The sequence below is a fragment of the Priestia sp. ST2 genome, from assembly GCF_055810735.1.
This window is the reverse complement of sequence record NZ_JBVVNT010000006.1, coordinates 1-57,671: the sequence shown is the minus strand read 5'-3', so window position 1 is coordinate 57,671 and position 57,671 is coordinate 1. Positions and strand designations below refer to the sequence as shown.

Sequence of the window (57,671 nt, the reverse complement as noted above, 5' to 3'; positions counted from 1 at the left end):
CAACCTGTTTTAACAGAAGAGCAAATGGAACAAATCAATTTCACCTTAATCGAAGCCTTACATACCAATAAACAAGTTTACCTTACCTATTATAAGCAAGGCCACTGTATAACAGAGACAGGATTGATTCAGTTTGTTGATTCCCTGGGAGATCTCTTTATTTTCATCGATGAAGTATTTGAATTAAAAAATAAAATGAGGTTAAGTGAGCTGATTGATGTTCGATTCGTGTAAAATTAAAGTAGATTGGTGAACTATTTATAAATTTGTTGAGTAAGGAGGAAGAATGATGAACATTCCTAAACAATTTATTAAACCATTTCCTTCATACGAAGGTGTGTTTTACGATAACTTGGAACAGCATAAAAAACATTTTTTACCTATTTGTTCCATCAACCTACAATGTATTGAACCTGAATGGGACGAGTGGCTACATATTGTATCAGCGAAGGAAATTCATGAAGGGTGTGTAGGTGAGTTTACTCAACCGTTTCATACGAATTTTACGAAAGAAGATACGTTGGGTTTTGATGTTATTGACGGAAAATATAAATTTGAAGCAGACTGGCAGTACTTCGAAATTGAGCAGGAATCTTCCAACATACTAGAAAAATCCTATGCACTAAATGGAAAAGACTACCGAATACGCAAAGAATTTTTTCAACGTAAGCAGAAAATTTACCCCTATTCTAGCTTTGGAGAGGCTTTTACATCTACAGAAGCATTAGAGCAAGATTTTGCTAAAAAACAGACGAGTGGATGGGGATTAGATTATCCTAAGGTGAATGGAATCTTAGACGATATACGTTTTATGACAGAAGAGGGACAAGAATTACTGGAAGACTGTGTTAGCGAAGACGAGGCTTTTGACTATACAAATCTACTGTATGTGCCAAAAGATGAGGATGGTCATCCATTTACATATATCGGATTTGCTACAGGCTACTATTTTCAAGCTTATGGTGCAGACCGTATCTACTTATTTTTCAATAAAGAATTAAGAAAAGCAGTAATTTGTTTTGAGTATACATAAGGTATAAGAAGTAAGGAATGGCTGTTGTGGTAATCTAAGAAGAGACAATGAGAAAAGAGTAATCAACATGGAAGAGAAAGAGCAGCAAGAAATAGATCTTACTAAAGTATATGAATATGCGGAACTTCCGGATAAGGTTAGTGGCAGATGCGACAATTGCAACTCTGCTTACTTCAAAAGTTCTGTAAAAGGTGGCGTTTTCTTACGTGAATGTAGAGAGTGTGGAATGAAGAAGAGTATCTAAGTATAAACGATTATATAGTAAAAAGAGAAGGGTTTTATCCCTTCTCTTTTTTATTTAATCGTACCATCGAAAGGTGTATCTTATATATTACAAATTCACCAATTGGTCTTCAGTTTTTTAATTCTAGCCTTTAAAGCATCAATTAGTGCTGTAGCTGTTGGATAGCCAGTGATTGAACCTTCGTAAACATACCGCCACTTAACAAACGCTCCACTCATTTCTTGTAAAGCATTGATTAGATCAACATTTGTACCTGGAACACGTTTCAACAATATTTGTATAGAGTTAGAGTTTTTTACATTATTGTCATAAATGGATTCAATTTCATTTTTGCTTTCGTCGCTCAATAGTTCGAACAACTTGTCCCAGGCGTGAACATTAGGAGCATTGTTGTCATTCTCAATAGCATATAGACATTTTAAATATAATTCAATCGAAAATGCGTTGAGGGTAACATATGGAGCGAGATGGGTTTCGATATAATTTGCCCCTTTTCGCATTTTTTCATTTAAAGTAAGACTTGCTGCTTCAAAATTCGCTGCTGTTTCAAAAATTGGTTTCGCATCAAAGCTCATTGTTCAAATCCTCACAGTACAGTTTATTATTATGAAGGTATTATACCACTTTCAACCTTAAAAGGGTTATTTTTCTTACACCAATACCGCGACTGTGGCATGAAGAAGAGTATTTAAGTATAGTTGATTATATAGTAAAAAGAGAAGGGTTTTACCCCTTCTCTTTTTATCTGCCTTTATTTACTTCTCTTTAGGATCATGCTCCCACTGCTCTTTATTATGTTCTACTTTAGTCCTTGGAACTTCTTTAGATCTCTCGTCCATTTCATGAAAAATATAAGCGACTAGGCCAAGCCCTAACATATAAAAAAAGAGCACATATTCTATCACCATCTAATCATCTCCTACTGCGGTAGATTTTCTTTTGGTCTATCAAGGTAAACATGCAACCTTGCTGCTGTAGCTACATAGTATCTAAGGAATCACTACTTCACTCATTAATCAGTATCTATTCATTTAAAGTTACCGCATTAATTGTACTTTAATGTTTCAGGTGATAGGAACGATTACCGTTTTATTTAAAACATTAAGCTCTTTTCCTAATGGAATTGGGACTTCAATACATAAAAAATTTAGTATAATTAGAATATATTATAATTAAAACTAAATGAGGAGAATATAGTGAGTAATTTTCTTGAACTCTTAAAAACATTAAAAAATCAGAAATATGTAACATTAACATTAATTATTGCACTTATAGGAAACGTTATTACCTTTATTATTAATCTAGAAAAGGCAATATCTTTGCATAAAATTAAGGTAACATCCTTTTATAAAATTATGGATATAATAGCTTCAAATTGGTTTTATTTACTTTACATTATAATTTTAGCGATAGTTTTTATTAAGATATTACGGTACTCACATAAAAAATCTCAGCCGAGGGAAGAAGAGTTCTATGATGAAAATGTACATTATAAAGTTGAGGTCGTTAATTTTGTAGGTGGTAATATTAAGATAAGTCGGTCATCCACTGGATATAAACTGCAAATTTATATCCAAAATATTTCAAATGAAGATATTTTAAATGTTGATGGGTTTCTCTCTATAACGGCTAACAAGGTAAGGGTTAAGAAAATTCCATTTGAAGTGAGTATACTTAAACCTGGATATTCTGAATCAATTTATCAATCTGTTAATGAATTTGAGTTGTTCAAATTTGACATGTGCGATATGTATATAAATGAGATTAAAACAAAAAACATAACTAAAAAAGAAATATATAATATTGGTCCTAAAAGATTTAATATATTTTATAAGATTTTAAATATGGAACGTTTCATCGACTATAAATTATTTGGTATAAGAACTAGGTATAACCTAGTTTGGTTAAAAGATAAGTCGCGAGTAGCATTCGGATACATTCGATGGTTTTCTAAAAGAAAAGTACATGTTTTTGGAAAGGGGATTAGGAAGCATAGTTTATTTCATGAAGTATGTTCTTTTATTAAAAGAAGTATTATTTTCATGTGTATTTACACTATTATATTAATTATTTTTTGTGTAACTCTATTTGCTGTAATAAAAACGTTACTTATGTTTTGGGAACTACTGCCTTTCTTGTGGAAATTTATAAAAGAGGTTACTGCCATTATTTCGAAAATCTGACCACTTTGATAAGATAAGTTTAAAAAAAACCGTCGGCAAAGACGATTTTTTATTGTAAATCTCTGATATATAAGAATATTCTATTGACAGTAATAAGAAACGCTGGTATTGATTACAGTCACATTTCGGATGTGTACATCCCTAGCTCTCGTTCGTTTGGAAAGAGTCAGATTCTCTCTCGCCATTACACGAATCGAAAAGAAGTGGAGTTGTTGCTGTTGGAGCTACTAGACGATGTGTGTTTTCGCTTACGCATGCATCAAGTAGTGGCTCAAACGGTTCATTTATCCATTGGCTACAGCAAACAAACAGGTGGAGGCTTTTCTAGGCAAAAGAAAATGGGGAGAGCTTCAAATTTAAGCCAAGATATCTTTCCGTATTGTTTAACCATACTACATACATTTGATAGTGGAATGCCGATTCGCTCTATTCGCATTTCCTTATCCAACACAAGTATTCAAGAAGAGGAGAAAATGAGCTTATTTGAGGATATCGATCAGCGTGAAAGAGCCTATGCTCTTGCCAAAACGATTGATGACATTCGGCTGCGTTATGGCAAGAATAGTGTACTACGTGCGTCTAGTCACCTTCCTTATTCAACAGCTCGTTATCGAAATGGCCTTATGGGTGGTCATAAAGCTTAAGGAGGAAAAAGAGATGGAATCTAGAGGAATAAAAAATGACCTCCAGTAATGAAGGTCATTTCCTTTATTATATTGCCTGTTTATGCTCATTTTATTGAGTTATTACTGATCACAGCCAACTCCATCACCATCACGGTCTAGATGTTTAGCGTAACCCGGTTGTCCTTGGTAAACAGGTGCTGCTCCTGCTGCCCTAGCCTCCGTACAGTTTTTAAAGTACACTGTCTGAGATTGTTGCTGTTGTTGAGCTTGTGCTTCAGCTTCAGCTTGAGCCTTTTCTTCAGCTTCTTTACGTGCTTGTTCTGCTTCAGCTTGTTGTTTTGCTTGTAACGCTTCTTGTTCTTTTTGCTTCTGTTCTGCTACACGCTTTTCTTCAGCAACACGAGCTGCTTCTTCCTGCTTACGTTTCTCTTCTGCTGCTTTAGCTTGAGCTTCTTCTTTAGCTTTTTGCTCTTCTTGTTTCTTTTGTTCATCAGCTTTCTTTTGAGCTTCTTCTTTCTTAGCTGTCTCTGTTGCTTTTTCTTTATCTACAGAAGCAACTACTTTCTTTTCTAGGTTAGGGCTCATCTCCACTTTCTTAACTACATTGTCTTTATCATCAAATGTTGCTTGAATCCATTCTCCCGATTTATCTACATCAGCATACATGTAAACATGGTCTTTCATCTTAGTAGTAAGATAACCTTTCATGACGCTTGTTTTAATAAATTTGGCCTTAGTCATATCAACATCTGCACTTCTTGTGTCCCCTACCATTTTATAAATGATTCCTGCTGCTTCTACAAACTTAAGGGTAGGCTTTGCAGTTGCACTAGCTGTAGTGGCTGTTTTCTTCTCAATTCTTGCTTCTCTTTCAGCTTGCATTTTAGCCTCTTTAGCACGTTGCGCTTCCTCTTCTTTTTGCATTTGCTCTCCACCAATAACTGCAAAGACTAAAAAAAGAATTAAACTACCAACAGAAATTAAAAAATATTTTTTAGCTTTCTTCTTTCGTATAGCCCTAACAATCCCCCAAATTAAAAACACTATAAACCCTAATAAACCAATAATACCTAAAAAATCCACCATTTCTTTTCTCTCCCTCGATATCATTTTATATTGCAACCCTAGGGGATGAATCCCCTAGGCGCTTAGGGATTAATGCACTAATTTACACTCATCCTAATGAGTTATTACTGAACTGTCACAAATTTATTAAACATTTCATTTCTTTTTGCTTCATTATAAATATATTCATCTGAAAACTTAGTTCTCCATGCCTCGCTATCTTCACCTAGACTCTCAATCTTAAAACCTAAGTAGCTGTTTAATTCTTCTCGTGTGATTTCTGTAGAGTATCTTTTTCCTTCAAACGGTAAAGTTAGTGATACTGATTCTAAACCCTTAAACTGTTTCAACAATCTCGCTGGCTCCCCTACCATGATCTTTTGAATTGCGTCGCCACCTTCAAAATACATCTTGTAATCATCTTCTGTTACAGAGCTATTTGGATTTTCTGCTTTGTATGTTGCGAATGAATCAGCATATTTAACAAAAGCTTTGTTTCCGTCTTGTAACTCAGTAGTAGTAATGAACGTACCACCTGTCAAGCTTCCAGCGTACATATTGAATTGACTTTCATCTACAGTAGGAGCCTCTTTTTCTTCTTTAGGTTCCTCAGTTTTTGCTGTTGTTTCTTTTAATTCTGTATTAGTTGTATCTTCTTTAGGCTTAGTTTCTTTTTGTGGCTTTGTTTCTTCTTTCTTTACTTCTTCACTAGTTGAAGTATCCTCTGTCGTACTTGAGCAGGCAACCAACATTCCACACATAGCCATAGCAAATAATACTTTTTTCATTTTTTTCTCCCCCTATATATTGAAACTAATTAGCATCTTTTGAGTTTTTTCCCGAAGGATATAACTATTATTCACTGCATTCCTATAATTATATTAAAAGAGTCATATTTACCATTATAGCAAATGATTTCTATTAACAATTTAGCTATTTACTTTTTATTGAAATTAAATGGATCTATAAACTCATTAAGCCTGATGAAATTACTTTATATCATGGTGAGAAATAATAAAATTTTTGGAGCAAATTATGGAGGACTTTACAAAAAGTAAAATCATTGAGGAAATTGATTAGATAATAATAAAATCATTAAGAATAGAGAGAAAAAAAATACCATTGCTTGTTCTAAGCAACGGTATTTTCGATAACAAAAATTAGCTTTTCAGAAATAACCTTTATATTTTAAGAAAAAACTGAGTTAGTAAAAAGAATAGCTTTCCGTAAGAGACATTATCTATTTGAAAATTACCAGCCTCGTTCTTGCATGCGATTCTCTGGTAATAATGATGAAATTTCAATGCCTTTCATTGCATTCCCTAATCCCTTTGAGAGCTTTGCAATTAACTCGTAATCTTCATAATGAGTCGTTGCTTCTACGATTGAACGAGCAAATTTTTCTGGATTATCCGATTTAAAAATACCTGATCCAACGAACACACCATCTGCTCCTAATTGCATCATTAATGCTGCATCTGCAGGTGTAGCTACACCCCCTGCAGCAAAGTTTACAACCGGTAAACGGCCTTCACGTTTAATTTGCAGTAATAGCTCATAAGGCGCACCTAATAGTTTTGCTTCTGTCATTAACTCGTCTTCATCCATGCCTACAACTTTACGTACTTGCGCGTTTACTTGGCGCATATGGCGTACTGCTTCTACAATGTTTCCTGTTCCTGGTTCACCTTTTGTTCGAAGCATGGCAGCACCTTCACCAATTCGTCTTGCTGCTTCTCCTAAATCACGGCATCCACAAACAAATGGTACCGTGAATGTGCTTTTGTTAAGGTGAAATTCCTCATCAGCTGGAGTGAGTACTTCACTTTCATCAATATAGTCTACACCCATTGCTTCCAGCACGCGCGCTTCAACAATATGGCCGATACGAGCTTTTGCCATGACCGGAATAGATACAGCATTCATTACTTCCTCTACAATTGTCGGGTCTGCCATACGAGACACACCACCTGCTGCTCGAATATCAGCTGGAACGCGTTCTAATGCCATAACAGCAACAGCACCTGCTGCTTCTGCAATTTTTGCTTGCTCTGCATTGATAACGTCCATGATAACGCCACCTTTTTGCATTTCTGCCATTCCTCGTTTTACACGATCAGTACCTAATGATTTCTCCATTTCATACACTCCATTTCACTAACTCTTGTATTTTACGAATATATGAAATAGTATAAAAAGTAATTGACTTTATTGGAAGTGCCAGTTTTTAAAAAAACAATAGGTCCAGTTACAGGGAGGTTGTTAGAAGTGGAAATGTTATCATGTCAATTAAATAGACTAAATGGTATACCATTATACGAACAATTATATTCGCATATAAAAAAAGAAATCATAGAAGGACGTCTTTCTTACGGAACAAAATTACCATCCAAACGGAAGCTATCTAGTTTTCTAAAAATAGGTCGGAATACTGTTGAGACAGCTTATGAGCAACTGGCTGCAGAAGGATATGTAGAGGCATCTCCCCGTAAAGGATACTTTGTTATGGCCTATGATGACTTAGAATATATACAAGTAAACAATCATTTGCGGGAGAATATTGAAATAACTAAGAAAGACATAAAATACAATTTTCATCCAAGCTCGATTGATACTGAGAATTTTCCTTTTTCCATTTGGCGTAAGCATGCCAAAGACACAATTAAAAAGGATAATCACTCCTTATTATTACTTGGAGACTCACAAGGGGAAATAGAATTACGGGAGGAAATTGCTCATTATTTGTACCACGCTCGAGGAGTACAATGTTCACCCAATCAAATTATCGTTGGGGCTGGGATTGAAAACTTATTACACCAACTCTTGCTCCTCTTTAACAAAGAAACGATTTATGGTGTAGAGGATCCAGGTTATCATTTAATTTTAAAAATGCTCAAGAGTTTTCAAAATGAAGTTTATCCTCTTGGAGTAGATGAAGAGGGTGTAAAAGTAGAAGATGTTCATCGGAAAAATATTAATGTCGTTTACTTAGCTCCTTCCCACCACTTTCCGTATGGTACTGTATTATCAATAAATCGACGGACTAGGCTATTAAAGTGGGCTGCAGAGGATAAGAACCGTTATATAATAGAAGATGATTATGATAGTGAATTTCGTTATAGTGGAAAGTCCATTCCTGCCTTGCAGAGCATGGATCTCGGCGGAAAAGTAATTTATTTAGGCACTTTTTCAAAATCTCTAATGCCATCTATTAGGATTAGCTATATGGTGCTACCAAGACCTCTTCTACAACAATATAAAGAAAAACTATCTTTCTATAACTCCTCTTCTGTCTCAAGAATTGACCAACATATTTTAGCTCAATTTTTAAAAAAAGGTGATTTTGAGAGACATTTAAACAGAATGCGAAAGATTTACCGTCGTAAGCTTGAAAGAGTATTAGAATTATTAAAACCGTATCAAGATAAACTCTCTATTATTGGGGGGCATTCTGGCCTTCATATCGTTCTTATAGTTAATAATGGGATGGATGAAAAAGAATTGGTTCGAAGAGCAGGTGATGAAGCTATAAAGGTATATCCATTATCCACTTACTCATTTGAAAAAGAACAAGAAAACCCTCCTAATATTGTTTTTGGTTTTGCTGGAATTCCTGAAGGTGAGTTAGAAGATGCTGTTCAATTATTGTTAAAATGCTGGGGATTTAATGTTAATTTATAAAACAAATATAAGTTATTCGTATCTAGTGTTATTTTAAATATTAGTTCGTGTGGGAAGAAAGAAAATAAATACACGCTAGACGCTAGCTATTTAAAGCGATCAAAGGGAACTTCCTAGTCAGTAGGTGTTCCCTTGTTTCGCATAAGCAGTTAATCAAATAAAACAAGAAATAGTACTAAAAAGGTAAATAAGTCATAAAAAATAGGAAGAGAGTTCTCTTTTTTATGACTTATCATTAGTATTTCCTGTAATATGCATATTAAATAATGTAACTACACGATGATAGACTTAATGAATTTCAGTAATGCCCGATAGACGAATAGAGAATATATTGTGTTGTTCATCCTCTAGAGAAAGAGTTTGATCATGAAGATTAAGATCATTTACACGTCCCTTACATGTTTGTAATAAACCGTTTTGATAATAGTTAATGGTAATGACACCTTTCTTTCTCAATGCTTTCAATATCATGCTCCGTTCCCCTTTCTTCCTAATACTAATGTAGGAATGTGTTATTCAAATAAGTAATTACCATGCAGAATTTGTGAGAAAATCATACAAGTTAAAAGTTATATCATTTTATATTATTTAGTATACAACAAACCCTTAGGAAACGCTTACATTTCATTGTGTAAACTTTGTGAACTTTCACAAGGAAGAAAGCTCAAAGAATAAAAGAGGAAAAGAAATATATGTCTAGAATCTATATCTATGTTTCAATCCATCTATTATACCTTCTTGTAAATGAGCTTCTATTTAATGCTAAAATATCATTCCGATTTTTAGCGCAAATTCTTTTTAATTGTTTAACAAGTGAAAATTCCCTGTACTTAATTCGTTTTAATTTCCATACTTTATGTATGTCGCATACCCTTATCAATTTACCTCATTGCTTTAACTCGTAAGAACATTAGTTTTAGAACCCTTCTAATGGATACGCAAATCAATAATTGTACTTGGAAATGGAGCGATACGATGAATAAGACGTATGATGTCATCATTACCGGTGCTAGAGTTGCCGGCTCTACCCTTGCTATTTATCTTGGGAAGGCAGGTTTTCATGTGTTGTTAGTAGACCAAGCGACCTTTCCAAAGGATACATTATCAACCCATACTTTTTTCAATAATACTGTCGCTCTTCTTCGAGAAATCGGTGTCATGGACAAATTATTGGAAACAAACGCCCCACCGGTACAGGATATTAAATTTCAATTTGAGGATACCGCGATAGAAGGACTCATCCCTAAGGTTGACGGAGAAGAAAGTTGTTACTGCATTAGAAGAACTTATCTCGATCAAATCCTACTTGAACAAGCCAAATCACAAATGAATGTAACCGTTCTAGAAAGGTTTCGTGTGACGGATGTTATTCATGCTGGCGATGCAGTAGTGGGGGTAGAAGGTCTAGATGGCAATAACAAGAAACAAGAATTTTTAGCTCGCCTGGTAGTCGGGGCAGACGGTCGATCCTCAATTATTCGCAAGCTGGTAAAAAGTGAACTCAAAATAAGCATTTCGGCAAAAGTCGGCATCTATTTCGGGTACTTCTCTGAATTTCGCCATGACAATGTCCCTAAATTTGAAGTATACAAGATAAAAGATAACACAGCCATTCTCTTTCCAACGAATGATAATTTATATGTTATCGCCGGCATTTTCCCATTAGAAAATAAGGAATTGATAGGACGATTGAAATTAAATCCAGAAAGCTGTCTACGCAATTTCTTAACAGATAACTTTCCAAATACAACAATAGGGGCGCGTTTAAAAAATGCAGAATTAGTAGAACCGATTAAAGGCATTCTCAGATATGACAATTACTGGTATAAAGGAATGGGAAAAGGGTGGGCGTTGGTTGGAGACTCAGTTTGTTTTAAAGATCCTGGCATGGCACAAGGTATCCATGATGCTATATGTGGAGCACGTATATTATCCAATATTCTCTCAAAACATAAGGGACAATCCAATCAATCAAATCAAATATCTGAAGAATATCAAAAGGCAATAGAAGACGAGTTTATGGTTCGGTTTCACATGGGATGTCAAATTTCGCAGAATGAACGCATCTCTGAACAACAGAATGCTGTCAATAAGCTAATCAGTTCCCACCCAGAGGCTATAGAGAAGTTTTTAGGAATTTATAATTACTCAAACGAGCCCGATGCTTTAGAAAAAGAACTCACACGAATTATGCACTCAATCTAGCAATAATTTTGAAATTGACCTAAGAGTTTTCAAGAATTAGCAGTGAGGGGAAGATAAACCGAGGGCAGGAAGGGATATATCGAAAACAAAGATTTTATTCTGTTACGATTAGTACATTTTGTCTAAAACATACTCAATATAAAGAGCCACTTGTTTCATACAAGTGGCTCTTTGTTACGTTGAATACATTAAATTATTCCCATAACTAGTAGAGAGGTTTATGAATCTGCAAATAATGGTGTTAACTAATAATATTCAGATAGAAATGGAAGGGAACTAACGGCAAGAAATAGCACGAGCAAATGTGTATATGTGTGATTTATAGGATGGCATATACACACATAACAATGAAGATAGCCAATACATAAAGTTCCACCATGTAAATATAGTACTTTCTCATTATTTCATATAATAAGTAACTAGCTCGTAGCAACGTTCTCTAGTCATTTCGTGTAAAATACGAGCCTCTTCAGCATAAGCTAAAGTTCCCCCTCCAGCTTCTTTCAACTCTTTTTGAGAAGCAGCATCTCTATCTTTAATCCATTGACGTTGTTTGATTTTTAGATCATTCATCTCTGATGCAGGTAATTGGTTTTTTAATTCAGCATAGATATCGTTCAATACCTGGTCCCACATTTGATAATTTGCTCCAGAAGTTTGTCTTCTGTCACCATCGATCTGATCATTAACTGGTTGTACTTCACTAACTCTAGTCTGTTCTAGTAAATCTAAATAATAAGCTTTTTTGCTATTAGTTATAGTTGTACCTGAACTATTTGTTGATGGAGTGCTTGTAGTTGGCCCAGTCTTTGAAACAGTAGTAATCGGCCCATTTTTAGCTATATCAGTTAAGTATAATTGATTATTGATAAGCACTGCTGTGTACATCCAATTGTATTTATTTGTTTTTTGAGATCCATCTGGTTGTATAACAGATACAGTCTCTACAGTTTGTATTTTATAAAGAGGCCCATCCGAAGAGTTACCTGCTTTCGTAAAATTCACTACAGAATAATCTACCCAGTTCTCTTTAATACCCTTCTTATATAAGTTGCTTACCAATGATTGTTGGTCATTATATAATGAACCTCTTAAAACATGTGAAACGTTACTGAACTGTCCAGTATTAATTGCAGTGGTTAGTCCATTTATGTAGTCAGCCATTACTAGAGCTGCCGTATCTTTAGTAACAAAATCGTCATTTGAGACTGTATTTGAATTAGTTGCGTTTTGCTGATTACTATTTTTGTGAACAGCACTCGCGTGATCGCTACCTTTTATAGTTGAAGATTCCCCAGTATTGTTTTCTTTAGCATTATTACTATCTTGATTTGTTTTAGTAGCACTATTATCACTGGTCTCCTGGCTACTAACCTCCCCAGTTTCTCCTGATTTTGAACCAACCTTTTCTTCTTGTTGACAGCCAGAAACCAGTAAAGAAGTTACCGTAATTAATAAAAAAACACCTTTTTTATACATAGCTGTTCCCCCCTCTAAAAGTTGTTAATTTTATGTGTATTTTACCAATATTAAAAGATAGTATAACAACGTTTTATTCCTTAATAATGATATTATTTAATAGTGAAATATTATAAACTTTTCGAAACAATTTATTAATAATTAATTCGTAAAAAAACAGTCTCAAAGTAAGAGACTGTCATCTTAATCTGCTTAATATAATGAAATTTCTCTAGAGTTTCTCCATAGAAACTCTTTTCATTAACCGTTTTAACTTATTTTCCGTATCCGTTTCCTCTACTGGTGTGTAAATGCTACAACGCAAATCCATATCCCCTTGAACTTGGAGGGAAGTTAAATTAAATAACATTTTTCCTGCCTTTGCATGTCTAAATTCAATAACCATTTCGGGAGCTTTACTCACTTGGCTTTCATTCCATAAGGCCTGGAATTCCGGATGTAAATGACTCATCTGACTAATAAACTGGTTGTACCATTCATCACCTAGATAGTGTCCATAATAGGTACGGAAAATAGCAAGAAAACCTTTAGCAAAATGCTCCCAATTGACAGCTAGTGCTTTCAATTCTTTTCGGGCGAACACTAATTGAATTAGATTTCTTTGCTCATTTGGGATTTGTTCAAAATCTAGAAAAACATGAGAAGCTGCGGAATTCCAGCCCACAATATGGCAGTGTCGATCTGTAACGATAGTGGGACAATAGGTTAATTCAGCTAGTATTCGTTTTAAAGAAGGGCTAAGCTCTGATTGATCTTTTTTAGGATGAACAATTTCTGACTTTGCTTCTAATGCCAGATCATATAAGTAGTCTCTTTCATCGCTATTTAGTTGTAGAGCTGTAGAAATACAGTCAAGCACAATAGAAGAAACTTTTATATCTCTTCCTTGCTCTAACCATGTGTACCAAGTGGTACTTACCCCTGCTAATTGTGCAACCTCTTCTCGTCGTAATCCCGGTGTCCTTCTTCGGGTTCCTGCTGGTAGCCCAATAGATTCTGGTTTAATTTGAGCTCGCTTGGTTTTTAAGAATGTGGACAAAGCTTCAAGCCTAGTTTTATCATTCATTTTTAAAACTCCTCATCATACCAATTTACCCTAGTAGTAGTTATACCAGGATAAACAATCCCTTGTAATAGGATAAAAGGACTGTAAAATACAAGTATATTATTGATTTGGAGTGATGAAAAGTGGAAAGAGTTGTGATTACAGGTATGGGAGTAGTCTCTCCTATAGGAAATAACATCAGAACATTTTGGAACAACCTAATTAAAGGAGAGTCCGGCATCTCCTCTATAGATACATTTGATATTACTGACCATAAGGCAAAAATTGCAGGAATCGTTCGGGATTTTGATGCAGATGAGATTTTAGGAAAGAAGGAAGCAAGGCGTTTAGATCGTTTTTCCCAATTTGCTTTAGCTGCAGCTGAACAAGCCTGGGCAGATGCTAAGTTAGATCTCAATCATATAGATCCAGAAAGGTTAGGCGTATACGTAGGTTCAGGTATAGGGGGCATTGAAACCTTAGTTGAGAATATTGATGCACTTAGACAGAAAGGGCCAAGGAGAGTCAGCCCAACTCTGGTGCCGGGTATGATTTCTAATGCTGCTGCAGCACAAATTAGCATCAAGTGGAATGCAATGGGTCCTTCTATGTCGCCTGTTTCTGCTTGTGCCATTGGGAATACAGCTATTGGGGAAGCTTTTAGACTGATTCGTTCTGGAGAAGTAGATGCTGTGTTTGCAGGTGGAACAGAGGCTGCTATAACTGACTTATCAGTAGCAAGTTTTGGAAATGCTACCGCATTATCAACAAGAAATGATGACCCTACTCAAGCTAGTCGTCCATTCGATGAAGACCGTGATGGATTTGTCATGTCAGAAGGAGCTGGAATTCTAATCTTAGAATCTCTATCTCATGCTTTGCGTAGAGGAGCAAAAATTCACGCGGAAGTCATCGGATATGGTGCAAGTTCAGACGCACACCATATGGTTGCTACACACCCAGAGGGTAAAGGTGCTTATCTTGCAATGAAAGCAGCTTTAAGAAATGCAAATATATCCCCTGAGGAAATTGATGTTATTAGTGCTCATGCAACAAGTACAAAGGTGGGTGACATCTCTGAAACAAAAGCTATTAAGGAACTGTTTGAGAAACAAGCTTATCAGATTCCAATAACAGCTAATAAATCTATGGTTGGTCACATGTTAGGAGCAGCTGGTGGAGTTGAAGCAATTGCTCTAGCAATGAGCCTTAAAGAAGGCGTTGTTCCTCCAACAATTAACTTAGAAAATCCCGATCCATTATGCGATTTAGATTATGTACCAACTATTGCTCGCCAAGTGAAAATAAATACTGGTTTATCCAATTCATTTGGGTTTGGTGGCCATAATGCAGCTATTGTTTTAAAGAAATACGAGTGAGTATATTTTTACTCGTATTTCTTCATGAAAATTAAAGCCAAAATAAAATATAATTACGAATTGCTATTCAAGTTGGGGTAAAGATACCCAAAATCGAATACACCTGGCAAACCATACCCTAGTTAATGATAGAAGTTCCTTGGGTACTCGCTGAAGAAACAGATTAATGTCCTTTTATATCCTAACTGCCACCTTAAACTATATTTTTAAAATAATAAAAAAGGTTGAGAAATGACATGCAAGCATTAAATCAAAACTCACCATATAAACTATTACTCACGAAATAACAGTAGCAATAATAACCTTTATGTAAGAAAGCTCTAAGGCCCACGGGCCATACTTATCTAGATTCAAACGATACATAGACCACCACTGTCCATTTTTACATTTAAAGAACGATCCGACAATCCATAAAAGAACTAAGAACAAAAACCATGAAGAAAAGATAATATAGTTAGGCATTTTCTTATCCAATGTTCCTATCTCTTATTATAGTAACAATAATCGGGAAATGGTATGATATTCCACTGTATAAAGAACATTTGTTCGTATATAATATATGGAACAAATGTTCTTTTATTTAAGGAGTATTTTCAATGGATGATGAGCAGTTACCAAACCGAATCATTATATGTATTGAAATGAAGGCGTTCTATGCGTCCGTTTCTTCTGTCATAAGAGGATTAAATCCGTTGAAAACAAAGCTTGCGGTGGTCGGAGATATCAAACGGTCGGGATCCGTTGTATTAGCTGCCACACCCTTATTAAAGAAAGAAGGGGTCAGAACAGGAAGTCGTCTTTTCGACATTCCTAAAAGGAAAGATATCCATGTGGTGAATCCATCCATGGAGAGATACATCAAGGCGTCGACCTATATTTCGAGCTTGGTGTTACAGTATGTGGCGCCTGAGGATTTTCATGCCTATAGTATTGATGAGCTGTTTATTGATGCGACAGCTTCGTTACATCTGTTCGCTCGTACACCAGAAGAGTTAGCCCATAAGATTATTAACGAGATTTATCGTAAGACACGCCTGACAGCTACGACAGGCATAGGCCCTAATCTCTTATTGGCGAAGGTAAGCTTAGACCATGAGGCAAAGAATAGCCCAACAGGAGTGGCGTATTGGCGATATGAAGATATTCCCTTTAAGTTGTGGTCCATTCATCCAATGAAGGATTTCTGGGGAATCTCCTCTGCTACGGAAAGACGCTTGAATCGTTTAGGTATTCACTCCATCAAAGAACTAGCTCTTTCTTCTGTCGAGATGTTACGGAAAGAATTTGGTGTCCTAGGTGAAGAGTTGCACCAACATGCTAATGGCATTGATTACAGTCGCATTTCGGATGTGTATATCCCTAGCTCTCGTTCGTTTGGCAAGAGTCAGATTCTCTCTCGCCATTACACGAATCGAAAAGAAGTGGAGTTGTTGCTGTTGGAGTTATTAGACGATGTGTGCTTTCGCTTACGCATGCATCAAGTGGTGGCTGCAACCATCCAGTTATCGATTGGCTACAGTAATCAAGCAGGTGGAGGCTTCTCCAGACAAAAGAAAATGGGAAGAGCTTCGAACTTAAGCCAAGATATCTTTCCGTATTGTTTAAGCATTTTACATACGTATGATAGTGGGATGCCGATTCGTTCTATTGGCATCTCACTATCCAACACCAGTATTCAAGAAGAGGAGCAAATGAGCTTATTTGAGGACATCGATCAGCGTGAAAGAGCCTATGCTCTTGCGAAAACGATTGATGAAATTCGAATGCGTTATGGCAAGAATAGTTTGCTAAGGGCTTCAAGTCACCTCGAGCATTCAACAGCTCGTTATCGAAATGGCTTATTGGGAGGCCACAAAGCGTAAGGAGGACAGAAACATGGAACATAGAGGAATGAAGAAATGGCGCCCTTTTGCTACGTTGCCAGAGCAATACATAGGACTACAGGAGATTATAAATAAGGAAGTAGAAGTAACTCAACCTGTTTTAACAGAAGAGCAAATGGAACAAATCAATTTCACGTTAATTGAAGCCTTATAAATAAACAAGTGTATCTTACATATTACAAACAAGGCCAATGCATAACAGAGACAGGATTCATTCAGTTTGTTGATTCTCTTGGGGATTTATTTATTTTTATTGATGACGTATTTGAATTAAAGAATAAAATGAGGTTAAGCGAGCTCATCGATGTTCGCTTGTCTTAGTTCCTGAAGAAATCGTGTACAGGAGAGCATTTATTTGGGTGGAGGTACATTTATGTACAATTTTAGAGTATACACGTTACGTGACGGTTCGAAGAGAATCATTAAACTAAAAGAAGGAGAATCCTTTAAACAGGAACTCCAAAGAGCCGGTATTCAAGAAACGCAAATTTTCCAGATGCAACTAGTGGAAAAAACAGAGTAATTTTAACATGCCCCCTTTTATCTGTATATGTTTGAATTTTATTTTTTTGGTTAAAATCTATAATCAACTAACTTTTTTTTTAGCAGTATGTGATCCATGTGACCTTCTACTCTCTATGAGTAGAAGGGTTTTTTATTTGTTTAAGTTCTTTCCTTTTGGGTATACAAATAAATGTAAAGTTATCTAAGTCATCTACCTTTGTTTATAGTATGTTTCTATCTTGCCTTCTATCTATAGGATAGAGGCTTTTCCAATGTAATCTGTTTAAGCGATGAGCTTATTGGCAATGAATAAATGTGTTACCTTTCTCGCAAGGTATACAATGACATTTCCATCACACAAATGACCTTCTACCTGACACGAGTAGAAGGTTTTTTGAGATCAATTATTTATCAACATCAACACTAATTGTTGAATTAACCACATTATTTAAAGTAATTTTATTTTTATCATCTACTTTATTACGTAAAGAGGAATCCCGTGTAGCTTCGCAACCCCATCACTTCACATCATTATTTCAGCTTTCTTAATCAGGGTTACATGTTATTTTCCCATATCTCAATGCATCATAAATAGCACGTCCATCACTTAAATTTGTTTCTGTATATTTGATAGGCAGTAGCGAGAAGACAATATAATAAACAGAAAAGTAGACAAACTGGTAAGAAAAAAGACTTGCTGGAAGGAAGTCAGCTATAACTAAACCATTTATAAGGAAAATAGAAGCTAAGTTAGCGATGGCGCCTCCAGCATAGACACAAGCATGGGTGAATCGGTTATCGTATTTTAGTTTTTCATATGCACAAAAAGAATCTAGAAAGTAAACTGATTTTATTTTAATTTTCCTCCATTTAAAAATCGTTTTTCCTTTTCCAATGGTAAAATCCACTCTTCCTCCGAAAAAGATTGCCATGATAGAATGACCTAATTGGTGAACAAGAGATACAAGTGGTAGTACAAGTAAGAAAGAAAACAAGAATTTAGGCATATCACTGAATCCAAACACACTTCCATCTCCTTTATTATGAAATGATTTACTAAATGGCTAGCTTATTAAGGTAGATAAATTCTTTTTGATAGTGGAAAGAATTTTCCAAGCAGTGGATGTATCTTCTTTAATCGTATGTACAATCCTCCGTTTGGCACTCTGAAAAGGCTTCAATCAAAGAGTAGGACCAATCGGTTTTTAACAACGCAGTAGTGAAAGTGATCAATAATCTTTGAGCATGGCCAATAAAGAAGAACATCTTCACCTCATTTTTAAACGTTCTCCATAACAATAAACGACCCTATGTATCGTAAACCAAGTTACTAAGGTCGCTTATGTTATATTCTGATTTATTATTTTTTTCTCTTTTTCTTTATAATAAAATATTTGGCTTCTCCTTAAGCTTCTGAAGGAATTTCGCTCTCATGATTAAGTTGATCGAACAAATAAGTAAGGTAAGAATCTAATTCGAATTGATTATCTTCAACAAAACCATCTAACACAGACTTACTTTCTTCTCTCATCTTTAGTCCCTCCAATTTATGTTTTTCAATTTATTTTGCGTGATGACCATGATTCTTGTTTCGACCCATTTTTCGTAAAATAAAACTTACAATTAGTACTAAAATGATAGATCCAATTATGGCTGGGATGATAGCAAAACCACCAACGACTGGTCCCCAACTTCCCAAGATCAGACCACCTAACCAAGAACCGATAAATCCAGCGATAATATTACCAATAATACCTCCAGGAACGTCACGCCCTGTAAGTAAACCAGCGAGCCAACCGATAATTCCACCTACAATTAGCATCCATATAATTCCCATAAATCATTCTCTCCTTATAATAAAATAGTTAGTTGACTTTACCCCCGACTAAAATCCATTAATCCTGTTATTTTATTCCTTAATAAAATTTTTCTCCTTATGCAATAAGATCATATAGCCATGCTTGCGCTTTATTTTTATTCTTTTGGGATTATTAAACTAAAAGAAGAAGGATCCTTTAAACAGGAACTTTAAAGAGAAGGTATTTAAGAAAAATCAACTTTTTTAGATGCAAATGACCAAACGTAAATAATAAAATACTCAACAAAAAGAACCATCGTAAATTCGATGGTTCTTTTTGTTGAATAAGACATTTATGAGTAGTAAGCATATATGTTGTCAGAGATGCATAGAGTGTACGTATACAAATAATACTAGCTAAGTTGCACATGACATCACTGATTTAGCGATACAAAGCAACCTTTCTAGGAAAGGGGAATGTAGTATGGAATTTCTCAAGAACTTTACTGTTCAAAGTATTTTCGTTGTTTTAATTTTATCAATGTTGGGAAGTTGCTTATGGGGAATTTGGAAACATGCACTGGAACATCCAAATTCCACTATAAGCGAAGTGCTTTCTCTACCTGAAATGAAAATCTTAAAATCATGTTTGTTTTTAGCATTTGTAGTAATTGGTTTTTACCTTCTATACCACATTTACGCAAAATAATGATTTTTTATTTAAAACTACATGGTTGGGGCCATGTAGTTTTCTTTTAGAAATCAAATAATTTATGAGCATATAATGGATTGATCTAAAATATACTTAATGGTTTATTTATAGTTATCTATCAGTCTATCCAAAAAAAACTATACTCAATCATATGAGATGACGACTATTTATATGAGGAGAATTTTTATTTTATTTGAGAAATATGTAATCTGACATAGTCAGCTTTTAGAGTGGTTAGGGGCTTTTTCACATGAATGATAAATACATAGACAAAAAAATCTCCAAAAAAAGTTGAATTTAAAAATTTATAGCTATTTTTATACAAGGCATTTTACCTTGATTATCGTAAAAAGCTACTATCTGTTCCTCACAGTTTCGAGTGAACCACAAAAAGAAAACCACTAGAATGGGTTCTAGTGGTTTTCCAGTTTAAAAGTCGCTATATTCTTCTAAGTCATCATCGTCTAATGAACCAGATATATTCTCTAGATCTGCGACTTTTCCTTCTTTCAGTTGAGGAACCTTTGAAGGCTCTTCTTCTTTGAAAGAATCGCTTCCTACAAAACCTGTTGTTTGGGCTAATACCTTTAAATCAGCTAGTTCATTCTTGATATGTTCAAACATCTCGTAGGTTTTCTTGTCTTCCATTGCTTTTCTTCCAGTAGATGCATCATCTAGATCACGTAGAATTAAAGATGAGATATAATCTCCTAACTTACGCGATTTAGCATATGTAGCCAGTTGATTATACACTTCATCACTCAATCGATTTGTCTTAATGGTAAACGCATTTTGGCGTTCTGACATCCTTATCACCTACGTTGTTAGGATTTAACGGCTTTCTTCTCTGCTGCTTGCTTCTTCTGAACGTAACCAATACTACGAATTTCCAAGCCAAATAAATTTAAGTGACGGCTATCTTGGGGAACCTTATGATACTTGTCCGTACGTTCTTCGCCAATTTTTTCACGCATACTATTCATGATAGCGACTTCTAAAGTAGGAGCTACCCCGCCACAGTACACATATTTACGCACTTTATTCGCTGGTGGTGGTGCGACATCATTTAATTTAGCCAGTAAAATCTCCACATATTCTCGAAGAGAAGACTTGATTGTACTTGTTAAATCAATGGATTCACCTGTATTTTCGTTTTTTAATACAAACTTTTGCTTGCTGTAGTTATCAAGAATAAATTGATCAAAGGCACGTAAGTCCGTAAACAGTTCTAGGAATTTCTCTTTACGCAATTTATCAATATGCGCTAAATAAGGAATGCCTTCAATGCTTTGGAATGAATCACGACTATTGGCAGCTTTCAACCCTTCGGGTAGAATAACCACATCAATGGAACCACCACCAATGTCCACCATAACCGTTTCACATTCTACATACTCATTCGCATCTTCACGATCTTCAAGGGTTAAGTCTTTTTTTAACGCAAAACGTGCACTTTCTCCCTCTTTTAAGCATGCACTTTCTTCTACTACTACCTTTAACGTATTTTCAAAACCAGGCGTATGTACAGTAAACGTATGGTCGCCTAAGAAGCGATTAGCCATCGCTTTTTGAGCTGCCCCAAATGTACTCTCTTTCTTAAGGAGCCAGATTGGTAACATCGTAGAAAAATAGTCAATTTCAATTGTGTTGTCTTTTTTACCTTTCGCATGTAACGCATGGTAATACGCAATGGCAGCTAAAAAGGTGATGTATGGAATATGACTTGTAATCTTATTATGTAATTTATTAATGTGATTGTTGGCAAGTAATTGACTTGCGGCAATGTCACCGACTAAGAAATAGCGCTCTTTCTCTTCTCCCTGAATAGTTGTGGAAAGTAAAATACGCTTCTTAAATTCTTCTGGAGCTGTCACCGCATCTGTAAAAAAAGAATCTGCAGCTTCTTTTTGCAGTTCAACTACATTCGTTGGAAAATCAAATAGATATCCATCCATGATGTTCATATCAACAGAGTTTCCGCAATCTTTATTAAAACGTGAAATTTTCATTTCTATACACCTCATCTTTTAAGTTGAACTTATATTCAACTCATTGTACTTGATGTAGGATAAATATTCAATATATGAGAACAATTTAATTATCTACAAAAACTTACATCTATCAACAATTATCCGAATTAAATAGAATTTATATTCACATACGATGTTCCACCAATATCTTACTAAAAATTAGCAACACAACAACTACAAAACCTACTGACTGGGCCTTTTTTGTGCTTACAAACACAAGTAACTTTATTAATGGAGTAATATATAGTGAAAAATTATTTTTTTATTTTATGAATAACTCATTCTCCTTTTACACATGTTAACGTTACAACCAATAAAGGAGATGGATAAAATGGCAAACAATAAAAATAGCAACACAAATGAATTATTAGTATATGGTGCTCAACAAGCAATTGACCAAATGAAATATGAAATTGCTAGTGAGTTTGGTGTTAACCTAGGTCCTGATGCAACTGCTCGTGCAAACGGATCTGTAGGTGGAGAGATTACAAAACGTCTGGTACAAATGGCTGAGCAACAACTTGGCGGCGGACGTTTCTAAGACAATTGTAGAATCGTGGCTAAAGGAAGAATGGTGTCCATTCTTCTTTTTTTCTATGATTTAAATAAAAAGAAACACGCGCATAGCATAAAGAAGCCCCCATCAACATTGATGGAGGCTTATATCATTTAAACATAACTGTTTTTCCCTTGTGAAGCCTTATCGCTATGTATATCGGTTCATAACGAGAGTGCCCGGCATTCTTCGAGTAGATAAGTAAAAGCCACTTGTAGACTACAAGTGGCTTTTTGCTACGTTGAACACATTAAATGATTCACGTATTATTTCCAACTATAGTATAACACGAATAATCATCTATTTGCTTTATCAAGTTTTGTTTGGACATGTTCTAAGACATAAAGCATACGCTGGGGACCTCCTCTACTCTCTTGTCCATTTCATGAAAAATGAAGGCGATTAGTCCAACCCCTAGCATATAAAAACCGAGCACATCTTACATAACTACCTACTAATCCCCTACTGCAGTAAGGGTTCTTTTGTATTTTTTGACTGGACAGGCAAGCTTACTGCAGTAGCTACATAGTATCTAAAGAATCATGACTTCATTACCTAATCAGTATCTAGTTCAGTATCCCTACCCCGTTAATACAAGCTGTATACGCCTCGTGAAGCCGTTTATAGAATCTGTAAGGGAGCTGAGCCGAAGAGGCGAAGGGGGCGACCGGATGCGGTGAGCTAAAAAAACAGGTACGCCAAAAGCAAAAAAATTAAAAGAGTGAAAGAAGGTATCAACATGAGAATAACTCATTATAGTACTTTTCAAAAGTTCTTCCATAAACCATCCTTTAAATCCTCAACAAAACCTCGTCCCTTCAGGGCTTATTCCTTTGTCCCTTTTAGTCCATTTGCTATGCTTGACCCCACCATTCTTACTATAGGAGGCATTGTCTTAGGAATTGCTATCATCGAACGAATATTAGAACGATGGGGTGTAATTGATCTCGTTGATCAGTTCTCAAAGGTAATGCGCTTTATCTTGCCTGTCACCTTTTATGGGGCCTTATTTTACTTCTTTGCGACATTTATGTTTTGAGGAGGGATTTAGATGTTTGAAAAACTAAAATTGCGTGGAAAACTTATTAAAGCGTTTCGTACAGCAGAGATTTATCGGGTCATAAAGCGTGGGGATCGTACCTCCTATCAATTTCCGAAGATCCATCAGATCGATCATCAGCACACCTACACCCGGTATGCGTTTTCCTTATTGAATGGCATTGATCCTGAACTTTTAAATAAAAAAAGATGGGCCTTACGACAAGTATTAGGCAGCAATATCGAAATAAACGGCAGCTTAAAAAACTTTAGTATCACGGTTCACCACAAAAGCCTACCTAAGATGCTCAATTATACGTATGAAGTCATTCATCCTCATATTAAGAAAATGGAGCTTCCCGTATGTATTGGTCAAGATATCTATGGAAGCCCCGTTTCATGGGATTTTGCTGATTTAGAAACCTTATTGATATCTGGCGAAATTGGGGCCGGAAAAAGCAGTCTCATGCGTGTGATCCTCACAACGTGGGTGAAATATGCCTCTCCTAAAGACTTACGCTTAGTGTTAGTGGATCTTAAACGAGCTGATTTGGGGTTATTTCATGGGATTGAGCATGTGGATGCGCTTTGCTTTGAGGCCAAGGATATGCGAAAACCTTTTGCTTTATTACGAGCTGAAATGTATCGAAGAGGCGATTTATTGTTAGAGCATGGGGTCACTCATATCAGCAGGCTACCTTTTAAGCTGCCTCGTATCGTTGTGGTAATTGATGAAATGTCCATCGTGAAGAGAGAAACGGATCTTGTAGAGATGATTCAACAGTTTGCGAGTCAAGGTCGTGCGTTAGGTGTTCATACGATTATTGCCATGCAGCGTCCAGATGCCGATTTGTTGAATTCAGCACTAAAAGCAAACTTACGAGTTCGGATCTCTGGAAGGCAAGCCGATGCCACGAATGCAAAGGTGGCAGGTGTACTTGGGGCAGAAGAAATCGATGCCGCAGCCAGGGGACGCATGAAAATTAAAATTGATGAGGTCAAAGAGTTTCAAGCCTATTTCTTAGATGAAGGAGCTTGTAAGGAAATACTTTCACCTTATAAAACGCTCGTGAAAGACCCTGAACCAGAACTAGAAGTAGTATCACAGTCTATTTTTGGTTTATTAGAGAAGGAGGAGCAGCGATGAGTTTCCGTTTATCTCAACGTGATAAAGACATCATTGGGTTTATCAACCAGTTTCGAGCCGTAGATCGAGACTCGTTGGTTGAGCTGTTCTTTAAACAGCTGAAATCGCCTGTAAATGCGTGTAATAGTGTGATGGTACGTTTATATCGATTAGGGGTAATTGAACGCACTCAGCAGTATTCTCCAACCGTCTATTTGCCTGTGGATGCAAAAATCAAAAAGAACTCTCAAAAAATATTACATTTCCTTTCTATCTTGGATGTCTATAAACAAATGTGTACGTATAGTGTGCCTAAGAATGTCATTGTCGAAGATAAGCCCACCGGACGAAAAGGAGGGATTGAACCGGATCTCTTTTGTATTTTTAAAGGATCTCCTTTTTGGATTGAAATTCAACGAAATCAGTATTCAGAACAGAAAATGCAAGTGAAGATTAACCTTTATGAAGAGTTTTTCTTTTCGGATGAATGGAAGGCATTGCATTGGCAGCCAGAGGACCGATCAGCTATCTTCCCTTCCGTTATTTTGATTACGCCTGTTCGTTACGCGGTGTCTTCAGAACACATCCGAATCATACAAGTAGCAAGTATTCATGAACTTATGGAGAAATATAAAAGTTCTCATAAAAAACAAAGGGAAGAAAGACCAAAAGTAGTATCATCGTCAAATGGAATCAAAATTAACTTAACATAGGAGACTAAGAAACTATGTTTTCTAATAAAAAAGAAAGCTACCCCATCGTTGCAGGACAGGTAGCTTTTGAGGGAATTCATAAACTAATTTATAAAAAGTCTGAATAACTTTATAACAAATTAAGAAATAAATCAATACAAGTTGACCTTGAACATATATATAACGTGCATTTTTTATACATCTTCCTCTCACTTGGGTATCGAGTAAACGTAGTCATATCAGGGATGTATAAAAATCTGCATATATGTAAACTAGCTACTTGGTGTCTTGAAATAAAAAAGTCCCATTGATATTACTCAATTTAAAGAAGGAGCTCTTTCTATCATATATAGCCCAAAAACAGAAAAAACAACTGGGTCCGTTCAGTTGTTTTTCTGCTACATTTATTTGATTAAAGGATGGAAACTTTACAGCTTCTTGAGTAGTTTGTTCATAACATGTGAAATTATTCAATCTACTAGACACAACAAAAAATAGACATAATATTTTAATTAATCAGTTTATTTTGCAATCGCTTTCATTTATAATAAGAGTAGGTTGGATGGCATGAGTGGCTGTCATAGTATTTAGCGTAGGCGGGGCTGGTACGAGGGAACAGGGCATAAAAGAAATGTCCTTTTTTATTTTCATGAAAAAGGTAAAAATAACATTTGATAATTTAAGTCAGGAAATATAACAGAATGATGGTTTTTTTATTCTAATTATGTAAAATGAAGTTGTGTAGAATCTACATAAAAAAGAAAGGATTACCTTTGGGGATAAGGTAGTCCTTTTTTTATTGGTTCGAAAATCACACAAATATTTATATTTTCAAAATATTAAGTGATGACATTGATCATCATAGATAGTAAGATATAAGTGGTCAGCCTAACGGTGGGTTCACGTTTGATAACCCGAATCATGCTTATAGGAAAGAGCATTTCTCATTTGAGAGGAATGCTCTTTTCTCTGTATAAGAAAAAGCAGGTTTAAGCCTGCTTTTGTAGCCTTAGAGGCTATTTTATAGTTAAGAAGTACGTATTAGTTCTTGTGAGGATTCTTGATACAAATTCAGAAACTGTTGAACAGCTTCTGTCATACATGATGTATTCCATTTCTTTAAGATACTTCTTTTTTGATTCTTAATCGCGCACTCTTCTTTATGGAAAATGTCTTGTGTTGCTGAAATAGAATGACCATCAAGAGCAAAGACTTCTTGTTCTACTTGAGTTATTTGATTCATAAATACTTTCTATTCCAGGGTTTTACATTCTTTTTCTGCACTCTTTAGCCCAGCAACTTCACCAACTAAATCAGACGCTACACTCAAGATATTTTCAATACCCATTAATAGTTTTTCGCTTTTATCCATGATAAGGCCCTTCTACTTTTTGAGGGCAACCTATGTTATAATAAAAGTCCGTTACGTACTAAGTTTTGACAGGGGGGTGCTTTCCTAGCCGGGAAAGTGCCCTTTTTCATTTTATTTTGTTTGGACTTGGATTGTTTATAATAATGTTTGATCAAGAATCTTGTATATAACAGGATTTTTTTGTTTGATAGTAAACCCATTTCATTGACTAAGAAATAGCTGAGAAATACACTCGTTGGATTTAATTTATCTAACGAATGCTGTCTCGTTGTTGCTATACTAGGATTCGATGAGTTTTTAACGACTTAAATGTTCATCATGAAGAAGGAGAGAATTGAATGGTTACAACAAAAACCCCAAAAAAGGTTGCAGTAAAAGATCTAGAAACTGATACAACAAATGTTGAACAGCTAGCGTATTATCGAATATTAGCTCCACTAAAAGTTAGATCACTCTTATCTCATCTTAATTCAAGTGAAAAGAAATCTATTTCCTTTGATTTTAAAAAAATGAAAAATGGGGATTTAGATCCTTTACGTCACACATTTATAGAAGAGGTAGACAAACAGCAAACAGGCTCTACTGAAACATCCGAAAACAAAGAATCTACACCTTACAAAGTAGATTTTGTTAACATGCAAAAGAAAGCTTTTAATTTATATGAAGGAATAATTCACATATATGGTATCCCAGACGACGGTATTAAGTTACCAGTGGAGGAAGTTAAAATAGATGAGTTGAAAATTGGAAAAAACGAAGTCGTTTATATGAACAATGAATCCACCCTTGTTACTTACCAAATCATTGAAACAGAGAAGGGATTCAAGGTCGTTATAGAAGATACTTTAACGTTGGACTTTGATAGGAGAAAGAAATCTGGTCTATTCCATCTAGAAAGAGTAAAAAGCCTCGGTTCCTATATGAAATGTTTACGATTAATAAACTATTACATACAGCGCAATAAGTTTCCTTTTCAATCTCTACAGTTATCTGGTGGGACATTAAATTTAAAGGGACATCTCCAACAAATTGAGGAAGAGATTGAATCCTACAAAGAACTGATAGATATTTGTACTCAAATTGGAATAAATGAAAATTATATATTTGATGATAAGGAAGATTTCCCTTCCCTATTCAATGCTATAATCAATATCTTTAAAAATAAACAATATAGCTTACTAAATATTCATCAAGAAAAACTAGAAAAAACGGAGATAATCAATATTGAACTTTCCAAATATGTGAAACTAGCATTAGTATATGCAGATGGATGTTTCCTTAACCTTTATAGTGAAGAAGCGTTAAAAATAACGGGTAGATATTCGTCTATACCAGATGTAGCTAGTAATCACGGGCAGGATACTGTTGAACCTGTTATGTTATCTGATAATCGAGAAAATTATGACCAAAAATTAAGCATTTTCGCTTCTCGAAAAATTGAAGAAATGGTGAAAGATACAAACTTTGATTTTGACATAGTAAAATTATCTTTTGCCGATGAACATCATGATATACAAGCTGACTTAACAATTACTAGTTCTTTAGAGTATATAGACTTTTATGATAAAACCCTCGATGAAAATTATTTAGAGCTTGCTCTTGATCTAAATCAACGATACTTAGCTAATTATCCACAAGATGATATTGCAAAAATTAATATTTATCTCATTAAACTCAAGCAAGGCCATGAATTATCAGAAGATGAACAAAATGATCTTTATAACATACAAGCAAGAGCAGAAATGAATAACGAGCAAACAATATGTTTTGCATGTGAGGTTTTGTTGAAAAATAAGACAAAAGCGAAGAGAAAATTTGCTACTCTTCCTGATGAAGAAAAAGAAGAAATCATGGAATTTCCAATCTACCGTTTTTATCAAAACTTGGAGTAGTATACTCATTTTCCTCTGTATATAGATTGCTAGTAAACTTTTATAAAGTTTTTTATCCTTAATGCAATAAATAAGCCCTATTTGCCTATGATAGGGCTTATAAGTTAAAAAAGTCCTCTACTTTCGCCTTAGAGTCAATTTTTTTTAAAATATTCATTACTTTTTTTATGGTTGAGCCAGATGGAATATAATTTGAGTCATTATAAATTTTACTAACTGTATGTCTATTTAAATTAGTTGCTTTAACTAATTTGGTTTGAGTATAGCCCTTGCCCATTAAGTATTTTCCTAACTTACTTTTTTTAGTGATTTTAGGCATACTAACACACTCCTTTTTATAAAGGATGGACGTATTCTAAAAAAACTATACATTTTTGTATAAAAAAACAGGCAAAAATCTTAATTTACAACATATAATAAACTATAAAATAAACAGTATATAAATATTGCTTATGCAGAGTTGGAATAATGTCGATATTTTGGTCATAATCATATAGCATGAATACAGTTAAGACCGCCTTATACACTGATACATATTGGGCGGTCTTTGTTGTCAATATTCTTTGAAATTGAACTTCACACAAAAAACCTTTTCTCTCTAGATGGAGGGAGAAGGTTTTTTGTGTGAATAATAGATAACGAGATACCACCATTGTAGAAAATCATTTTTCAAAAAAGGTTTTTAACCACTTATAAAAACTCTTCTTTTGCTGTTGTGCTTTTTTTAACGCCCGAATTTCACGAGCCATTGAAATTAATTGACGTTCGCGTTCCTCAAATTTCGCATCGATATAGCTTTGTATCTCTTTCATTTGCATCTCACGTGGTTCTAGGCTAAGGGTTTGCTTTTCAGTTGAAATGTTAGGTGGAGTGGCTGGTATTTGTACTAAGTTAAATTTTTTTGCAACGGTTATAACGGCTTTTTCTAAGGTCATTTCGGGATGAGCATAAATTCTTTTTAGTTCATGAAAGATGGTAACGTCGTCATTTGTATAAGCTAATCTACCTTGTTTTTTAGTAAAGTGCACACCAATTTTGGCAAAATGGAAGTTGTATTTTCGTATAGTTGATATGGGCAAACCAAGTATATCGGCTAATTCTTCGGTGGTATATGCTGCTTCTGCGGTTATGACTCTCAACATATGATCACCTCCTCTTATCAAGAGAACTATTCTAGGTATATATGTAAAAACCTTCAAATAATAAGAGGACCATATTTGGTGTTTTGTCATTTTGCCGTTAATATACCAATCTAAATCCTACTCAAAATGATTTAATTTTCATCTACATTCTCTGCTTGATTAAAATATTTAATCGTTTTGATATCTCCGTTTTTGAATACAATAACCTTTTCATCTTCATGAAAGGACACTTCTTTAATTTCTTTGTCATTGTCATCCTCGGGCTCTTCGATTGAATGAACAAGACAATGGATGGCCTGATCTAACTTTCTATCAGCCGTATTCAAGAAGGATACATTCAGGCCTAGATTTGCAAGAAACTCCCGGTGCTTTTCCAATTCATCAGACGCCTTTTGAATATATTCAATCGCTTTTTGTTTATTATTCATTTAGTAGACTCCTACACCCTTATTTTTGATATTCATAGACAACAGGAACTTGATCCATTTTGACCGTTTTGGCCACGATATAACGACGGTAGCCATCTTTTAAGATCTTTGATCCTTTTTCAATCGTTAATGGCTCATCTAGGCGTCCTGTACGCTTCACAAAATCGATCACCTTTTGCGTTTTTTCAGGGTTTGGGCGTGTCTTTAAAAACTCTTGAGGAACGATAATCTCATCAACGTTCAATAGATCCTGAGTTCCCTTCGGCTGGTTGGATAGTGTTGTCTTTTTTTCCTCGGTCTTTTTCTCTTCTTTAGGCGCTTGTTGTACTTCTGGCTGAATAGGCTTTACCTCTTTCTTCTCTTCCTTTGCTATGGGTTGAGAAACAGGTGCTTGCGCTTCTTCCTGTTTTTTAGGTTCCGTGTTCTGCGAGACCTCAGAAGACGCAGAAACCTCTTGTTTAGGTTCTTTTTTCTCTTCGGACTGATTCTTCTCTTTATCATTTTTGTTCGGGAGAACGGTAATCTGGAAACAGATGACTCCTACTTCACCAGGGCATTCATCAATGGGAATGTCTAACGTTGGTTCCCCTTGAATTAAGATTTTTTCATGCATGATACTTTTCTTCGTGAGTCCGGTTTTATTAAAGGCTTTCTTCGCAACAAAAACTGTATACGAAATAAACGTACTTTTCTTCAGACCTTTAGGCGCAGATGGTGACCCTTTTTCACGCATATCAAAAGCAACGTAGCGATCGTACTCTCGTAGTGGTCCTGTGGCTGATCCGGTTAAGGTAATTTTATGTGGCATAATGTTCTCCTCCTGCGTGGATTTTTAGTTATTGTTTATTTAGAACATAGTTCTAAATAAACAGACTCTATTGAAACATCAGCTTCTAAGAGATTTCTACTTTTTTTGATTAAGAAGCTGTGTCTTTTAACTGATTCTTTTGACGCAAACATTCTTGTTCCTCTGGTGTCAAAGCTTGTCCTAGGTCTTGTTTTACCTGAGCTATTTCAAACAAACTGTACGTAGAACTGTGTTCTTGCAGCAAGTCCCCTTCTTCTGGTGTTAGCTCTTGTCCTAGATCTTGCTTTAACTGAATCATTTCAAGCTGTTGATCTACTGTAACTTCTGTTTCTTGTTTAGGTTGGTCTTGCTGCTGTTCAGCTTTTAACCAATCTGGAACTAGTTCTTTGCGGATAATTCGTTTTGGTGTAGCTAGTGTCGTTTCTTTGCTTTCGTTATGTATAACTTCTTGTTGGTTTGCGTATACTGATGAATAATCCTGGTCTTTAGGCTTTACTAAATCGTAGAATTGATTTTTCGCAATTTGATAGATTAATCGACACATATCCCGCAGGGATAAAGGATTCCCTTGTTGATTGGCTTCATGCACATATTTATCTAATCCAACAACGGATGTATACGCAATGTCATGTACTTGTTCTTTCTCAATCGTAATCTCTGTATCTCGTTTTACGGCTTTTGCAGCATTTTGAATACGAGCATAAAAGTCTTGTAGTTGATGTCCATATTTACCTGCATAGACTTGATTGACTTTCTTAGGCACACCCTTGATATAAGTGAAGGCCTGTGAAACAGATATTAAATGATTATTTATATGATTTACAGGTAAATCAAGGTTAATAAAGGCATCAGGTGATTTATCGGCCTCTAAGCTTGGTGTATCAACGTTTTCAGAACTTTCTTGATGCGTCACAGGACGTGTCACAGGAGTGGTCATTTCTTCTTGTTTAAGTGTCTGTACACCTGTTGTATCATGAGCAAAAAAGATTTCGTCGCAAATTTGCTGAAAGTTTTTATGACTTTTAAGGACAAATACATAACTGTCAGGATGAGTACCTGTTGCATCCTCTTTAATGTAACGTGCCACGAGTACAAACGGAGTTGCTTTTAATGAGCGTACAAAACGAGAAACCGTACTTTTGGACACATTAAATTTCTTCATAAGTGTTTCAGAACGGATCGCTTGAATGCCCGTAGCCACTAGGTTATAGATGACGTGATCGAGCATTTCCATTCTCTTTTTAGGAAATTCTTTATGTATAGCAGATTGTTGTTGTTTAAAGTGGATACGAAGATTTTCTAAAAACTCTTCTTTCTTTTTACGTAGTATAGATTTGTTGGTCCATAACCATTTGAACCGTCCATTGAAGGTGTCTACATCTTTTAAATAACAGGTTAATATTTTTGTCATTTGTTCATCTTCTCCTTTAAGGAACACAAAAAAGACACTGTTTCCCTGGAAAAAGGAAAACAATGCCTTGATTTTGATGAACTAAGCCCTTGAAATAGATGTCAATTTCGTATAAAATAAAAACATAAGTTTTATTTTATAGAAAAACTAACTCTATTAACAAGAGACTTCGACAAGTGTTTTCCCTACCGTAATTAGGGTGAACGGTTTAAGAGTGTTGCTGCACTACTTAAACAGTTGAAGTCTTTTTTCTATTCCGGACATTTTTGTTAGTTTAATTATAGCGTTAAGTAGTCTTATAATTCAATAAAAAATTAGTAAAATATATCAAAACAAGTATTTTTAGCTACGCAGATGCCATATTAGTGTAGATATTGAGTCCATCATATATGAGATTTTTAGTTTTGGGGAGGGGAAATTTTTTTCCCCTCCCCAATTATCTTAGAATGTGTTAGAATTGTTTTTTTTTATGCCAAAAGCGTTTAGATTATGTAAATCATCAAATGATAACAACCCTTTTAGTAAATCGAGACCGACCATATAAATAAAAGAACCATAACGATTAATTCGTTGGGGTTCTTTTATTTACCAAATAGTTTTGAGAGGAAGCCTTTCGGTTCTTGTTGTTTGTCAGCATGAAGCTGTCGCATAGTATCAATTAACATTTGATCACGTTCAAGTTGTCGTTTTTCACGCTCTGCTGCTTTTTCTTCATTAGTTGCCGCAGTTTGTCGCATTACTTCAGCCATTGCCTGCATAGCATTTGCCATTTTTTCATTTTGACGTGCTAAATCTTCATTTTGCGATTCCAACATTTCAACTTTCGTTAAGATAGTTTTATATGCTTCAGTTAACTGTGTCAAAACTGGAGCATTCTCATTTGTTTCTCCTTCAACAACAATATCATGACCTTCCGAAGCAAGCAAAGCACGAATATAGTCATTAGGATGCCCTTCGGCTTTCAAGTCTTCTATAAGTGACAACACAGGAAAAATAGATTCTTTGTATTTCTTTGTCCGGCCTTTTCCGACAGTGTGCGGTTCTACAAATTCCTTATATGTATGGAGCCAATCATAGACACTAGACCTTGAACGCCCTAATTTGTCTGCTATTGCCGTTAAGGAATACACTTTTTCGTAATCCATTGCAGGAAACCTCCTTTAGAAAATACATCATGACATAATGATAACATAATAGAAACGTTTTATACCGTACAAAACAACATTTTGAACAAATAAAGACATTAAGAAAACAAATAGATTCGTACAAAACGACATCTTGTACATCTTTCCGACGAATTTTCGGACAAATGACATCTTTAGTTGAACTTGTTCGAGTGATGGTTTAACTTGTCCAGGATGTAGTGTACATGTCGGAAAAGTTAAGTTCACCTTAAGTTAAACTAAAGGTGATTTCAGTTTAACTTAAGGTGAACTTATTTAGAGTGCAAAACGTAGTTTATATTCTATAGCGATATTTATCTTTGTTAAATGTGAAACTGACACACCTTTAAGTACAAGCTTCGGATTAAACACAGGTTAGTTAATGTACAAAAGATAAGTAGTGGGCTGTTGGAATATTAGATACTGTAAGTTAAGGTTAGGTTTTAACTTGTTATTTATGTAAAAAAGTATAATTATAGGTACGTTAGACGAGGGACCTCCATGAAATTACTGAACAATAGTATGACTAGAATCATTACATTTTCTCTTATAATTGGTTTGATCCTTGCTTTTTTATTTACCATAAAAGTTTTACTGTTACAATTCTTAGGAGTAGAACTGCTTATCGTTGTAGCAATTCTTTGTATTCTTTCATTTTTTACTATTTTCGGCCCGATAATATTGGCAGTTATTGCAATTGGAGGGCAATCTTAGGTTTTTTTCTTAATTATCGGAATAATAGGTTTGGTTTTTATGCAAAAAACAAGACTATTGAACGTTGTTTATTTGGTATAAAAAGTAAACGTATGAATAATATTCATTTTTATGTTAATAAAAAACATTTATTTAGGTCAAATATAATCATCTAATAACTATAATAAATGTAAATAAAAGGATTTATGTTCTATTTGAAATCAAATGGTAGTTTGATACGATAAAACAAAAACTAATGTTCTATAAATTTAAAAAGTTCTAGGAGAATTATATGAAAAAAGTTATACTGTTTAACTTCAATGGCACTATTGTAAATACAAAGCTTTTAGCAATTGATATTTTTAATGAAATTGCTAAGAAGCAAGGTTATAAAAAAATTAGCGAAGAAGAGGTATTACACTTAAGTACATTATCAATACGTGATCGTTGTAAGACGCTCAATGTACCTATATATAAGATGCCTCTGGTTGGGATTGCAGTAAAAAGAAGATATCAAACGTTTATACCTAATTTAACACCTGTACTTGAAATAAGTGAAATTCTCAAAGAACTAAAAAAGAAAGGTTATAAATTAGGCTTTTTAACAAGTAATAAGAAAGATGCAACCAGTGAATTTTTAATAAATAATTCCATTAATATTTTTGATTATAGTCAATATACATTCAACCCTTTTTCTAAATCAAAAGATATTTCAGTGTTCTTGAAAAATAACAAATTAAAAAAGGAAGAAGTTATTTATATAGGAGATGAGTTAAGAGATATTAAAGCTGCTAAAAAAAATGGACTTCTTTGTATAGCAGTATCTTGGGGGTATGATTCGTTAGACCTTTTAAGTACAGGTAATGCAGATTTTGTGGCAAAGCAACCAAAAGATATTTTAGACATTTTGTCTGGCACCTAAGAATGTTATTTATATTTGTTTTTAATTTACTATTTGCCATTATTCTGTTCATTACTCAACCTAAAGAAAATGAAGCAAACCGATGGATGATTACTTTTGCAATGTCTGGGGGGATAGGTGCATTATCAGAAGCCATATTGACTGACATTATACCAGGTGTACATAAATTTGGAGTTGAGAGTATATCCAATATATTATTTACAGCACACATCTATTTACAATTTTTAGGTGAAGTTATTTCTCCCTATGCTATTCTAATGTATTCAATTGTTTATTCACAAATAGTTAAAGGGAAAAGGAAAAAAGCTTTAGCTTATGTGCTTTCTTTACCAATGGTTTTTATGATATTTTTCACTGACTTTCACCCAGATATAGATATTAACTTTCGCATCCTTTTAATTTGGTCTGCTCCATACTTTTTGATTGCTAGTTTTATTATGTTTTGTACATGGCGTGACGAGATAAATGTTTATCAAAGAGAGCAAAAGTTTCGAGTCTTTATCGTGCTCGTCCCTGCATGGTTAGGTGTGTTTATATTTAATTACGTTCTTAGGGCTATTGATTCACAGACAGAGTTGTTTCGAGTTGTACCTATGTTTTTCTTCGGGGCTTATATATTCTTTATTGGATATATCTTTCTAAATGGTGCCTTTGGAATTAAGGTGAAAGTAGAACAACAGCAAATATTAGATAAGTCCATTCAAATAATGAATGGGGGAACAGCTGTATTGAATCACACTATTAAGAACGAAATAAGTAAAATAAAGTTTTTCTTTAATATTGCTCAAAATTCTATTGAAAAAAGAGATCTAGATGAGGCTGAGAAAGCAATTGATTCAGTTTTTTCTGCAATTGAAGGAATAGATAACATGGTGGATCGTATTAGAGCAAAGACAGAGGAAATTGTTCTGAAAGAAACAAATGTAGAAATGGTAAACTTAATCACAGATTGTGTACGTGGAGTAGAGAAGATTTTTAATGCCAAAGGTATCAAAATAAAAACTGAATTCACGGTTGATACAATATTATATGGCGATCCAATTCTTTTAAAAGAAGTAGTAAACAATATCTTAAACAATGCTATGGAAGCCATTGTTGTGACAGAAGGGTTAATCCATATTCAAATGTTCAAAATGAAAAATGGTGGAATTAGTATTGAAATTACTGACAATGGAGTTGGGATCTCAAAAGAAGAATTAAATCGTATTATGGAACCCTATTTTTCTACAAAGAAAAACATTAAAAATCATGGTTTAGGACTTAGCTTTTGTTATAAAACAATTAGAGCGCATGATGGTGAACTTTCAGTACATAGCGAAGTAGGAAAAGGGACTTCAATGATTATTAAACTTCCTAAATCTAGGATGATCTCTACAAAAATTAGCTCATAACCAAATGGGAGGTAAATCTACATGAAAGATAAAAATATAAAAGTAATTCTAGTAGAAGATGATCCTTTTTGGCAAAAAAATATATCCATGTATATTGAAAAAGAAGCAGATGATATTGAGGTTATAAAGATTGTTGATTCTAAAGAGAAAGTTCTAGAAATTGTAGAAAATGAAAGTCAGATTGATATAGTTCTTATGGATATCAATCTAACGGCAGCTAATCTTGATGGAATTGAGATTATTGAAATATTGAGTAAGCAAAAGATCAAAGCAATCGCACTTACTTCAATTAATGAGCAAGATGTTATTGTTGAATCCTTTGAATCAGGAGCAGTTAATTATATAAATAAGAGTAGTATTTATGATATTATCTTGGCTATACGTGAAGCAGTTGAAGGTAGGAATCAAATCCACTCAGATGCTGCTGGAGCTCTATTGGGTAAAATGAGAGAAGAAAAGAAATTGCGTAGTCTTACATCTTCTGAAAGGGAGGTATATAACCTTGAAAAGAAAGGTTATAAAAAAAGGGACATTGCTGAACATCTATATAAAACTATAGATACTATAAAAAAACACTCTCGGTCATGGAGACGGAAACTAAATGCTTAAAAGGGATCTTAGTATTGATACTAAGGTCCCTTTTTTTGATGAAATTAAATTCGGAAAATAAACTAACTTTTAATTATAGCACATTTTTTTGATATTTGAGGAGGGGAAAAAAGTTTCCCCTCCTGCAAATGAATAAATTCTTATAACATATATTTAAGGGTTATTTATCTGATATTGAATGAATGAATTTTGTTAAGTATTCTTTCGCTTCAGGAGTTAGATTATTGAAGTCTTTCAAGAACGACATGTGATTAAGTAAAAGGTTCTCTGCTATTTCAATATCTTCTGGTGCCATAGTACTTAGTATGATATTAATTCTTTCATCATTACGATCAAGGACGTTTAAATCTAAATTCTTAGTAATTTCTGAAGGAAGTACATCGTATAAAGTAATTCCTAAAACCTCACAAATCTTTATCATTACTTCAAAAGAAGCAAATCTGTCTCCACGCTCGATCCCACTAATTGTGGTTTGAGATGTATTAGAGAGCTTTCCTAACTCGACAGAACTTATTTTAAGTTCTTTTCGATAATCTTTTATTTTTGTACCTATATACTTCTTTAATTCATTCATATGATCTACTCTCTTTAAAGTTTTCTTTTAATTTTATCAAAGACTGAAAGTAATGTGAAATCAACAAATTAAACAAATTTAGAAAAAATATACGAATTCGGTTAAAAAACTATTTACAAAATATACGAAAATGAATACAATGTAATTAAGGAGGTGCTGGAAATAAAGACCATAAAAGAAAAGAGGTTGGAGAAAAAGTGGAGTCAAACCTATCTAGCTCAACTGTCGGGAGTCCCGCAACCCACTATTTCTCAAATTGAAAATGGGACTCGTCAATATCCGACGTTTGAAAATATGAAGAAAATCGCAGAGGCATTAGATCTTAGATTAGAAGATATTTTCTTACCAAGTCATAAGGATATGAACTAAGTTTTAGAATACTTAACGAGGGGCGATGAATATGGAAGCAGAAAAGCGACTAGCATTCTATGATATATCAGATGCACGAGCGAAAAGTGCCAAAACCTTTGATGGAAAGTTGTATACGTTAAAAGGAGGGGTAGCTGTAGAAAAAGAAACGGGCGATATCAAACGTGTAGCTGATATTTATTATGAAGTACGCTCAGTGATGGATCAGGCTCATACCATCGTCGCCAAGCGAAGAAAAAAAGATGAAGAATTGAAGGAAGTTTTACAAAAGACCTGCTAGTTCTTAGATGCAGCATACAAGCGATTTTGAAACGTGCCGAGAGCACGAGAAGTGGTACCTTGACAATTTTATATTGCGTGCCTCCCCTAAACGGATCACAAGGGGGTTAAGGTATACGATAACGAAAAGGTTCGATGAGTGCGTCCTAAAACTCATCGGTGATCTAGCACCAAAACAGTGACGGTGTATCCATGATCTGTAAAGAGTGATGACGTGAGGGTAACTCCGAAGAAGCGACAACTCTCCAAACAGTAGATACACGAGGTTCTTCGTACATGCCGAAAACGTTGTGCATTATTGGGCTTAGTGAAAACTATGCATGCCAATATAGGGTTTGCCCTTCCAGCCAGAAACGGGTATATATTTCCTTTCATAGCCTTGAAAAGACAGAGATGATCGCTAAACCTATGGTAAAATATGACTCTCGGTAGGTTTCAGAATCGCTTGTTATGTCTGAATATTAAGAACAAAGGAGAATGGTTATGAAAAACAAAAAATGGTTACTTTCTGCGGTTGCAGGAATCGTTGTGGCTCTTGGAATAGGCACAGCGTTTGTCTCTTCCTACAATTCAAGTGAAGTGAAAGGAAATGGTGAACTAGAAGAATTACATCCACTAGAAATGAAAAAATTTATGAAAGAAGATGGCACAGGATTTGTGATGTATTCCTTTGAGGAAAGTAAACGCGATATTTACATGAATGAGGTAGAAAAAGCCTTAAAAGAACAAGAGGTAGACGGAAAGGAACTAGATAGTAACGATCCTCAATATGATGGTTCAAAAAACCAAACAGATTATGGATTGACACAGAATGCGGAAACTTTAGCTGCCTATAAGGATGGAGAATTAAAACAACAAATTAAATTAAGTGACTATGATCCATCGCAGTTAGAGGCAGAACTTTCTCATTTTATTGAAACATCGAAAGAACTGTATTTCGAAGAATAAGAGGTAAGCTTTGAAAGGTGGTGGTATCTTGACGATCTCCCAAAAGGAATTAAAGAAGTCCAAAGACCTTGTGGAAAAGTTGCTAAAAGTAAATGGAAACAAATACAATGACTGGCTACATCAACAACATCAACAATTCATTGAGGAAAATCAAGATTTAATTCTTCAAGCATTAAGTGCTTTTACAGGTCAAGAAGAAGAGGAGGAGAAAAGCGAACCAAAAGTAGCTGAACAAGTTCCTGTAAGACCAACAAGTATTCCAGTAACACAAAATTAACGAAAAAGAGGAGTGAAACACATGTTAGATTTATTGAATAGCGTAGATATGACGCAGCTAACCTCTCATTTAACGTTAGGTGCAGCCGATGGAATGTCGGGATTAATTGAAAGTGGAAAGTCTATTATCAAATGGATGCAGCGTATTGCGATGGTGGCGGCAGCTCTTGCTTTTTGTGTAGGTGGGTATCACTTAATCTTAGGTGGAGAACGAGGTCGCCATAAATGTATCGCATGGTTTGTTGGGGGCGCAGTTGGTTTAGTAGTTGTGATGGGTGCTTATGCATTAGCTGAAGGTGTCAATACAAATATCCGATTCGGAAGTTAAGAAAGCTATACAGTCGATTGTATAGCTTTTTTCTATGCTCATTTTTAGACGAAAGGAATGGAGAAACATGCTGTCTGTCATGTTTATAAAAAGTGAGACAAGAGAGTTAAAGCCATTTCAAAAGTTATCAATTTCAGATGCTTGCGAGATAACAGAAACATTAGAAACACAGTATCAACGTACTAGAAAAAAGGCTTATGCTGATTTTTTTATCCTCGATGAAGAGGATCATGAGGTATATGCAGGGACATTATCCATTGGATCAGGTCTTGCTCGTCATGTAGTCGATCATATCAAGAAAAAGTTAGGCAGTTTAAAAATGGATGATATACAAGAAGCTCGAAAGAGAAGCTTTCTTGAACAATTGGAAAAGGAAGTACCGGACCATCTGAAAACAACAGATGGTTCTTTTTCTTTAGAGGAAGAAACAGAAAATCATATGCAAACGACTCAAACACCTGTTATTTCTACTCGTAATCGAAGGTTGATCTATGGGGGAGGGATTTTATCCCTTCTTATCCTTTCAGCAACGTGTTTTTCGACGGTAGCTACTTCTCAAGATCGAGCTGAAACCATTCAAGATTTACAAAAACAAGTCAAACTCGAACAAAAAATAACAGGAACATATGAAAGGGCGCTCTTAGGGGATTCACAAGGGGCTTTAAAAAGGCTTTCTTCTATTGATGAACAAAGCCTTACAAAAGAACAGAAAAACGTTTATATGAGCCTTCTCGTCGATCAAAAAAAGTATGAGAAGGCTGTTAAACTTCAGGGAGACCATCCAGAAGTAGTGGAAAGCATGATTTCAAAGAAGGGAGATGTTAATACGTTAAAAGAGTTTCAACAAACGTTTCCTTCGCCAAATGGAGCTTTTGATCTTGCCTATCACGAACAACGTTGGGAAGATATGATGAGCCAATCAGGAGTAGAAATGACTGATAAACGATATGAAATGAAGGCTTATGGATATCTGAAGCTAGATAAAGTAAAGGAGGCCAAAGAAGAAGCAGCACATATTCAAAGCCAAGACTTGAATCAAAAAATAGAAACCTATGAAAAAACGAAAAAGGAGATAGAAGAAACGAAAAAACAAGTGGAGGAAGAGAACAAGAAGGACAAAAAAGATGAAAATAAAATTAAGTCGTTAACGGATCAGCAGAAGAAACAAGAAGAAGCTTTAAAGAATTTATAAGAAAGGGTGGATAGGATGTATATACAAACAAAAGTAAAAAAACAGAAGCAAGCCTTTGTCGTAGGGGTTGAGTACTATGAAGAAGATTTATTCCTCGAAATTGAATTAGGCAGCTTTCATACGACTCAACTTCATGCCCAACGCATTGCGAACAGTGTTCATAATGTCATTCTTTTAGAAAATCAGATTGTCATTATCTTTAAAAATGCTGATTCAATCACTCTTACAGACGATTTTCTGAAATATGCGTTCAAGTTTCGATTATGCACGAAACCAACTATGCCTCCTCTTGATATCTCCAAGCTCACTCAACAAGAAAAAGACGACTTAGTTTGTAATGAAGCCTATATGGTGACAGAAGAGGATATGAAAGAGGTACAATGGAACATTAACACGGCTTTTCGTTACCTTCAGTATAAGTATGAGGCAAGAGATCAAACCTTCTTTTCTCTTTCATCGAGTGCCTATTATGTCATTCCTACTTCTGAAGAAATTGACCAGGAGGGAATGAGAAATGCAACCTAATAAATCCATCAAATATGTGGTCGCTGAAAAACAAGTACTTATTCCTTTAAGTGCTTGTTTTTTTGTGTCTATTCTTCTCATCTTGAACTTTCTTTTTAACATGATGCTAAACCTTGTTCAAACAACGTTTAGCGATGTATTTGAACCGCAGCCTTTTCATTTGGACACATCTTTTTTGACAGAGATTCATCTTCAACAGTACTCGCCTTTATATGGAGCGATGTGTCTAGTCGCTACCTTATTAACGGCAAAATTCGCTTACAACATTCGATCTAACTTTAAAGATTTAAACCACAATCAGAAAGGGTCGGGACGCTTTACAACAAGAAGTGAACTAAAAAAGCAATATCGAAAAGTACCTGAAAAAACGACAACCTATCAAGGTGGAGGTGGGGTTCCTGTTTCTCGTATCCAAACGTATGACCTGATTCAAACATGGAAAGAGTACAAAGCTTTAAAGAGAATACAGAAGCTTCTCCACACCTATCGATTCTTTACAAAGAAAAATTACATGCTGATTGATGACACACCCGTTAATAATTTAATCATTGGTATTACACGATCAGGAAAAGGGGAAACCTTTGTTTTTCCAACGATTGATATCTACTCACGAGCTGAAAAACAGCCTTCCCTAGTCTGCAACGATCCCAAGGGGGAGTTGCTTGCTGCTTCTAAAAACACGTTAGAGGAAAGAGGCTATCATGTTGAAGTTTTAAACTTACTCAATCCATTAGAATCGATGAGTTATAATCTGTTAGAAATGATAAAAGAAACGTATAAAGATGGTGATTATTCAACAGCTCAAGCGTTATGTAACACGCTATCGTATACGCTTTATTACAATCCAAATGCCAAAGATCCATTCTGGCAACAATGTGCCATGAGTTTATGTAACGCCATGATTCTAGCTGTAACAGATAAGTGTATTAAGGAAAAGGAAGAAAATAAAATCACGATGTACACGGTGGCGAATATGTTGTCAGAGTTAGGCTCGAAAGAGGTTGTAATTAATAAAAAAGGAGATACCCAAAATGCGTTAGACTTGTACTTTAATGGGCTGCCAACAGAGAGTGTCGCCAAAATGCAGTATGCGACTTCAAATTTCTCAAAGGGTACGACAAGAGGAGGAATCTTCACCCAAACGATGAATGGATTATCTATTTTTACGTTTGATGAAATCGCCAAGATGACCTCTAAAAACAGCGTCGATTTGAAGCGTGTGGGCTTTGGAAAAACAATCAAGGGAAAGGCAGCACCTCTTACTCGCTTAGAAATCATCTTCCCAGATGGTCAAACAGAAACGATTAAAACGGATGCCAAAGGGTTATTTGAAGTCAACTTTACAAGTGAAGTCAAGCAGAATGATGAAATTATATTAACGGAAAAGTTCAGTGATAAAATTGTTACTTCATCGAGGCTTGAAACGGTTGTATCCATTAATAGGATCACGAAGGAAACAGGAGCTACGACGTTTACAGTGAACAAGCAACATCCAAGTATTCATGTAAAGGAAGTGACGTGTTTTACAAAACCAATCGCTATTTTCATGGTCACACCAGATTATGATTCTAGTAATCACGTTATTGCCTCTATTTTTGTTCGTCAGTTGTATTATATACTCGCCAAAAATGCTTCATTAGCAAAAGGAAACAAGTGTCATCGAGAAGTAGTGTTTTTGTTAGACGAATTTGGCAACATGCCGGCAATTGAGGGAATGTCCAACATTATCACGGTTTGTTTAGGACGAAATATACGTTTTAACTTAGTGATTCAAGCCTATGCACAACTAAAAAATAAATATGGAAATGATGCTGAAACGATTGAAGGAAACTGTGGGAATACGATTTATATTTTAAGCAATAACTACGAAACAGCGAAGACCATTTCACAAAAATTAGGGGACGGTACCATCAATTCTACCTCTCGAAGTGGGAAAGCATTATCAACGGATAAAAGTAAAACAGAGGGAGTAGATGGAAAGCCTTTATTAACACCCAATGAATTAATGGAATTGCAAGAAGGAGAAAGTGTGGTTGTGCGTGTGGTAAAACGTCAAGATAAAGCACGTCAGAGAATTAAAGCACATCCGATCTATAACACTGGAAAAACAGCCTTGAAATACCGTTGGGAATACCTCGGAGAGGACTTTGATACGGATCGTTCGATTCTAGATATTGATATTTCGTCTTTACATGAACAAGTTAATCCACGATCCTTGGTCATTCATAATTTCTTTCCTTTTCAATCACAACCTCCATCAGTGGAAATGGAAGAGGAACTAACCGACGATCCGTTTACTTCTCTAACGTATGAGAACTACAAAACTAAGACGGTCAAAGAGTTTTTTGGTGGGGATAAGAACGTTTCTACTGCTTTAAAAGTACACTTACCAAAAGCAATGAATAAAACGGTGGAAGAGATTGAGCAACAGTCCATGAGTGATTTTGAAGAGGAATTAAATATGCTAGGAGTTAGTGACCAACTAAGTAAAAATGTCCACCAACTTCTTCAAACAAAAATAAATACCATCATTAAGAAGTTGCAACATGAGATGGAAGAACAAGAAGCTTACTATCAAAAGGGGGAGAAAGAATGACAAGTATTTCAAAGGAATTAGAGCGTATTTTAGAGGACTATGCACCGATTGTGAAGGAAGGACATCAAGTGCTAATTGGCTTACTAGATGGCACTATACACTTGGAAAAAGGACAGGAAGGAGAAGCACCTGTACAAATTCGTGTTTCTCCTCTGGATGAACGATTAGAAATAACGGTTGATACGTTATTTCAAGGCATGTAATACCCTCGTAAGGAGATGAGCAGATGAAGGATGAAGAAATTCTTAAAAAGCTACATGAGTTCTCAGAGTACTTAGATGTAGGAAATATCCTCACTTATTTATTACGGAAATTGGGTTGGGGATGTATTCAAGTTCTTTCATTTCTAGTGGATGGACTAGAAGGGATTACAGACAGTGTATTAGGCGTTAAATCGTTTTTTAATTCACCTGACATTCAAGATTTTATTACAAAGCTTCAACCCTTTTTATATGTGTTACTGGCCTTTTCCTTTCTGTATATCGGCTACATGTTGATTATTCAGAAGAAAGTCAATCGTGAACAGATCATGATTAACATTTTTATTTCGATGGCAGTCTTGCTTTTACTGAACACAAGCATGTTAAAGGCAGATAAATTTACCGATCAAGCCATTGAAGCTGTGGATTTAAATGAAAAAGGTACGGTAAGTGAAAAGATTATTAAAAGTAATCTAACGGATGTCGCACAATTTGACCTTACAAAATGGAAGAGTCCCAAATTGAAAGAACCAAATAAAGTTCCTCAAAAGAATATTATGATGATTGATATTACAGAAAAGATGGATGAGGATTTTAAAGTAAGTGAGAAAGATAAGCTATCCGATGATGGAAAAAAAATCATTACACATAAGGCAGCTCTTGCACCTAATGGAAAAGAAGGATTAGTAGAATTAGATAATGGATGGTTTGATTTCTTTCCAGAACTTTATTACCGATGGTCATGGAACTTCTGGACGATTGCCATTTCCCTTTTTGTAATAGGGATGACGTTGTTATTTACATCTATTAAGTTAGCAAAACTATGTTATGAGCTAGGATTCAATGCGATTTTAGCCCAATTAGTTGCGCCTGCCGATGTAGCAGATGGACAGAAGTTAAAAGCCGTTCTGAAAAACATCCTAAATACATTTCTCGTAACGATTATGATCTTTATATCCATGAAGGTCTATTTAATGGGAACGGTCTTTATTAGCGATAAGTTAGAAGGTATTCCGTATCTTATCGCATTAATTGCCTTTAGTATTGCCGTCGTAGATGGCCCAATTATGTGTGAACGTCTCTTTGGGATTGATGCAGGATTAAAAAGTGGTTGGGGCGCTCTAGCAGGAGGGTTTGCGATGGCAAAAGGACTTGAAAGTGGCATCAACATGATGGGCAGAACAGCAAAAGGAGGAGCCAACCTTGCAAAGGGTGTTGGTAATGTAGGAAAAGGACTTGGTAGTGGTGCTCTTCAGACAGCAGCAGGAGTTGGAGGTCTTGGTAAAGGGTTAGCTACACAAGGAAATAAAGAAAAACAGCCAGCTCTACATGAAGAAATGAAAAAGGCAGGAATGGCAGGTGAGAAAGGAAACGTTGCTTCTAAAGGTCAAAACGCAGGAAATGAGCAGAAAGCTCAACAACAAGGGTTATCTTCTACTGAAAAGCAAGAAGGGGGCAAAAATACTGAAGGAAATTCTTCGGAAGGAAAAGGAGCAGGTCAAGGTCAAGGAAGCTCTTTACAGGATGAGATGCAAGCAGCAGGTGTTTCTACTGATAGTCAGGGATCAACTTCCTCTGTAGAAGGTGGAAATACATCTCTACATGATGAAATGCAAGCCTCTGGTTATGGTGAAAGGGCAAATGAAGGTATTGGATCTTCTGTAGAAGGTGGGAATGCTTCTCTACATGATGAAATGCAAGCTTCTGGTCAAAGTGAAAGCACAAGTGAAGGTACTGGATCTTTTGTAGAAGGTGGAAGTGCTTCACTTCATGATGAAATGCAAGCTTCTGATCAAAGTGAAAGGGCAAGTGAAGGTACTGGATCTTCTGTAGAAAGTGGAAGTGCTTCTCTACATGATGAAATGCAGGCTTCTGGTCATAGTGGAAACACAAATGGAGGCAGCTCCTCTGTAGGGAAGGCAAGTGCTTCTCTACATGATGAAATGCAGGCTTCCGGTCATAGTGGAAGTACAAATGGAGGCAGCTCTTCTTTAGGAAAGGCAAGTGCTTCTCTACATGATGAAATGCAGGCTTCCGGTCATAGTGGAAACACAAATGGAGGCAGCTCTTCTTTAGGAAAGGCAAGTACTCCTCTACATGGTGAAATTCAAACTTCCGGTTACGGTGGAGGTACAAGTGAAGGCGGATCTTCTGTAGGAAATGTGAGTACTCCTCTACATGGTGAAATTCAAACTTCCGGTTACGGTGGAGGTACAAGTGAAGGCGGATCTTCTATAGGAAATGTGAGTACTCCTGTTCATGAAGAAATTCAAACTTCCGGTTACGGTGGAAGTACAAGTGAAGGCGGATCTTCTGTAGGAAATGTGAGTACACCTGTTCATGAAGAAATTCAAACTTCCGGTTACGGCGGAAGTACAAGTGAAGGCGGATCTTCTGTAGAAAGTGTAAGTTATCCTACACCAACAAGAGAACCGTCTGTTTCCATACCGACAGGGATGGATCAAGCCCAAGCACAAGTGGCAGCCACACAGGAACCTCGCCAAGGAAAACAACAAATTGAAAAAGACACAGTTCCTGCTTCAACAGACGATATTCCAATGCCAGATCAGAACCGGATAGAAACACGCAATATTGCACAAGTGGTAAAAGATAACTTTAAGGGAGGGGTAGGAAAGGTAAAAGAACGGATTGATAATTCGCAAACAATCCACAAAACAAAACGTTCTTATCAAATTGGACGAAATACAGGGCGAGATTTACGAAATCTTGGATCAAAGAAACGAAATAAACCAGAAGAGAAGTAACAAGCGTTACTTCTCTTTTTTATAGGGAGGAGAAGAATCATGGAAAACTATAACATTCCGAAAGAAATCTCGACGGAATTAAAGATTAATAAATCACTTTATCTCTTCGATTTGTTGTTCATTATTGGCTTACTTATGGTCACGATGATGTTACGTTTTTTTATTCATCCTACACTTCAAATTCCCTTTTATATCTTCATGGGCATATTTGGGCTATTGATGATCGTTAGACCAAGTACAAACCCTAAAAAACGGATGTATGAGGCGCTGTTACTTACATTGGTACGAAAGAAGAGCACGTATTGTGCGATAGATCGGGATCAAGAATAAAGGAGGGTAATAGATGGCATTATTTGATGAAAGAATCCTAGAAAAAGAGAAACCTATTTTAAAAGAAAAAAAGACAAGTGACTCCCTTCTCTTTGATGAAAAGGAACTAGATAAACAGATCGCTCGTACAAAGAAAAAGAATCCTTTTTCTCTGTTACAACTTCCAAAGGCTGAAAAGGAAAAAAAGAAAGAGAAATTACCGGAGGTGAAAAAAAGTGTGGCTGATATTATTCCCATTATCGATCAAACAGATAGTGGATTATTTCAGCTAAAAGATGAGGGAGGCTTTTTTGGAATCTGGCAGCTTCAGAGTACAGATATCAATGCCATGCATGACCAAGAGGCAGGACGCAATATTTATACACTGGCTAAAACATACCAGGGCGACAAAGATCCGTTTAAAATCATCTCATTAAACTTGCCCGTTTCCACACAAAAACAACAACAGTATCTTGAAAAGAAGATTCGAGAGGCCAACAATGCGTTATCACTTCGATTCTTACGAAAAAAGTTAAAAGAGCTTCAATATTTAGAATGGGGGCGAACCAATCGAGAATACTTTCTTTTCCTATATGGACCGACTGAACTCGCTGTAAAAGAGCGAAAAGACCAATTTATGCGAGATATTCAACTGGCTATCCCTCTGTTACCTGTTTCGGATGAAAAACAAATTAACCTTCTTTACAAACTCTACAATCAAAACGCCAAGCTTGGTAATAAACAATAAGAAAGGATGATAAAACCATGATAACTTTACCTTTTCGTAAAAAAGAGAAAACACCTCAAGAAATCAAGCAGAAAAAAGGATACAATCCCTATTTTGTGGCACAGATTCAACCACAAGGAGGCGTGAGCTTTAAAGAAAACCTTGTTCGAAACGGGGATGGATATTCGACTTGTATTCATATTTATGAGTACCCAACGAACGTGAATGATTTTTGGCTAGAACCGATCATGAATATGCCAAATGCCATTACAACCCTAGATGTAGTAAGCGATGAGCGAAAACAAGTCGTAGAAGCGATCAATAAAAATATGTCAGAACAAAATGCACGGCATGTAAATGCCAAAGAAAACATTGATCGTATGGATGCCCAAGAACAGTATTTAGATATGAAAGAGCTATACCGTCAAGTCACAAATGGTGAAGTGATCAAACGGATACACCTTCGCATTTATATTGCGGAAAAAACGATTCCTGACTTAGAAAAGCGATTAAAAGAAGTCATTCACCATCTTGAAACGCATAACTTCAGAGGATCCATTTTTTTAAATGAACAAGAGTATGAGTGGGAATCATTAGTGACACATTTTGACATACAGAAGAAATACCCTAATAAGCGAAAAGGAAAGGAAATCCCCGCATTAGCACTAGCCGGAGGGTTTCCTTTTCATTTTACTCACTTAGATGATCCATACGGCACGTATCAAGGAACAACTCGTACAGGTGGCAGCGTCATCTTTGATTTGTTTCACAAAGACCAACAACGAAAAAGTTATAATGCGGTGTTGATGGGTTTAATGGGCGCAGGTAAATCTACTTTTTTAAAGAAAGTCACGACAGATAATGCGATTAAAGGCTATAAGATTCGAGGCTTTGATATCGTTGGAGAGTTTGAAAGTCTCGTCAGAGAGTTAGGAGGTAAACAGATTGCGCTAGATGGATCAGAAGGGCAAATTAATCCCTTACAGGTATTTAAAACACATGAACATGAGCTTAATAGCTTTACACAGCATCTATCCAAATTAACTGTTTTCTATCGCTTTATCGCACCAGAAGCAAAAGACGATGAGTTAAAAGAGTACGAAAAGCTACTTCGTAAACTCTATATCCAAAAGCAGTTATGGAACGATGAAAAAGGCGCAATTAACTACATCACAGGGCGTTCACCAGAAGCTTACCCAACCTTTAGTGAGTTTTTACAGCTTATTCGCCAAGAGTTATATGCAGATGAGAAAACACGAGAACACCATTCGAACCTAGGAGAGTATCGGAAACGTCGTCTTGAAGTTATTGAGCTTAACATTGAAAACTTGGTTGAAACGTACGCTCATTTGTTTGATGGCATTTCAACGATTGAAGATTTCAACGATGAACAAGTGGTATTCTTCTCCATCCGTCATTTATCAAAATTAAAAGATGAAATTGCACAGGCACAGCTTTTCAACGTCATGAGTTTATTATGGGATGGCATGTTGCAAAATGGTGAACCTCAACTAGATGCCTATACAGAAGGGACATTAGCCTTTGAAGATGCCATTCGTTACTTAATTATCATTGACGAGGCTCACCATATTATTAACACGAAAAGGGGCAATGAACATGCCTTAGATTTCCTAACAGAGTTTAGTCGAGAAGCACGAAAATATTTTGCTGGCCTGATTTATGCGAGTCATTTAATCAGTGACTTTGTGCCAGATGGATCGGAACAAACAGCGATTGAAAAAATTAAAAAGCTTTTTGATTTAACACAATATAAATTCATTATGCAGCAAGATGATAACAACTTAGATACGATTCAACGAGTGTTTAAAACAGGGATTACGGACAGCGAATTGGCTGAAATTCCGAAGCTACCAATTGGGGATGTGCTTCTTTGTATTAAGTCTGTAAAAAACATTCTCTTTCATATTGAAATCGATGAGGAAGAAAAAGTGCTGTATGGTGGAGGTGCATAAGCCTTGCATATCGTTTTACAGCTCATTCCCAAAAAATATTTGATTGGAGGCACGTTGATCCTGTTAGGATTATCGGGCCTCTTAATCATGAGTACGATTGTAGCGATTACAGGTGAATTTGAAAAAGATAGTCAACAAAGTGAGGTAACAGAGATTGAAGGTGGGGGCATTGGCGTAGGAACAGCTAATGTGTCACCGCAGGTCATGAAGTATCAACCCTTGCTTGAAAAGTACGCACAAAAACATGGGCTAGATGCTTCTTATGTGCCCATTATGATGGCACTTATGATGCAAGAAAGTGGAGGCAGAGGAAACGATCCAATGCAATCCTCTGAGTCTAAATGTGGAAGAGTTGGATGTATTCAGAATCCCGAAGCGTCTATTGACCAAGGCGTAAAACATTTTAAAAGTGTACTAGAAAAAGCTCATTACGATCTAGAATTATGTTTACAAAGTTATAATTTCGGGCCAGGATTTATTATCTTCGTGAACAAAAATGGAGGGCACTATACCAAGGAATTAGCCATTAAGTTTTCGCAAATTCAATACCAAAAAGTCAAACACACAGGAAACTATCACTGCCTTCGACCAGAGGCTGTTCCCTATCAGGCGTGCTACGGCGATATAGCTTATAAAGATGCGGTGCTGAAATATTATACAGGAACGATCACAGCTGATGGAAAACCGGCTGCTCCTGCGAGTGGAGGAAGTGGTGGTAAATCGGGTGTGAAAGTGATTGACGCAGGCAAAACGTTGATTGGTAAAACACGCTATGTATTTGGTGGTGGACGCTCTCAATCTGATATTAACGCAGGACGTTTTGATTGTTCAAGTTTTGTCAGATGGGCATTCGAACAGGTAGGAATGAATGTTGGTCCAATGTCGGGCGTAACAACCGATACACTCAAAACTCAAGGGCAAGCAATCAATCCAAAAGACATGAAGCCTGGGGATGTAGTGTTTTTTGATACCTATAAGATAGACGGCCACGTGGGCATCTACGTTGGCAATAATCAGTTTTTAGGCTGCCAAGGAAAAACAGGTGTAGCCATCGCAAGTATGGCAAAAGGAACCTATTTTGGTGAACGATTTAATGGAAGAGTAAAACGATTCTAAAAGGAGAAAAGGCGATGAAAAATAAAGCAGCACTACTATTTGGAGCGCTTGCCGTTGTGGTGGCGGGCGTAACCATTTTCAACATTTACCTGAACCACAATATCTCCAACACAACAGCTTCGAAACAAATTCAAGTCACGAATGAAAGCTTACAAGAAGAAAATAAAGAGTTAAAAAAACAACTAAGTGAAGTTCGTCCTTCTGCCCAAGAACAACAAAAACGAGATTACTTGAATACGGTTCATCAATTCATCGATGTGTCTTATCATCGTGAAAAAGATGGATTTGAGGAACGAAAAAAGATCGCAAAATCGATCATGGACAAAGAACTTTATGAGCAATTTTATCCTTCTGAAAAGTTCGTATATGGAGATAGTTACACCTCGACTCCAAACGATGTACAGCTTTATGTTCAACAATATGATGGAGGGCAAGAAGAGGTCGAAGTGATTGCTGAATTTAAGAATCATCTTGTCATAAAAGATGAGAATGTGGACGATCAAACGCATGACATTATCAAAGTGTCTCTACGAAAAGAAGAGAACAAATGGGTGGTTTATAGTATCGAAGAATTGAAAACAGAAATGATGAAATGAGGTGGTAGAAGTGGCATTTAAAAAGCAACTGGAAGAATACAAGTTTAATTTAAATCGCAATCGATCATGGAAGTATACAGCCGTTTTAATCTTTTTCTTTATCGGTTTTTTATCCTTACTGACATCAAAATTCTACTTAAAAACAGAAGATCCGTTGTATCATACCAAAACCTATGAGGCAGTTTCTTCTAACATAACAGGAACCGTAACCATTGAGAATCGTGTGTATCATCCGGCTAATGGCTCACTGGATATGGTCATCAAAATGAATCAAACAGATGAAGAAGAAGTAAGCTTTGTTGCACAAGAAAAAGCGAATCCAAACATCAAATTACCTGTTCAGTTATTGTATGAAGATGATGGCTATTATGTGGTAAGAATCAGCGATCTATCTCCAAATTGGGAAGCACTTGCCTTTGATCTATATCAAGAAAATGAAGAAAAAGAAACGGTAAACGTAGATGATGTAACGAGTGATTCAGAAACAGATTCAACAGAGGAAATAGATACTCATGCGTTAATTACAACGCTCTATTCTGACCAACGAAAAACGAAAAGTGAAGAAGGAAAAGGAACAAAAACCAAACAAGAATATGCGCTTTTAGTTAATGAGTTAGAAAAAGATTTTGTCAAAAAGAAAATGAAAAACTATGAAAAAGCAATCACAGTAGAAGCCAAACATAAGCGCCAAACGCAACAAGAAATGAACGAATTACAACGTGATATGAAGTACCAAGTGAATGAGGAAAAAGCCGATACGGAATCAAAAATTGCGATGAAAAAGGATGCCATTCAGTCGAGTGATGAAAGCATTCAGCTCTATGAAGATGAACAAAAAAGTTTACAAGAAAAGCTCCAAAAGTTGAATGAAAAGCAACAGGATTTAGCCATGAAGTGAAAAAACACATGTCAACAGTAGGTCAACATGTGTTTTTTTGAGGTTCACAGTAGGTTCACATCATTAGTTTTTCATGTTCACAGTAGGTTCACATAGAAGAGTTTAGGTCAACAGCAGGTTCACACTTTAGAGGTTTTCGTGATATCACGGTTTTGCTAGGCTCTGCCTAGCCTATCACCCCGTGTGATAGCAAAAAACCCTTATGCTCTTCTCTCTTTTATAGTGGGGAACCACAATTTACAGGAAAGGAACGAATGTTATGGATATTCTTTTACGAGATATTAATCCAACTGCCGTAAAAAAAATAGATGAGATTGCAAAGGTAAAAAAGATTTCTCGTCAAGAATTCTTAAAAGGTCAGGTTGAAACACTGGCTGTTTTTCAAGAACAAAAAGATCGTGAAGCAGAACTCGAAAATATCATCTATAAAAATATAAAGATGATGGAAAAGTGTGCAATTGCAATTGAAACAGTTAATGGATTCATTCAAGAAATGATGGGAGAGGATGAAGAATGATGAAGAAAAGACGTAAAATTTCATTTGACACTGAAACAGATCAGTATATTAAAAGTTACATGGAAGAAAATCACTTACGCTTTCCGGCTGATGCCATTTCTCAAATATGTAAAGAGCATAAAGAGGCTCAGAAACGTGATGATGACTCAATACAAAGAATGGTGAAGTCTGTTACTCAAAATATAGATAGTCTTTTGGAAAGAGAACGTCGTCATATTATAAATGCATTGTGTTGTACAGAAAAAAGTATCCAAAGGTCAACCATGAAAAATTTTAAAGAAGTTGAGGATTATAGAATCGCAAAAAATGGTAAGTTGATGGCTGCCATTGTAGAGGGGTACAAAAAATGAAGCCGTCCTCTGTTATACCAGGAGTCGTGCTCAAAACAAAATTTATCACGTCTGATAAGAAAGCTTTTCAAGATTATGTAGATTATGTAGATCGTGAGGAAGCAAAAAAAGAACAGGGAGCAAATGAAAAACTGTTTACCCTTTATCAAGATTATATGGATAACCCTAATAAAACGTCTTCTTTATTTACTCAACAATCCAATCGATTGAATAAAGAAGAAAAAAAACAACTAAAAAAATTGTTTGAAACAGCACAAAAAAATAACAGTATCATGTGGCAAGATGTCATCACATTTCATAATCCGTGGCTCCAAGAAAATGGTTTATATGACGCTAATACTCATACAGTGGATGAGAAAAAGTTAATGGACATTACCCGTCAGTCCATGAAGGAAATGCTTAAAAGGGAAAGGTTAAATGAGTCGGCTGTTTGGTCGGCTGCCATTCACTACAACACTGGGAACATTCATATTCATATTGCAACAGTAGAACCACAACCTACTCGTGAGCGAGGAAAAAGGAAACCTAAAACATTGGATGCGATGAAGTCAACAGTCGTGAATCAAATTTTAAATCGAGGTGAGCAGCATCAGAAAATAAATGACTTAATTCGAAAGGATATGGTCGGCAAAAAGAAACAGGATTCTTCGTTAAGGTGGAAGAATCGTGATATTCAACCACTGTTTCTTCAAATTTATAATCATCTTCCAGAAGATAAAAGGCAGTGGCAATATAGCTATCGAACATTAAAGCCAATGAAGCCATTTATTGATGTGCTGAGTCACAAATACATTGAAAAGTATCATAACCATGAGTATCAACAATTACTTGGAAAATTAGATAAAGAAGTAGAGGAATTAAAGAAAGCGTATGGAGAAGGAAAGGTTGATGAGAAACGATACAAGGACTATAAGCAAACAAAAATAGATGATCTCTATAAACGAATGGGGAATGCTTTTTTAAAAGAAATGAAGGATTACGATAAGCAGCAGCAACAGATTAAAAGAATGATAGAAAGTCGAAAACAATCTAAACGTCCTGCGAATTTTAATCGAAATGTCTCCATGCATTTTGCTTTAAAAAAGATGGAACGAGCGTTTAAATCAGAATATGAAAGTTGGAAGAACCAAAAACATTATGAGCAATTGCAAAAAGATATTGAACATAATCGAGAAGCTGAAAGGGGTTATGAATGATGGAGAAACATCGACGTACCATTTCATTAGATACGAAAACAGATGAATATATTCAAGCTTATATGGAAGAACATCATTTTCGTTTTCCTGGGGAAGCCATTATGGATATTTGCCAAAAGTATCAAGAAACCAAGGAAAAGGAATGGTCATTACAATATATTTCGGAAGTGGTCAGCAATAACTTACATCAGGTTTTAAAAGATGAATTAACAAAGATTCGTCTTGGGGCAAATAGTGCTGATAAAAACACACAAATTTTAATTGAATATATGAACGGTCTTTTCTTCCATCACGGTTTTGATGGACTAATGACAACCGATTTACAAGAGTTAGATAGCACAAAGGTTGCGAAGGAAGCTGTTGAGAAGCGTATTGCAAATCAACGTCAAAAACGAATTGATTGGGAAGAGTCTAAAGGGAAACAACCATCTTAATGATGGTTTTATATAAAACTAGTTTTAAAAATTAAAGGAGGAATCATTCATGTTTTTTAACAAAGATTTAGTGTTAGCTTCGATTAAAGCTGTAGGAGAGGATCATGCCATTGTGCAATATCAAGACAAGGAAGTAGAGGTGAATTTAAGTCCAGAAGAAGCGAAAGAGTTTCACCAATATGTCGTACATCAAGAGAATATGTTGGTGCCAATGAATATCAAAACTCAGAAACTTTTTGTGGATTTAGAGGAACCTTGGTACGAACAAGAATTAGAAGAATTAAAGGGGATCTCCTATCAAAAAGAGGAGGGAGAAGATGAGTAAAACATATGCGAAGAAATCCGTCGAAGATAAGCGTAAAGAGGTTGAAGAGTTAACGAAAGGGATGGAACAAAAAGTAAATCAGCATTTTCATTCTGCCGAAGAACTAAAAGACTATTTATCTTTTATGGGTAAGTTTTATCAATACTCGATGTCGAACACGGCTCTGATTCAAAAACAGTTTAGGGGTGCTCAAGCTGTTGGATCATTTAAGTTTTGGAAAGATAAAGGGTTCTCTGTCAATAAAGGTGAAAAGGGGATTAAGATCCTTGTGCCAAACAAAACGGTGCCTAAATTTAAAGATGAAAAAGGGAAATGGAAGTCGATTAATAAAGCCACTCCTCAAGAAAAGAAGCTTATTAAAGAGGGAAAAAAAGAAGTCACTCAAGGCCGACTGTATTTTTCAGTCGGCCATGTTTTTGATATTCAGCAAACGAACGCAACGGCTAATGATTTACCTAAGATATTCCCAAATCGTTGGTTAGAAGGCAATGTGGAGGACTACAAGTCACTTTATAAAGGAATGGAAGCTATTGCTGAAAAGAATGGTATTTCCATCATTGCTCCTAAAGAAGAACTAGGCAGCGCAAAAGGTGCGTGTTATCCATTAACAAAGGAGGTTGCGTTAAATCCTCGTAACTCTGAACGTCAAAATGTAAAGACGCTCCTTCACGAAATGACTCATGCCAAGCTGCATACGACTGAATCAAGAGCAAACTATACGGATGCGGAAAGAGAATTTCAGGCAGAAATGACAGCTTACACCGTTTCTTCTTACTTTGGCATCGATACGAGTGAGTATTCTCTAGGATACCTGTCACACTGGACGAAAGGAAAGACCTTTGAAGATAAAACTAAGCTTTTAAAAGAAGTACATGAAACATCAGTTGGCTTTATTGAAACAATCGAAGATACCTTAGTAAAAGAACGAGAAAAAAATCAGTCACCAGAAAAAAACGATGAAAAACAGCAGCAAGCAGATCCTCTTTCTTCTGAAAATGTACAAGAGAAAATGAAAGAAGGATATGAAGATTATAAACAAAAACAACAACAGGAATCGGCACAAAATGTAGACAGCATTTTAGATCGTGTCACGGCTGAAGAAAAATACTATTCAACCAAAACACAAGCGATCAAAAATGGATGGATGACAAAGGAAGAAGTCGTGAAACTTGAACATCAGATTGATTCGAACATCACTAAAAACGAGAAGGGGGTCATCAATGGTCAAGTTCAGGAACAATCTCTTACTTTTCAAGACCGTATGGAAGTGGGCAGTCACATGCAATTCCAAAAACGTACAGGCACCGTCAAAAAGAAAAAAGAAGAACAGGAACTCGAAAGGTAAGGGAGCGTAAAGAGCTCTCTTTTTTATTGCTTAAATACTACTTAAATGGAGGAAGAATGATGAAAAAAATTACGTCTCTTTCAAATGACCAATTTAAAACGCTTGTTTCCGATAAACGAGAATTAAAGAAATTTATGAAGCACCCACAAAATGAAAAAATCGAGGCAGGCTGGGCAAATATCAGTGAGAAACAGCTGCAAGACATCCCTTCTGGAGCTGTTTACTTAACAAAATCAGCTCTAGGGGAAGAAAAACCGCAGGTTTTGCTTGTTTCCACCGATGAAAGAGGGCAAAAACAAGCCTATGAAAGTGAAGCAACACTTGATTTTTTAAAGAGTCATGATGTGAACCCTGTTTTAGAGAAAGATCGAGAAACGCAGCTCAAAACGAGCTATATTACGTTTTTACAGGCTCATGATAAAGAAAAACCTCAAGATATTGATAGCATGTTAGCCCGTGTAAATGCAGAAAACGATTATGTGATGTTGAAATCAAGTGCCTTAAAGGAAAAGCAGTTCACCTCTGACCAATTGAAAGGCATGGAGAATGAGCTTTCTCATCAGTTTCAAGCACGTAAACAGACACAAGAGAAGGACCGATATCAAGAAGATTACAAACAAGAAGTACTAGAAGTTATGCAGCAGCCTAGTGAAGAAACACAGTATAAGCAGCTATTTAAACAAAGCTTGTTAGCCCAATTAGGCATATCAGATGAAAAAGATT

63 protein-coding genes and 1 pseudogene (1 of these 64 running past the window's edge) are annotated in these 57,671 nt (G+C 35.7%); 42 read left to right on the top strand and 22 right to left on the bottom strand.

Features of this window, described 5'->3' with window-relative positions:
• The 3 genes from AC0KUU_RS23575 to AC0KUU_RS23565 form a co-directional block, all read left to right on the top strand.
• Nucleotides 1–234, top strand: the 3' portion of a protein-coding gene (locus tag AC0KUU_RS23575; RefSeq protein ID WP_328240454.1) for a YolD-like family protein. It extends 102 nt beyond the left edge of the window; the window shows 234 of its 336 coding nt (coding positions 103–336); the start codon falls outside the window, past its left edge; its stop codon occupies nt 232–234.
• 55 nt (nt 235–289) lie between these two features.
• Nucleotides 290–1,033, top strand: a complete 744-nt coding sequence (locus AC0KUU_RS23570) for a siderophore biosynthesis protein (RefSeq protein WP_473453174.1) — start codon at nt 290–292, stop codon at nt 1,031–1,033.
• Nucleotides 1,034–1,100: 67 nt separating this feature from the next.
• A complete protein-coding gene (locus tag AC0KUU_RS23565) occupies nt 1,101–1,277 on the top strand; it encodes a DUF8096 family protein (RefSeq protein ID WP_328240453.1) in 177 nt (58 codons plus the stop codon).
• 95 nt (nt 1,278–1,372) lie between these two features.
• Here AC0KUU_RS23565 and AC0KUU_RS23560 read toward each other — a convergent pair whose 3' ends face one another.
• Both AC0KUU_RS23560 and AC0KUU_RS23555 read right to left on the bottom strand, forming a co-directional pair.
• The gene (locus AC0KUU_RS23560) at nt 1,373–1,852 is read right to left on the bottom strand and encodes a hypothetical protein (RefSeq protein WP_328240452.1); all 480 of its coding nucleotides are present in this window, start codon (nt 1,850–1,852) and stop codon (nt 1,373–1,375) included.
• A 180-nt stretch (nt 1,853–2,032) separates the two neighbouring features.
• Nucleotides 2,033–2,185: a hypothetical protein gene (locus tag AC0KUU_RS23555; protein ID WP_328240451.1), complete on the bottom strand. Its 153-nt coding sequence runs from the start codon at nt 2,183–2,185 to the stop codon at nt 2,033–2,035.
• A 288-nt stretch (nt 2,186–2,473) separates the two neighbouring features.
• Here AC0KUU_RS23555 and AC0KUU_RS23550 point away from each other — a divergent pair, with 288 nt between their 5' ends.
• Entirely contained in the window at nt 2,474–3,460 is a 987-nt protein-coding gene (locus tag AC0KUU_RS23550; RefSeq protein ID WP_473453171.1) for a hypothetical protein, read from the top strand.
• An 83-nt stretch (nt 3,461–3,543) separates the two neighbouring features.
• Nucleotides 3,544–4,104, top strand: coding sequence for a DinB/UmuC family translesion DNA polymerase (locus tag AC0KUU_RS23545; protein ID WP_328240449.1), 561 nt, complete (start codon nt 3,544–3,546; stop codon nt 4,102–4,104).
• 102 nt (nt 4,105–4,206) lie between these two features.
• Here the strand turns inward: AC0KUU_RS23545 and AC0KUU_RS23540 are convergent, their stop codons facing one another.
• From AC0KUU_RS23540 to pdxS, 3 genes are all read right to left on the bottom strand, one after another.
• Nucleotides 4,207–5,208, bottom strand: coding sequence for an excalibur calcium-binding domain-containing protein (locus tag AC0KUU_RS23540; protein WP_473453169.1), 1,002 nt, complete (start codon nt 5,206–5,208; stop codon nt 4,207–4,209).
• 68 nt (nt 5,209–5,276) lie between these two features.
• Entirely contained in the window at nt 5,277–5,939 is a 663-nt protein-coding gene (locus tag AC0KUU_RS23535) for a hypothetical protein (RefSeq protein WP_328240447.1), read from the bottom strand.
• A 463-nt stretch (nt 5,940–6,402) separates the two neighbouring features.
• Complete coding sequence (pdxS, locus tag AC0KUU_RS23530) at nt 6,403–7,290, bottom strand: pyridoxal 5'-phosphate synthase lyase subunit PdxS (protein ID WP_098965508.1); 888 nt, start codon at nt 7,288–7,290, stop codon at nt 6,403–6,405.
• A 129-nt stretch (nt 7,291–7,419) separates the two neighbouring features.
• Here pdxS and pdxR point away from each other — a divergent pair, with 129 nt between their 5' ends.
• Nucleotides 7,420–8,832 (top strand): MocR-like pyridoxine biosynthesis transcription factor PdxR, encoded by a 1,413-nt coding sequence (gene pdxR, locus AC0KUU_RS23525; RefSeq protein ID WP_116372659.1) that lies wholly within the window; start codon nt 7,420–7,422, stop codon nt 8,830–8,832.
• Between the two features lie 288 nt (nt 8,833–9,120).
• On the opposite strand, the gene AC0KUU_RS23520 is transcribed toward pdxR, so the two are convergent.
• A complete protein-coding gene (locus AC0KUU_RS23520) occupies nt 9,121–9,303 on the bottom strand; it encodes a YolD-like family protein (RefSeq protein WP_029324141.1) in 183 nt (60 codons plus the stop codon).
• Nucleotides 9,304–9,807: 504 nt separating this feature from the next.
• On the opposite strand from AC0KUU_RS23520, the gene AC0KUU_RS23515 reads away from it, so the two are divergent.
• Entirely contained in the window at nt 9,808–11,037 is a 1,230-nt protein-coding gene (locus AC0KUU_RS23515) for an NAD(P)/FAD-dependent oxidoreductase (RefSeq protein WP_473453165.1), read from the top strand.
• Between the two features lie 399 nt (nt 11,038–11,436).
• Here AC0KUU_RS23515 and AC0KUU_RS23510 read toward each other — a convergent pair whose 3' ends face one another.
• Nucleotides 11,437–12,516 carry a lysozyme inhibitor LprI family protein gene (locus tag AC0KUU_RS23510; protein ID WP_116372655.1) on the bottom strand — a complete coding sequence of 360 codons (1,080 nt, stop codon included), beginning with the start codon at nt 12,514–12,516 and terminating at the stop codon, nt 11,437–11,439.
• A gap of 211 nt (nt 12,517–12,727) precedes the next feature.
• Nucleotides 12,728–13,582: an MmyB family transcriptional regulator gene (locus AC0KUU_RS23505; RefSeq protein WP_116372653.1), complete on the bottom strand. Its 855-nt coding sequence runs from the start codon at nt 13,580–13,582 to the stop codon at nt 12,728–12,730.
• Between the two features lie 122 nt (nt 13,583–13,704).
• Between AC0KUU_RS23505 and fabF the strand changes: the two genes are divergently transcribed.
• Entirely contained in the window at nt 13,705–14,940 is a 1,236-nt protein-coding gene (fabF, locus tag AC0KUU_RS23500; protein ID WP_116372651.1) for a beta-ketoacyl-ACP synthase II, read from the top strand.
• 276 nt (nt 14,941–15,216) lie between these two features.
• Here fabF and AC0KUU_RS23495 read toward each other — a convergent pair whose 3' ends face one another.
• Entirely contained in the window at nt 15,217–15,414 is a 198-nt protein-coding gene (locus tag AC0KUU_RS23495) for a hypothetical protein (RefSeq protein ID WP_116372649.1), read from the bottom strand.
• A 122-nt stretch (nt 15,415–15,536) separates the two neighbouring features.
• On the opposite strand from AC0KUU_RS23495, the gene AC0KUU_RS23490 reads away from it, so the two are divergent.
• The 3 genes from AC0KUU_RS23490 to AC0KUU_RS23480 all read left to right on the top strand — a co-directional run bounded on the left by AC0KUU_RS23490 (nt 15,537) and on the right by AC0KUU_RS23480 (nt 17,346).
• Nucleotides 15,537–16,802 (top strand): Y-family DNA polymerase, encoded by a 1,266-nt coding sequence (locus AC0KUU_RS23490; RefSeq protein ID WP_473453162.1) that lies wholly within the window; start codon nt 15,537–15,539, stop codon nt 16,800–16,802.
• Between the two features lie 13 nt (nt 16,803–16,815).
• Complete coding sequence (locus AC0KUU_RS23485) at nt 16,816–16,977, top strand: YolD-like family protein (RefSeq protein ID WP_473453160.1); 162 nt, start codon at nt 16,816–16,818, stop codon at nt 16,975–16,977.
• A 219-nt stretch (nt 16,978–17,196) separates the two neighbouring features.
• Nucleotides 17,197–17,346, top strand: a complete 150-nt coding sequence (locus tag AC0KUU_RS23480; protein ID WP_216876358.1) for a hypothetical protein — start codon at nt 17,197–17,199, stop codon at nt 17,344–17,346.
• Between the two features lie 526 nt (nt 17,347–17,872).
• Here the strand turns inward: AC0KUU_RS23480 and AC0KUU_RS23475 are convergent.
• The 3 genes from AC0KUU_RS23475 to AC0KUU_RS23465 form a co-directional block, all read right to left on the bottom strand.
• On the bottom strand, nt 17,873–18,352 hold the full coding sequence (locus tag AC0KUU_RS23475) for a site-2 protease family protein (RefSeq protein ID WP_216876357.1): 480 nt from the start codon (nt 18,350–18,352) through the stop codon (nt 17,873–17,875).
• 380 nt (nt 18,353–18,732) lie between these two features.
• Nucleotides 18,733–18,858, bottom strand: a complete 126-nt coding sequence (locus tag AC0KUU_RS23470) for a hypothetical protein (RefSeq protein ID WP_255286116.1) — start codon at nt 18,856–18,858, stop codon at nt 18,733–18,735.
• A 30-nt stretch (nt 18,859–18,888) separates the two neighbouring features.
• Entirely contained in the window at nt 18,889–19,164 is a 276-nt protein-coding gene (locus AC0KUU_RS23465; protein ID WP_216876356.1) for a GlsB/YeaQ/YmgE family stress response membrane protein, read from the bottom strand.
• A gap of 445 nt (nt 19,165–19,609) precedes the next feature.
• Here AC0KUU_RS23465 and AC0KUU_RS23460 point away from each other — a divergent pair, with 445 nt between their 5' ends.
• Nucleotides 19,610–19,834 (top strand): hypothetical protein, encoded by a 225-nt coding sequence (locus AC0KUU_RS23460; RefSeq protein WP_098250289.1) that lies wholly within the window; start codon nt 19,610–19,612, stop codon nt 19,832–19,834.
• A gap of 432 nt (nt 19,835–20,266) precedes the next feature.
• On the opposite strand, the gene AC0KUU_RS23455 is transcribed toward AC0KUU_RS23460, so the two are convergent.
• On the bottom strand, nt 20,267–20,644 hold the full coding sequence (locus AC0KUU_RS23455) for a hypothetical protein (RefSeq protein ID WP_473453156.1): 378 nt from the start codon (nt 20,642–20,644) through the stop codon (nt 20,267–20,269).
• Nucleotides 20,645–20,661: 17 nt separating this feature from the next.
• On the bottom strand, nt 20,662–21,846 hold the full coding sequence (locus tag AC0KUU_RS23450) for an Alp7A family actin-like protein (RefSeq protein WP_098757569.1): 1,185 nt from the start codon (nt 21,844–21,846) through the stop codon (nt 20,662–20,664).
• Between the two features lie 352 nt (nt 21,847–22,198).
• Here AC0KUU_RS23450 and AC0KUU_RS23445 point away from each other — a divergent pair, with 352 nt between their 5' ends.
• From AC0KUU_RS23445 to AC0KUU_RS23435, 3 genes are all read left to right on the top strand, one after another.
• Complete coding sequence (locus AC0KUU_RS23445; RefSeq protein ID WP_047934289.1) at nt 22,199–22,408, top strand: alpha/beta-type small acid-soluble spore protein; 210 nt, start codon at nt 22,199–22,201, stop codon at nt 22,406–22,408.
• Between the two features lie 1,066 nt (nt 22,409–23,474).
• Complete coding sequence (locus AC0KUU_RS23440) at nt 23,475–24,608, top strand: FtsK/SpoIIIE domain-containing protein (RefSeq protein ID WP_205663333.1); 1,134 nt, start codon at nt 23,475–23,477, stop codon at nt 24,606–24,608.
• The gene (locus AC0KUU_RS23435) at nt 24,605–25,300 is read left to right on the top strand and encodes a hypothetical protein (protein ID WP_473050484.1); all 696 of its coding nucleotides are present in this window, start codon (nt 24,605–24,607) and stop codon (nt 25,298–25,300) included. Before AC0KUU_RS23440 ends, AC0KUU_RS23435 begins: the two co-directional genes overlap by 4 nt.
• 1,006 nt (nt 25,301–26,306) lie before the next feature.
• On the opposite strand, the gene AC0KUU_RS23430 is transcribed toward AC0KUU_RS23435, so the two are convergent.
• On the bottom strand, nt 26,307–26,522 hold the full coding sequence (locus AC0KUU_RS23430; protein ID WP_473453153.1) for a hypothetical protein: 216 nt from the start codon (nt 26,520–26,522) through the stop codon (nt 26,307–26,309).
• A 467-nt stretch (nt 26,523–26,989) separates the two neighbouring features.
• Between AC0KUU_RS23430 and AC0KUU_RS23425 the strand changes: the two genes are divergently transcribed.
• Nucleotides 26,990–28,543, top strand: coding sequence for a DUF4365 domain-containing protein (locus tag AC0KUU_RS23425; protein WP_427599414.1), 1,554 nt, complete (start codon nt 26,990–26,992; stop codon nt 28,541–28,543).
• Between the two features lie 97 nt (nt 28,544–28,640).
• Here the strand turns inward: AC0KUU_RS23425 and AC0KUU_RS23420 are convergent, their stop codons facing one another.
• The 6 genes from AC0KUU_RS23420 to AC0KUU_RS23395 form a co-directional block, all read right to left on the bottom strand.
• Complete coding sequence (locus AC0KUU_RS23420; RefSeq protein WP_074683322.1) at nt 28,641–28,862, bottom strand: helix-turn-helix domain-containing protein; 222 nt, start codon at nt 28,860–28,862, stop codon at nt 28,641–28,643.
• A gap of 343 nt (nt 28,863–29,205) precedes the next feature.
• The gene (locus AC0KUU_RS23415; RefSeq protein WP_097826788.1) at nt 29,206–29,685 is read right to left on the bottom strand and encodes a MerR family transcriptional regulator; all 480 of its coding nucleotides are present in this window, start codon (nt 29,683–29,685) and stop codon (nt 29,206–29,208) included.
• 131 nt (nt 29,686–29,816) lie between these two features.
• Nucleotides 29,817–30,113, bottom strand: a complete 297-nt coding sequence (locus AC0KUU_RS23410) for a hypothetical protein (protein ID WP_097826789.1) — start codon at nt 30,111–30,113, stop codon at nt 29,817–29,819.
• A gap of 19 nt (nt 30,114–30,132) precedes the next feature.
• Nucleotides 30,133–30,921 carry a ParB N-terminal domain-containing protein gene (locus AC0KUU_RS23405; RefSeq protein WP_473453152.1) on the bottom strand — a complete coding sequence of 263 codons (789 nt, stop codon included), beginning with the start codon at nt 30,919–30,921 and terminating at the stop codon, nt 30,133–30,135.
• A gap of 109 nt (nt 30,922–31,030) precedes the next feature.
• Nucleotides 31,031–32,332 (bottom strand): replication protein, encoded by a 1,302-nt coding sequence (locus AC0KUU_RS23400; RefSeq protein ID WP_473453150.1) that lies wholly within the window; start codon nt 32,330–32,332, stop codon nt 31,031–31,033.
• Between the two features lie 581 nt (nt 32,333–32,913).
• The gene (locus tag AC0KUU_RS23395; RefSeq protein ID WP_142166970.1) at nt 32,914–33,477 is read right to left on the bottom strand and encodes a helix-turn-helix domain-containing protein; all 564 of its coding nucleotides are present in this window, start codon (nt 33,475–33,477) and stop codon (nt 32,914–32,916) included.
• A 1,003-nt stretch (nt 33,478–34,480) separates the two neighbouring features.
• Between AC0KUU_RS23395 and AC0KUU_RS23390 the strand changes: the two genes are divergently transcribed.
• The 3 genes from AC0KUU_RS23390 to AC0KUU_RS23380 all read left to right on the top strand — a co-directional run bounded on the left by AC0KUU_RS23390 (nt 34,481) and on the right by AC0KUU_RS23380 (nt 37,110).
• Nucleotides 34,481–35,110, top strand: coding sequence for an HAD-IA family hydrolase (locus tag AC0KUU_RS23390; protein ID WP_165576191.1), 630 nt, complete (start codon nt 34,481–34,483; stop codon nt 35,108–35,110).
• 86 nt (nt 35,111–35,196) lie between these two features.
• Nucleotides 35,197–36,501: a sensor histidine kinase gene (locus AC0KUU_RS23385; RefSeq protein ID WP_165576190.1), complete on the top strand. Its 1,305-nt coding sequence runs from the start codon at nt 35,197–35,199 to the stop codon at nt 36,499–36,501.
• 21 nt (nt 36,502–36,522) lie between these two features.
• Complete coding sequence (locus AC0KUU_RS23380) at nt 36,523–37,110, top strand: response regulator transcription factor (protein WP_074682393.1); 588 nt, start codon at nt 36,523–36,525, stop codon at nt 37,108–37,110.
• 160 nt (nt 37,111–37,270) lie between these two features.
• Here AC0KUU_RS23380 and AC0KUU_RS23375 read toward each other — a convergent pair whose 3' ends face one another.
• The gene (locus AC0KUU_RS23375; protein ID WP_165576189.1) at nt 37,271–37,684 is read right to left on the bottom strand and encodes a helix-turn-helix domain-containing protein; all 414 of its coding nucleotides are present in this window, start codon (nt 37,682–37,684) and stop codon (nt 37,271–37,273) included.
• 153 nt (nt 37,685–37,837) lie between these two features.
• On the opposite strand from AC0KUU_RS23375, the gene AC0KUU_RS23370 reads away from it, so the two are divergent.
• From AC0KUU_RS23370 to AC0KUU_RS23260, 23 genes and pseudogenes are all read left to right on the top strand, one after another.
• Nucleotides 37,838–38,053 carry a helix-turn-helix transcriptional regulator gene (locus tag AC0KUU_RS23370; protein ID WP_078990654.1) on the top strand — a complete coding sequence of 72 codons (216 nt, stop codon included), beginning with the start codon at nt 37,838–37,840 and terminating at the stop codon, nt 38,051–38,053.
• 31 nt (nt 38,054–38,084) lie between these two features.
• Nucleotides 38,085–38,333, top strand: coding sequence for a hypothetical protein (locus AC0KUU_RS23365; RefSeq protein WP_473453146.1), 249 nt, complete (start codon nt 38,085–38,087; stop codon nt 38,331–38,333).
• 482 nt (nt 38,334–38,815) lie between these two features.
• A complete protein-coding gene (locus AC0KUU_RS23360; RefSeq protein WP_456224592.1) occupies nt 38,816–39,280 on the top strand; it encodes a hypothetical protein in 465 nt (154 codons plus the stop codon).
• Between the two features lie 28 nt (nt 39,281–39,308).
• Nucleotides 39,309–39,557, top strand: a complete 249-nt coding sequence (locus AC0KUU_RS23355; protein ID WP_205663111.1) for a hypothetical protein — start codon at nt 39,309–39,311, stop codon at nt 39,555–39,557.
• Nucleotides 39,558–39,578: 21 nt separating this feature from the next.
• Complete coding sequence (locus tag AC0KUU_RS23350; protein ID WP_371400020.1) at nt 39,579–39,884, top strand: hypothetical protein; 306 nt, start codon at nt 39,579–39,581, stop codon at nt 39,882–39,884.
• 67 nt (nt 39,885–39,951) lie between these two features.
• Nucleotides 39,952–41,076, top strand: a complete 1,125-nt coding sequence (locus AC0KUU_RS23345) for a hypothetical protein (RefSeq protein WP_473453143.1) — start codon at nt 39,952–39,954, stop codon at nt 41,074–41,076.
• 15 nt (nt 41,077–41,091) lie between these two features.
• Nucleotides 41,092–41,601 (top strand): hypothetical protein, encoded by a 510-nt coding sequence (locus tag AC0KUU_RS23340; RefSeq protein WP_473453141.1) that lies wholly within the window; start codon nt 41,092–41,094, stop codon nt 41,599–41,601.
• Nucleotides 41,591–44,197, top strand: a complete 2,607-nt coding sequence (locus AC0KUU_RS23335) for a VirD4-like conjugal transfer protein, CD1115 family (RefSeq protein ID WP_473453139.1) — start codon at nt 41,591–41,593, stop codon at nt 44,195–44,197. Before AC0KUU_RS23340 ends, AC0KUU_RS23335 begins: the two co-directional genes overlap by 11 nt.
• The gene (locus AC0KUU_RS23330; protein ID WP_029325363.1) at nt 44,194–44,400 is read left to right on the top strand and encodes a hypothetical protein; all 207 of its coding nucleotides are present in this window, start codon (nt 44,194–44,196) and stop codon (nt 44,398–44,400) included. Before AC0KUU_RS23335 ends, AC0KUU_RS23330 begins: the two co-directional genes overlap by 4 nt.
• A 23-nt stretch (nt 44,401–44,423) precedes the next feature.
• Nucleotides 44,424–47,162, top strand: coding sequence for a pLS20_p028 family conjugation system transmembrane protein (locus tag AC0KUU_RS23325; protein WP_473453136.1), 2,739 nt, complete (start codon nt 44,424–44,426; stop codon nt 47,160–47,162).
• A 39-nt stretch (nt 47,163–47,201) separates the two neighbouring features.
• Nucleotides 47,202–47,492, top strand: a complete 291-nt coding sequence (locus AC0KUU_RS23320; protein WP_029325361.1) for a DUF5592 family protein — start codon at nt 47,202–47,204, stop codon at nt 47,490–47,492.
• Nucleotides 47,493–47,505: 13 nt separating this feature from the next.
• Nucleotides 47,506–48,219: a hypothetical protein gene (locus AC0KUU_RS23315; RefSeq protein WP_473453134.1), complete on the top strand. Its 714-nt coding sequence runs from the start codon at nt 47,506–47,508 to the stop codon at nt 48,217–48,219.
• A 17-nt stretch (nt 48,220–48,236) separates the two neighbouring features.
• Nucleotides 48,237–50,171 carry a VirB4 family type IV secretion system protein gene (locus tag AC0KUU_RS23310; protein ID WP_473453132.1) on the top strand — a complete coding sequence of 645 codons (1,935 nt, stop codon included), beginning with the start codon at nt 48,237–48,239 and terminating at the stop codon, nt 50,169–50,171.
• Between the two features lie 3 nt (nt 50,172–50,174).
• Nucleotides 50,175–51,287: a bifunctional lytic transglycosylase/C40 family peptidase gene (locus tag AC0KUU_RS23305; RefSeq protein ID WP_473453130.1), complete on the top strand. Its 1,113-nt coding sequence runs from the start codon at nt 50,175–50,177 to the stop codon at nt 51,285–51,287.
• Between the two features lie 14 nt (nt 51,288–51,301).
• The gene (locus tag AC0KUU_RS23300) at nt 51,302–51,883 is read left to right on the top strand and encodes a MerR family transcriptional regulator (protein WP_473453128.1); all 582 of its coding nucleotides are present in this window, start codon (nt 51,302–51,304) and stop codon (nt 51,881–51,883) included.
• 10 nt (nt 51,884–51,893) lie between these two features.
• A complete protein-coding gene (locus AC0KUU_RS23295) occupies nt 51,894–52,781 on the top strand; it encodes a hypothetical protein (RefSeq protein WP_473453126.1) in 888 nt (295 codons plus the stop codon).
• A gap of 259 nt (nt 52,782–53,040) precedes the next feature.
• Nucleotides 53,041–53,298 carry a hypothetical protein gene (locus tag AC0KUU_RS23290; RefSeq protein WP_473453125.1) on the top strand — a complete coding sequence of 86 codons (258 nt, stop codon included), beginning with the start codon at nt 53,041–53,043 and terminating at the stop codon, nt 53,296–53,298.
• Nucleotides 53,295–53,648 carry a hypothetical protein gene (locus AC0KUU_RS23285; protein ID WP_473453123.1) on the top strand — a complete coding sequence of 118 codons (354 nt, stop codon included), beginning with the start codon at nt 53,295–53,297 and terminating at the stop codon, nt 53,646–53,648. Before AC0KUU_RS23290 ends, AC0KUU_RS23285 begins: the two co-directional genes overlap by 4 nt.
• Nucleotides 53,645–54,844 (top strand): MobP2 family relaxase, encoded by a 1,200-nt coding sequence (gene mobP2 / locus AC0KUU_RS23280; protein WP_473453121.1) that lies wholly within the window; start codon nt 53,645–53,647, stop codon nt 54,842–54,844. The genes AC0KUU_RS23285 and mobP2 overlap by 4 nt, the downstream gene beginning before the upstream one ends.
• The gene (locus AC0KUU_RS23275; protein ID WP_074682816.1) at nt 54,844–55,278 is read left to right on the top strand and encodes a hypothetical protein; all 435 of its coding nucleotides are present in this window, start codon (nt 54,844–54,846) and stop codon (nt 55,276–55,278) included. The genes mobP2 and AC0KUU_RS23275 overlap by 1 nt, the downstream gene beginning before the upstream one ends.
• A 49-nt stretch (nt 55,279–55,327) precedes the next feature.
• The gene (locus AC0KUU_RS23270; protein ID WP_078990613.1) at nt 55,328–55,603 is read left to right on the top strand and encodes a hypothetical protein; all 276 of its coding nucleotides are present in this window, start codon (nt 55,328–55,330) and stop codon (nt 55,601–55,603) included.
• Nucleotides 55,596–56,630 (top strand): annotated as a pseudogene (locus AC0KUU_RS23265) (ArdC-like ssDNA-binding domain-containing protein); the annotation flags it as partial. The gene AC0KUU_RS23270 and the pseudogene AC0KUU_RS23265, both read left to right, overlap by 8 nt.
• Before the next feature lie 377 nt (nt 56,631–57,007).
• Nucleotides 57,008–57,671: hypothetical protein (locus tag AC0KUU_RS23260; RefSeq protein ID WP_473453119.1), on the top strand; the 664-nt coding region annotated here is incomplete at its 3' end.

Coding starts and splice junctions, on each gene's coding strand:
- AC0KUU_RS23395 (WP_142166970.1), bottom strand. CDS start 33,477: ATGGATTACGAAAAAGTGTATTCCTTAACGGCAATAGCAGACAAATTA.
- AC0KUU_RS23480 (WP_216876358.1), top strand. CDS start 17,197: ATGTACAATTTTAGAGTATACACGTTACGTGACGGTTCGAAGAGAATC.
- AC0KUU_RS23410 (WP_097826789.1), bottom strand. CDS start 30,113: ATGAATAATAAACAAAAAGCGATTGAATATATTCAAAAGGCGTCTGAT.
- AC0KUU_RS23325 (WP_473453136.1), top strand. CDS start 44,424: ATGAAGGATGAAGAAATTCTTAAAAAGCTACATGAGTTCTCAGAGTAC.
- AC0KUU_RS23350 (WP_371400020.1), top strand. CDS start 39,579: ATGTTAGATTTATTGAATAGCGTAGATATGACGCAGCTAACCTCTCAT.
- AC0KUU_RS23300 (WP_473453128.1), top strand. CDS start 51,302: ATGAAAAATAAAGCAGCACTACTATTTGGAGCGCTTGCCGTTGTGGTG.
- AC0KUU_RS23450 (WP_098757569.1), bottom strand. CDS start 21,846: ATGAAAATTTCACGTTTTAATAAAGATTGCGGAAACTCTGTTGATATG.
- AC0KUU_RS23430 (WP_473453153.1), bottom strand. CDS start 26,522: ATGAATCAAATAACTCAAGTAGAACAAGAAGTCTTTGCTCTTGATGGT.
- AC0KUU_RS23490 (WP_473453162.1), top strand. CDS start 15,537: ATGGATGATGAGCAGTTACCAAACCGAATCATTATATGTATTGAAATG.
- AC0KUU_RS23535 (WP_328240447.1), bottom strand. CDS start 5,939: ATGAAAAAAGTATTATTTGCTATGGCTATGTGTGGAATGTTGGTTGCC.
- AC0KUU_RS23390 (WP_165576191.1), top strand. CDS start 34,481: ATGAAAAAAGTTATACTGTTTAACTTCAATGGCACTATTGTAAATACA.
- AC0KUU_RS23570 (WP_473453174.1), top strand. CDS start 290: ATGAACATTCCTAAACAATTTATTAAACCATTTCCTTCATACGAAGGT.
- AC0KUU_RS23505 (WP_116372653.1), bottom strand. CDS start 13,582: ATGAATGATAAAACTAGGCTTGAAGCTTTGTCCACATTCTTAAAAACC.
- AC0KUU_RS23290 (WP_473453125.1), top strand. CDS start 53,041: ATGGATATTCTTTTACGAGATATTAATCCAACTGCCGTAAAAAAAATA.
- AC0KUU_RS23340 (WP_473453141.1), top strand. CDS start 41,092: ATGTATATACAAACAAAAGTAAAAAAACAGAAGCAAGCCTTTGTCGTA.
- AC0KUU_RS23275 (WP_074682816.1), top strand. CDS start 54,844: ATGGAGAAACATCGACGTACCATTTCATTAGATACGAAAACAGATGAA.
- AC0KUU_RS23405 (WP_473453152.1), bottom strand. CDS start 30,921: ATGCCACATAAAATTACCTTAACCGGATCAGCCACAGGACCACTACGA.
- AC0KUU_RS23330 (WP_029325363.1), top strand. CDS start 44,194: ATGACAAGTATTTCAAAGGAATTAGAGCGTATTTTAGAGGACTATGCA.
- AC0KUU_RS23310 (WP_473453132.1), top strand. CDS start 48,237: ATGATAACTTTACCTTTTCGTAAAAAAGAGAAAACACCTCAAGAAATC.
- AC0KUU_RS23520 (WP_029324141.1), bottom strand. CDS start 9,303: ATGATATTGAAAGCATTGAGAAAGAAAGGTGTCATTACCATTAACTAT.
- AC0KUU_RS23465 (WP_216876356.1), bottom strand. CDS start 19,164: ATGGGAATTATATGGATGCTAATTGTAGGTGGAATTATCGGTTGGCTC.
- AC0KUU_RS23360 (WP_456224592.1), top strand. CDS start 38,816: ATGAAAAACAAAAAATGGTTACTTTCTGCGGTTGCAGGAATCGTTGTG.
- AC0KUU_RS23460 (WP_098250289.1), top strand. CDS start 19,610: ATGGAATTTCTCAAGAACTTTACTGTTCAAAGTATTTTCGTTGTTTTA.
- AC0KUU_RS23435 (WP_473050484.1), top strand. CDS start 24,605: ATGAGTTTCCGTTTATCTCAACGTGATAAAGACATCATTGGGTTTATC.
- AC0KUU_RS23485 (WP_473453160.1), top strand. CDS start 16,816: ATGGAACATAGAGGAATGAAGAAATGGCGCCCTTTTGCTACGTTGCCA.
- AC0KUU_RS23400 (WP_473453150.1), bottom strand. CDS start 32,332: ATGACAAAAATATTAACCTGTTATTTAAAAGATGTAGACACCTTCAAT.
- AC0KUU_RS23470 (WP_255286116.1), bottom strand. CDS start 18,858: ATGAGAGAAGAAAGTAAGTCTGTGTTAGATGGTTTTGTTGAAGATAAT.
- AC0KUU_RS23335 (WP_473453139.1), top strand. CDS start 41,591: ATGCAACCTAATAAATCCATCAAATATGTGGTCGCTGAAAAACAAGTA.
- AC0KUU_RS23425 (WP_427599414.1), top strand. CDS start 26,990: ATGGTTACAACAAAAACCCCAAAAAAGGTTGCAGTAAAAGATCTAGAA.
- AC0KUU_RS23560 (WP_328240452.1), bottom strand. CDS start 1,852: ATGAGCTTTGATGCGAAACCAATTTTTGAAACAGCAGCGAATTTTGAA.
- AC0KUU_RS23515 (WP_473453165.1), top strand. CDS start 9,808: ATGAATAAGACGTATGATGTCATCATTACCGGTGCTAGAGTTGCCGGC.
- AC0KUU_RS23320 (WP_029325361.1), top strand. CDS start 47,202: ATGGAAAACTATAACATTCCGAAAGAAATCTCGACGGAATTAAAGATT.
- AC0KUU_RS23510 (WP_116372655.1), bottom strand. CDS start 12,516: ATGTATAAAAAAGGTGTTTTTTTATTAATTACGGTAACTTCTTTACTG.
- AC0KUU_RS23270 (WP_078990613.1), top strand. CDS start 55,328: ATGTTTTTTAACAAAGATTTAGTGTTAGCTTCGATTAAAGCTGTAGGA.
- mobP2 (WP_473453121.1), top strand. CDS start 53,645: ATGAAGCCGTCCTCTGTTATACCAGGAGTCGTGCTCAAAACAAAATTT.
- AC0KUU_RS23315 (WP_473453134.1), top strand. CDS start 47,506: ATGGCATTATTTGATGAAAGAATCCTAGAAAAAGAGAAACCTATTTTA.
- AC0KUU_RS23365 (WP_473453146.1), top strand. CDS start 38,085: ATGGAAGCAGAAAAGCGACTAGCATTCTATGATATATCAGATGCACGA.
- AC0KUU_RS23375 (WP_165576189.1), bottom strand. CDS start 37,684: ATGAATGAATTAAAGAAGTATATAGGTACAAAAATAAAAGATTATCGA.
- AC0KUU_RS23565 (WP_328240453.1), top strand. CDS start 1,101: ATGGAAGAGAAAGAGCAGCAAGAAATAGATCTTACTAAAGTATATGAA.
- AC0KUU_RS23285 (WP_473453123.1), top strand. CDS start 53,295: ATGATGAAGAAAAGACGTAAAATTTCATTTGACACTGAAACAGATCAG.
- AC0KUU_RS23420 (WP_074683322.1), bottom strand. CDS start 28,862: ATGCCTAAAATCACTAAAAAAAGTAAGTTAGGAAAATACTTAATGGGC.
- AC0KUU_RS23555 (WP_328240451.1), bottom strand. CDS start 2,185: ATGGTGATAGAATATGTGCTCTTTTTTTATATGTTAGGGCTTGGCCTA.
- AC0KUU_RS23385 (WP_165576190.1), top strand. CDS start 35,197: ATGATTACTTTTGCAATGTCTGGGGGGATAGGTGCATTATCAGAAGCC.
- AC0KUU_RS23445 (WP_047934289.1), top strand. CDS start 22,199: ATGGCAAACAATAAAAATAGCAACACAAATGAATTATTAGTATATGGT.
- AC0KUU_RS23455 (WP_473453156.1), bottom strand. CDS start 20,644: ATGTCAGAACGCCAAAATGCGTTTACCATTAAGACAAATCGATTGAGT.
- pdxS (WP_098965508.1), bottom strand. CDS start 7,290: ATGGAGAAATCATTAGGTACTGATCGTGTAAAACGAGGAATGGCAGAA.
- AC0KUU_RS23380 (WP_074682393.1), top strand. CDS start 36,523: ATGAAAGATAAAAATATAAAAGTAATTCTAGTAGAAGATGATCCTTTT.
- AC0KUU_RS23345 (WP_473453143.1), top strand. CDS start 39,952: ATGCTGTCTGTCATGTTTATAAAAAGTGAGACAAGAGAGTTAAAGCCA.
- AC0KUU_RS23415 (WP_097826788.1), bottom strand. CDS start 29,685: ATGTTGAGAGTCATAACCGCAGAAGCAGCATATACCACCGAAGAATTA.
- AC0KUU_RS23440 (WP_205663333.1), top strand. CDS start 23,475: ATGTTTGAAAAACTAAAATTGCGTGGAAAACTTATTAAAGCGTTTCGT.